Annotated in this window: 56 protein-coding genes (2 of these 56 running past the window's edge); 53 read left to right on the forward strand and 3 right to left on the reverse strand. The window is 44.1% G+C overall.

Going from position 1 to position 57671, the window contains the following annotated elements:
- From nhaA to AWW67_RS17650, 17 genes are all read left to right on the forward strand, one after another.
- On the forward strand, positions 1 to 1064 hold the 3' portion of the coding sequence (gene nhaA / locus AWW67_RS17570; protein WP_062303400.1) for a Na+/H+ antiporter NhaA. It extends 265 nt beyond the left edge of the window; the window shows 1064 of its 1329 coding nt (coding positions 266–1329); its start codon lies beyond the left edge, outside the window; the stop codon is at positions 1062 to 1064.
- Between the two features lie 11 nt (positions 1065 to 1075).
- Complete coding sequence (locus tag AWW67_RS17575) at positions 1076 to 1633, forward strand: ion channel (RefSeq protein WP_260311512.1); 558 nt, start codon at positions 1076 to 1078, stop codon at positions 1631 to 1633.
- Positions 1634 to 1637: 4 nt separating this feature from the next.
- Positions 1638 to 2654, forward strand: coding sequence for a type II glyceraldehyde-3-phosphate dehydrogenase (locus AWW67_RS17580; RefSeq protein WP_062303403.1), 1017 nt, complete (start codon positions 1638 to 1640; stop codon positions 2652 to 2654).
- 11 nt (positions 2655 to 2665) lie between these two features.
- Positions 2666 to 3727, forward strand: coding sequence for a class I fructose-bisphosphate aldolase (locus tag AWW67_RS17585; protein ID WP_062303405.1), 1062 nt, complete (start codon positions 2666 to 2668; stop codon positions 3725 to 3727).
- A gap of 10 nt (positions 3728 to 3737) precedes the next feature.
- Positions 3738 to 5093, forward strand: coding sequence for a dicarboxylate/amino acid:cation symporter (locus tag AWW67_RS17590; protein ID WP_062303406.1), 1356 nt, complete (start codon positions 3738 to 3740; stop codon positions 5091 to 5093).
- On the forward strand, positions 5090 to 5575 hold the full coding sequence (locus AWW67_RS17595; protein ID WP_062303408.1) for a hypothetical protein: 486 nt from the start codon (positions 5090 to 5092) through the stop codon (positions 5573 to 5575). Before AWW67_RS17590 ends, AWW67_RS17595 begins: the two co-directional genes overlap by 4 nt.
- A 24-nt stretch (positions 5576 to 5599) precedes the next feature.
- Positions 5600 to 6313 (forward strand): DUF3347 domain-containing protein, encoded by a 714-nt coding sequence (locus tag AWW67_RS17600; RefSeq protein ID WP_071387174.1) that lies wholly within the window; start codon positions 5600 to 5602, stop codon positions 6311 to 6313.
- Between the two features lie 3 nt (positions 6314 to 6316).
- Positions 6317 to 7297 carry an ATP-dependent 6-phosphofructokinase gene (locus tag AWW67_RS17605; RefSeq protein WP_062303410.1) on the forward strand — a complete coding sequence of 327 codons (981 nt, stop codon included), beginning with the start codon at positions 6317 to 6319 and terminating at the stop codon, positions 7295 to 7297.
- On the forward strand, positions 7297 to 8289 hold the full coding sequence (locus tag AWW67_RS17610; RefSeq protein WP_062303681.1) for a 2-hydroxyacid dehydrogenase: 993 nt from the start codon (positions 7297 to 7299) through the stop codon (positions 8287 to 8289). Before AWW67_RS17605 ends, AWW67_RS17610 begins: the two co-directional genes overlap by 1 nt.
- A 144-nt stretch (positions 8290 to 8433) precedes the next feature.
- Positions 8434 to 9294 (forward strand): restriction endonuclease, encoded by an 861-nt coding sequence (locus AWW67_RS17615; protein WP_062303411.1) that lies wholly within the window; start codon positions 8434 to 8436, stop codon positions 9292 to 9294.
- 14 nt (positions 9295 to 9308) lie between these two features.
- The gene (locus AWW67_RS17620) at positions 9309 to 10679 is read left to right on the forward strand and encodes an MBL fold metallo-hydrolase RNA specificity domain-containing protein (RefSeq protein ID WP_062303413.1); all 1371 of its coding nucleotides are present in this window, start codon (positions 9309 to 9311) and stop codon (positions 10677 to 10679) included.
- Positions 10679 to 12196: a thymidine phosphorylase family protein gene (locus AWW67_RS17625; protein WP_062303415.1), complete on the forward strand. Its 1518-nt coding sequence runs from the start codon at positions 10679 to 10681 to the stop codon at positions 12194 to 12196. Before AWW67_RS17620 ends, AWW67_RS17625 begins: the two co-directional genes overlap by 1 nt.
- A 3-nt stretch (positions 12197 to 12199) precedes the next feature.
- Positions 12200 to 13096 carry a ribose-phosphate pyrophosphokinase gene (locus AWW67_RS17630; RefSeq protein ID WP_062303416.1) on the forward strand — a complete coding sequence of 299 codons (897 nt, stop codon included), beginning with the start codon at positions 12200 to 12202 and terminating at the stop codon, positions 13094 to 13096.
- Positions 13089 to 13778, forward strand: coding sequence for a hypothetical protein (locus AWW67_RS17635; RefSeq protein WP_062303418.1), 690 nt, complete (start codon positions 13089 to 13091; stop codon positions 13776 to 13778). Before AWW67_RS17630 ends, AWW67_RS17635 begins: the two co-directional genes overlap by 8 nt.
- 6 nt (positions 13779 to 13784) lie before the next feature.
- On the forward strand, positions 13785 to 14516 hold the full coding sequence (locus AWW67_RS17640; protein ID WP_062303419.1) for a PPK2 family polyphosphate kinase: 732 nt from the start codon (positions 13785 to 13787) through the stop codon (positions 14514 to 14516).
- Positions 14517 to 14528: 12 nt separating this feature from the next.
- Positions 14529 to 16598 (forward strand): copper-translocating P-type ATPase, encoded by a 2070-nt coding sequence (locus AWW67_RS17645; RefSeq protein ID WP_062303421.1) that lies wholly within the window; start codon positions 14529 to 14531, stop codon positions 16596 to 16598.
- A complete protein-coding gene (locus AWW67_RS17650; protein WP_062303422.1) occupies positions 16598 to 17833 on the forward strand; it encodes an MFS transporter in 1236 nt (411 codons plus the stop codon). Before AWW67_RS17645 ends, AWW67_RS17650 begins: the two co-directional genes overlap by 1 nt.
- Positions 17834 to 18342: 509 nt before the next feature.
- Here AWW67_RS17650 and AWW67_RS19230 read toward each other — a convergent pair.
- Positions 18343 to 18477, reverse strand: a complete 135-nt coding sequence (locus tag AWW67_RS19230; RefSeq protein ID WP_260311514.1) for a hypothetical protein — start codon at positions 18475 to 18477, stop codon at positions 18343 to 18345.
- 868 nt (positions 18478 to 19345) lie between these two features.
- On the opposite strand from AWW67_RS19230, the gene AWW67_RS17655 reads away from it, so the two are divergent.
- From AWW67_RS17655 to mobC, 6 genes are all read left to right on the forward strand, one after another.
- A complete protein-coding gene (locus AWW67_RS17655) occupies positions 19346 to 19732 on the forward strand; it encodes a JAB domain-containing protein (protein WP_176700075.1) in 387 nt (128 codons plus the stop codon).
- Between the two features lie 208 nt (positions 19733 to 19940).
- Positions 19941 to 20363: a hypothetical protein gene (locus tag AWW67_RS17660; RefSeq protein WP_062303426.1), complete on the forward strand. Its 423-nt coding sequence runs from the start codon at positions 19941 to 19943 to the stop codon at positions 20361 to 20363.
- A 980-nt stretch (positions 20364 to 21343) separates the two neighbouring features.
- Positions 21344 to 21559, forward strand: coding sequence for a hypothetical protein (locus AWW67_RS17675; protein WP_062303430.1), 216 nt, complete (start codon positions 21344 to 21346; stop codon positions 21557 to 21559).
- Positions 21560 to 21743: 184 nt separating this feature from the next.
- Positions 21744 to 22142 (forward strand): plasmid mobilization protein, encoded by a 399-nt coding sequence (locus tag AWW67_RS17680; protein WP_062303432.1) that lies wholly within the window; start codon positions 21744 to 21746, stop codon positions 22140 to 22142.
- Complete coding sequence (locus AWW67_RS17685) at positions 22127 to 23377, forward strand: relaxase/mobilization nuclease domain-containing protein (RefSeq protein ID WP_062303434.1); 1251 nt, start codon at positions 22127 to 22129, stop codon at positions 23375 to 23377. The genes AWW67_RS17680 and AWW67_RS17685 overlap by 16 nt, the downstream gene beginning before the upstream one ends.
- Before the next feature lie 13 nt (positions 23378 to 23390).
- Positions 23391 to 25373, forward strand: coding sequence for a conjugal transfer protein MobC (mobC, locus tag AWW67_RS17690; RefSeq protein ID WP_062303435.1), 1983 nt, complete (start codon positions 23391 to 23393; stop codon positions 25371 to 25373).
- 24 nt (positions 25374 to 25397) lie between these two features.
- On the opposite strand, the gene AWW67_RS17695 is transcribed toward mobC, so the two are convergent.
- Positions 25398 to 26234: a LytR/AlgR family response regulator transcription factor gene (locus AWW67_RS17695; RefSeq protein WP_062303437.1), complete on the reverse strand. Its 837-nt coding sequence runs from the start codon at positions 26232 to 26234 to the stop codon at positions 25398 to 25400.
- Between the two features lie 227 nt (positions 26235 to 26461).
- On the opposite strand from AWW67_RS17695, the gene AWW67_RS17700 reads away from it, so the two are divergent.
- The 27 genes from AWW67_RS17700 (at position 26462) to AWW67_RS17825 (ending at position 53279) form a co-directional block, all read left to right on the forward strand.
- Positions 26462 to 26836, forward strand: a complete 375-nt coding sequence (locus AWW67_RS17700; RefSeq protein WP_062303439.1) for a hypothetical protein — start codon at positions 26462 to 26464, stop codon at positions 26834 to 26836.
- A 289-nt stretch (positions 26837 to 27125) separates the two neighbouring features.
- Positions 27126 to 27968, forward strand: a complete 843-nt coding sequence (locus AWW67_RS17705) for an RteC domain-containing protein (RefSeq protein WP_062303440.1) — start codon at positions 27126 to 27128, stop codon at positions 27966 to 27968.
- A 123-nt stretch (positions 27969 to 28091) separates the two neighbouring features.
- Positions 28092 to 28565, forward strand: coding sequence for a hypothetical protein (locus AWW67_RS17710; protein ID WP_062303442.1), 474 nt, complete (start codon positions 28092 to 28094; stop codon positions 28563 to 28565).
- Between the two features lie 65 nt (positions 28566 to 28630).
- Complete coding sequence (locus AWW67_RS17715) at positions 28631 to 28897, forward strand: DUF4134 domain-containing protein (RefSeq protein ID WP_221405282.1); 267 nt, start codon at positions 28631 to 28633, stop codon at positions 28895 to 28897.
- A 30-nt stretch (positions 28898 to 28927) separates the two neighbouring features.
- Complete coding sequence (locus AWW67_RS17720; RefSeq protein ID WP_062303443.1) at positions 28928 to 29380, forward strand: DUF1896 family protein; 453 nt, start codon at positions 28928 to 28930, stop codon at positions 29378 to 29380.
- Entirely contained in the window at positions 29370 to 34868 is a 5499-nt protein-coding gene (locus AWW67_RS17725; RefSeq protein ID WP_071387175.1) for a helicase-like domain-containing protein, read from the forward strand. The genes AWW67_RS17720 and AWW67_RS17725 overlap by 11 nt, the downstream gene beginning before the upstream one ends.
- Positions 34865 to 35188, forward strand: a complete 324-nt coding sequence (locus AWW67_RS17730; RefSeq protein ID WP_062303445.1) for a DUF4133 domain-containing protein — start codon at positions 34865 to 34867, stop codon at positions 35186 to 35188. Before AWW67_RS17725 ends, AWW67_RS17730 begins: the two co-directional genes overlap by 4 nt.
- On the forward strand, positions 35185 to 37659 hold the full coding sequence (locus AWW67_RS17735; protein ID WP_062303447.1) for a TraG family conjugative transposon ATPase: 2475 nt from the start codon (positions 35185 to 35187) through the stop codon (positions 37657 to 37659). Before AWW67_RS17730 ends, AWW67_RS17735 begins: the two co-directional genes overlap by 4 nt.
- 12 nt (positions 37660 to 37671) lie before the next feature.
- Positions 37672 to 38358 (forward strand): hypothetical protein, encoded by a 687-nt coding sequence (locus tag AWW67_RS17740; RefSeq protein WP_062303448.1) that lies wholly within the window; start codon positions 37672 to 37674, stop codon positions 38356 to 38358.
- Positions 38345 to 39004 carry a hypothetical protein gene (locus tag AWW67_RS17745; RefSeq protein WP_062303450.1) on the forward strand — a complete coding sequence of 220 codons (660 nt, stop codon included), beginning with the start codon at positions 38345 to 38347 and terminating at the stop codon, positions 39002 to 39004. The genes AWW67_RS17740 and AWW67_RS17745 overlap by 14 nt, the downstream gene beginning before the upstream one ends.
- A complete protein-coding gene (locus AWW67_RS17750; RefSeq protein ID WP_062303451.1) occupies positions 38994 to 39647 on the forward strand; it encodes a hypothetical protein in 654 nt (217 codons plus the stop codon). Before AWW67_RS17745 ends, AWW67_RS17750 begins: the two co-directional genes overlap by 11 nt.
- A 10-nt stretch (positions 39648 to 39657) precedes the next feature.
- Positions 39658 to 40632, forward strand: coding sequence for a conjugative transposon protein TraJ (gene traJ / locus AWW67_RS17755; RefSeq protein ID WP_082794105.1), 975 nt, complete (start codon positions 39658 to 39660; stop codon positions 40630 to 40632).
- Positions 40633 to 40653: 21 nt separating this feature from the next.
- A complete protein-coding gene (traK, locus tag AWW67_RS17760; protein ID WP_062303455.1) occupies positions 40654 to 41271 on the forward strand; it encodes a conjugative transposon protein TraK in 618 nt (205 codons plus the stop codon).
- A 2-nt stretch (positions 41272 to 41273) separates the two neighbouring features.
- Positions 41274 to 41630: a hypothetical protein gene (locus AWW67_RS17765; RefSeq protein WP_141655499.1), complete on the forward strand. Its 357-nt coding sequence runs from the start codon at positions 41274 to 41276 to the stop codon at positions 41628 to 41630.
- Positions 41584 to 42855, forward strand: coding sequence for a conjugative transposon protein TraM (traM, locus tag AWW67_RS17770; RefSeq protein WP_176700076.1), 1272 nt, complete (start codon positions 41584 to 41586; stop codon positions 42853 to 42855). Before AWW67_RS17765 ends, traM begins: the two co-directional genes overlap by 47 nt.
- Positions 42856 to 42883: 28 nt before the next feature.
- On the forward strand, positions 42884 to 43753 hold the full coding sequence (traN, locus tag AWW67_RS17775) for a conjugative transposon protein TraN (RefSeq protein WP_082794096.1): 870 nt from the start codon (positions 42884 to 42886) through the stop codon (positions 43751 to 43753).
- 5 nt (positions 43754 to 43758) lie between these two features.
- On the forward strand, positions 43759 to 44646 hold the full coding sequence (locus tag AWW67_RS17780) for a hypothetical protein (protein WP_062303463.1): 888 nt from the start codon (positions 43759 to 43761) through the stop codon (positions 44644 to 44646).
- 660 nt (positions 44647 to 45306) lie between these two features.
- A complete protein-coding gene (locus tag AWW67_RS17785) occupies positions 45307 to 46359 on the forward strand; it encodes a DUF932 domain-containing protein (RefSeq protein ID WP_062303465.1) in 1053 nt (350 codons plus the stop codon).
- 59 nt (positions 46360 to 46418) lie between these two features.
- Positions 46419 to 46820, forward strand: coding sequence for a hypothetical protein (locus tag AWW67_RS18925; protein WP_141655500.1), 402 nt, complete (start codon positions 46419 to 46421; stop codon positions 46818 to 46820).
- Positions 46821 to 46900: 80 nt separating this feature from the next.
- Positions 46901 to 47236 (forward strand): hypothetical protein, encoded by a 336-nt coding sequence (locus AWW67_RS17795; RefSeq protein WP_062303468.1) that lies wholly within the window; start codon positions 46901 to 46903, stop codon positions 47234 to 47236.
- A gap of 172 nt (positions 47237 to 47408) precedes the next feature.
- Positions 47409 to 47558 (forward strand): hypothetical protein, encoded by a 150-nt coding sequence (locus tag AWW67_RS19120; protein WP_176700077.1) that lies wholly within the window; start codon positions 47409 to 47411, stop codon positions 47556 to 47558.
- Positions 47555 to 49126, forward strand: coding sequence for a recombinase family protein (locus AWW67_RS17800; RefSeq protein ID WP_062303470.1), 1572 nt, complete (start codon positions 47555 to 47557; stop codon positions 49124 to 49126). Before AWW67_RS19120 ends, AWW67_RS17800 begins: the two co-directional genes overlap by 4 nt.
- 172 nt (positions 49127 to 49298) lie before the next feature.
- Positions 49299 to 50636 carry a phage integrase SAM-like domain-containing protein gene (locus tag AWW67_RS17805; RefSeq protein WP_062303472.1) on the forward strand — a complete coding sequence of 446 codons (1338 nt, stop codon included), beginning with the start codon at positions 49299 to 49301 and terminating at the stop codon, positions 50634 to 50636.
- 91 nt (positions 50637 to 50727) lie between these two features.
- A complete protein-coding gene (locus AWW67_RS17810) occupies positions 50728 to 50994 on the forward strand; it encodes a helix-turn-helix domain-containing protein (RefSeq protein ID WP_062303473.1) in 267 nt (88 codons plus the stop codon).
- Positions 50991 to 51257, forward strand: coding sequence for a hypothetical protein (locus AWW67_RS17815; protein ID WP_062303475.1), 267 nt, complete (start codon positions 50991 to 50993; stop codon positions 51255 to 51257). Before AWW67_RS17810 ends, AWW67_RS17815 begins: the two co-directional genes overlap by 4 nt.
- A gap of 14 nt (positions 51258 to 51271) precedes the next feature.
- Entirely contained in the window at positions 51272 to 52834 is a 1563-nt protein-coding gene (locus AWW67_RS17820) for a type IV secretory system conjugative DNA transfer family protein (RefSeq protein WP_062303476.1), read from the forward strand.
- Between the two features lie 133 nt (positions 52835 to 52967).
- Positions 52968 to 53279: a hypothetical protein gene (locus tag AWW67_RS17825; RefSeq protein WP_062303478.1), complete on the forward strand. Its 312-nt coding sequence runs from the start codon at positions 52968 to 52970 to the stop codon at positions 53277 to 53279.
- Here AWW67_RS17825 and AWW67_RS17830 read toward each other — a convergent pair.
- Positions 53276 to 53977, reverse strand: a complete 702-nt coding sequence (locus tag AWW67_RS17830) for a sigma-70 RNA polymerase sigma factor region 4 domain-containing protein (protein ID WP_062303480.1) — start codon at positions 53975 to 53977, stop codon at positions 53276 to 53278. The genes AWW67_RS17825 and AWW67_RS17830 overlap by 4 nt on opposite strands.
- Before the next feature lie 119 nt (positions 53978 to 54096).
- On the opposite strand from AWW67_RS17830, the gene AWW67_RS17835 reads away from it, so the two are divergent.
- From AWW67_RS17835 to AWW67_RS17845, 3 genes are all read left to right on the forward strand, one after another.
- Complete coding sequence (locus tag AWW67_RS17835; RefSeq protein WP_062303482.1) at positions 54097 to 55380, forward strand: hypothetical protein; 1284 nt, start codon at positions 54097 to 54099, stop codon at positions 55378 to 55380.
- A gap of 98 nt (positions 55381 to 55478) precedes the next feature.
- Entirely contained in the window at positions 55479 to 57410 is a 1932-nt protein-coding gene (locus AWW67_RS17840; RefSeq protein ID WP_062303484.1) for a DUF2231 domain-containing protein, read from the forward strand.
- 3 nt (positions 57411 to 57413) lie between these two features.
- Positions 57414 to 57671: the 5' portion of a hypothetical protein gene (locus AWW67_RS17845; protein ID WP_062303486.1), read on the forward strand. Its footprint extends 456 nt past the window's final position; the window shows 258 of its 714 coding nt (coding positions 1–258); the start codon lies at positions 57414 to 57416; its stop codon lies beyond the right edge, outside the window.

The raw sequence follows: 57671 nt of genomic DNA on the forward strand, positions 1-57671 counted from the left end.
GCGGAAAACTATCTTCTTTCAGAAAAGCCATTTTACCTATCGGAGCCGCTGTTGGTGGCATGGTCGTTCCGGCTCTGATCTACCTCGTTTTCAATTTAAATGCTCCCACAGAACAAGGCTGGGGTATCCCCATGGCCACAGATATTGCCTTTGCCATCGGAGTACTTTCTTTATTGGGAGATCGCGTACCGGCAGGACTTAAAGTGTTTTTAGTGGCACTCGCCATAGTGGATGATCTGGGTGCAGTACTCATCATTGCTGTTTTCTATACTTCCGGTATTTCGTATGTGGATCTACTTCACGGTTTACTGTTCGTTCTGGTATTGGCAGGTGCTAATTATATTGGAATTCGAAAAGCATGGTTTTATGCCCTTATCGGGGTCGGAGGGGTTTGGCTCGCATTTTTCTTCTCAGGAGTACACCCTACCATCGCAGGTATTCTCACCGCTTTTGCCATTCCGGGTCGTGTAAAAATCAAGGAAGAAGACTATCTGAAAAACCTTCAATATCTTCATTTGCAGTTCATAGAGACGAAAGCGATCAGCGGCAGCTTTATTTCAGAAGAACAACTCGGTATTCTGGAAGAGATCAAACAAAAATCCGATGATGCCGAAACACCCCTGCAAAAAATAGAACATCATCTGGCGCCCATTGTGGGCTTTTTTATTCTGCCGCTATTTGCCCTGGTCAATACCGGAATTCACATTCACGGCAATATGTTGGAAATTTTGAGTCATCCGGTAAGCATGGGGATCACTTTTGGCCTTTTGGTGGGGAAATTCACCGGTATTTTGGGAGTCAGCTGGCTTTTAGTCAAGCTTAAGCTGGCAGAGTTGCAGCAAGGCATTTCCTGGAGGCATCTTTCCGGAGTAGCCGTTATAGCCGGTATCGGTTTTACCATGTCGCTGTTCATCACGGAACTCGCCTTTCAAAAAGAGGAGTATAGGTTCATTGCCAAGCTGGCCATTTTGTTTGCTTCAGTACTTGCCGGGCTCATTGGGGTAATTATTCTCCGTCAATCCGGGCAGACAAATCCGGTTAATAGCAGCTTGGGCACTAATTAAAAGATAGGATAATGACCACTAAACTAAACTCAGGTAATTTCTTAAAGCAACTGCTGCTCAGGATGCGTCCAGCCCTTCTGTTGGTGGGCATCGTGGCCATTGCCTATGTCTATCTCATGCAGTTCGTAGATCATGCGCTAAGCTGGGTGCCTTATCTCGTTATCTTTCTGGCCTTTATCAAGACCGGTTACTTTACCTTTTTTACCTTCAGGCAGGTCAATAAATCCATCAAGCAATGTCATTCCTTTGGGCAACTTCTCTGGATCTTCGGGCTGCTCGTCATGCTCATTATTTTCTCCTATGCGGCAGATTTCACTTGTCTGGTTGCTGCCGACACCTCCTCTTTTCTCGGATTTAAGGCATTTGATGGTTTCAGCTACTTCGAGTATTTATTCGAAACATTTTATTTCAGTGTGGTCACCTTTGCGGCCATCGGTTATGGAGATATCGTGCCTGTGACTACCCCCGCCAAAATTTTAGTGATGATGGAGATCGGTCAAAGTTTCGTATTGGTCGTATTCGGCTTATCAAACATAAATAATATTCATACCTCAATTAAAACTCAATAACAACATGAAAAAGAAAATAGCACTTATTGGATATGGCGTAATCGGCAAAAGAGTGGCCGATGCCATTGCGCTGCAAAACGATATGGTACTCAGTGGAGTTTGTGATGTGATCAGCGACTGGCGCATCCAAGCTGCTGTAGATAAAGGATATTTGGTATATGCCGCTACCAAAGAAGCTGCACTCCAAATGGAGCAGGCGGGAATCCCGGTAGTCGGTAATATGCAAGACCTGCTGGATATGGCAGACCTGGTGGTAGATTGTACGCCCAAGAAGATAGCCGCACAAAATGTAGAAACCTATAAAGAGCGGGGAATAAAATTTATCCTGCAAGGGGGCGAAAAACACAAAACCACCGGTCACTCTTTTAGTGCAGAAAATAATTATGCTTCTGCCCTGAACCGGGACAGCACACGGGTGGTCTCCTGCAACACTACCTCCATTTTGCGTACGCTTACCGCGCTTAAAAAAGCAGATCTGTTGCAAAGTGCCCGGGGCACACTGTTGCGCAGGGCAACCGACCCATGGGAGAGCCATTTGGGCGGGATCATGAATACCCTGGTTCCTGAAAGAGATATTCCCAGCCACCAGGGGCCGGATGCACAGAGTGTAGATCCCGAACTGGACGTAGTAACCATGGCCGTAAAGGTGCCGGAAACGCTGAGCCACCTGCACTATTGGAATGTGCGGCTAAGCCGTAAAACCACTAAGGAAGAAGTGCTGGAAGCCTTTCGTTCATCCACGCGCATTACTTTCATTAATTATTCGGATGGCCTCGTTTCCAACAATACGGTAAAGGAAAAATACCTCGATATGGGCCGCCCTTGGGGCGATATGTACGAAGTGGCCCTTTGGCAGGATATGCTGAAAGTGCAGGACGATGAGTTGTTTTACGCCTACTTGGTGGACAATCAGGCCATCGTAATTCCGGAGACCATTGATGCCATTAGGGCACTTACGGGAATTGAGACCGATGCCCATAAATCCATTTCCAAAACCAATGAAAGTTTGGGGATTCATTAATTCGTATTAAAATGAAAACAGATATAAATATCACAGATCTATTAGAAGAAAAAGCATCCTTCTACCTGGATCACGTATGTGAAAAAATAACAAAGGATGAATTGCAAACTCCAGGCAAAAATAGTCTTGACAAGGTATTTGCAAATAGCAACAGGAATCCACAAGTGCTGCGGAGTCTCTCACAGTTGTACAACCACGGGAATCTTGGTGGCACAGGTTACTTGAGTATTCTGCCCGTGGACCAAGGGGTTGAGCATAGCGCGGCTTTTTCTTTCTATAAAAATCCAGTTTATTTTGATCCCGAAAACATCATAAAACTTGCCCTGGAAGCCGGCTGCAATGCAGTGGCTTCCACCTTTGGTGTGCTGGGATTAAATGCTGGGAAGTATGCTCACAAAATCCCCTTTATCGTTAAGATCAACCACAACGAACTGCTTACCTATCCCAACAAATATGACCAAACATTATTTGGAAAAGTAAAAAATGCCTGGGATATGGGAGCCGTTGCCGTGGGAGCCACCATCTATTTTGGTTCCGAAGAAAGCGACAGGCAGCTTAAAGAAATAGCTGAAGCCTTTGAAGAAGCCCACAATTTGGGAATGGCGACCATCCTGTGGTGTTATCTGCGCAATGAAGCTTTTAAGACAGAGAAAGGAGATTATCACGCAGCGGCAGATTTAACAGGGCAGGCCAATCATTTGGGTGTGACCATCCAGGCAGACATCATTAAGCAAAAATTGCCGACAAACAACTTTGGTTTTAAGGATATAGGTTTTGGCAAATATGACGATGCAATGTATGAAGCGTTAACCACAGACCATCCCATTGACTTGTGCAGGTTGCAAGTGGCCAATTGCTATATGGGTAAAATAGGGTTGATCAATTCCGGGGGTGGTTCAAAAGGTGAGTCCGACTTGGTTGACGCGATAACGACAGCAGTTATCAATAAGAGAGCCGGAGGTACAGGATTGATAATGGGAAGAAAAGCTTTTCAACGCCCGTTTAAGGAAGGGGTTGAATTAATTAATGCGGTGCAGTGTGTCTATCTCCAAAATAAAATAGGGCTTGCCTAATAATTAAAATATGTTTAGCACAGAAATTAAGTCTTTAAAATCACTGAATACCTACCTGCAAAAGCTGGTAGAAAACCGGCTGTGGCTAAAGGTGATCATTGCCCTGTTTTTGGGAGTAGGCCTTGGTCTTTTGCTCAGCCCCCAAAATGGCTGGTTGACCAAGAGTACAGCCGATATTTTGGGCAACTGGCTCGCCCTGCCGGGTATACTGTTCCTAAAGCTGGTGCAGATGATCATGATCCCCCTTATTGTGGCTTCCATTATCACCGGCATTGCCAGCAACGATAAGGAAAACCTGAAGAAGCTGGGAGGCGGTGTGCTTCTTTATTTTGTGGGTACCACCACCATTTCCGTAACCATAGGCGTGGTACTGGCCACACTTTTCAAATCGGGCAGCTACCTGCACCGGCAAGCGGTAGCCGAACATGCCAATGAACTGGCCGGAGCTGTTCAGGGAGGCGCGGAGCTTTCCTTTGGTATCAACAGCATACCCAGAGCTATCTCCAACCTGCTGCCTGAAAACCCGCTGGCGGCTATGGTCAGTGGCGAAATGCTCAGCATCGTTATATTTACCATTATCATAGGTGTGGCAGTACTGGCCTTGCCAGATAATTTACTGCGTCCGGTAAAACTGCTCCTCAGTGCCATTCAGGAAATTTGTATGACAGTCGTAAAGTGGGCTATGAAACTGGTACCTCTGGCCGTATTTGGCCTGATGGCACAACTTACCTCAAGTGTGGGGCTAAGTTCGTTGGCCGGATTGGGGTATTACGTGCTGGTGGTATTAGGCGGATTATTAGTACTGGTGGGCGTTTACCTTACATTGGTAGCCGTTTTAGGCAAAAGCAATCCCTTTCACTTTCTGCGTAAAATCAGGGATGTACAACTACTTGCCTTTTCTACTACCAGCTCGGCAGCCGTAATGCCACTTTCACTTAAAACAGCGGAAGAAGAGCTAAAAGTAGACAAATCCATCAGTAACTTTATTATCCCCATTGGAGCCACGGTCAATATGGATGGTACTGCCCTCTACCAAACGGTTACCACCCTCTTTATTGCTCAGGCTTACGGTTTGGAAATGAGCCTGCTCAACATTATTGCAGTGGTCATTACCATTGTGGCTGCCTCCATTGGTACCCCGGCCATTCCAGGCGGTGGAGTGGTCATTTTGGCCTCGGTGCTCAGCAGTGTAGGCATTCCTGCCGAAGGCATCATCATCATTATTGGTGTAGAGCGCTTGCTGGGCATGTTCCGCACAGCCGTAAACGTAACCGGAGACCTAACCGCCTGTATGGTATTTAACCGCTGGTACGGTAAAAAACCGGCCATTGCACCCCATTCTAATTTTAAAGCAGCAACACAATGAAAACAATGAATCTGATCCTGCTGATGGCAGGAACAATAGCTTTCGCAGCCTGCAACAACAACCCTCAAAACGAGCATAACAACCACGACCATTCCCAAATGGAAGAACGCCAGAACGGCATAGATAAGGCAGGTAATCCCAATCACCGGGAACACGAACACAAAATGAGTGCGCAGGGCGGAACCGGTAATTATGTGGTGGGCGACCAGGTGCCTGCTAAGCAGGTATGTATGGTGAACGATGCCTATATGGCCAAAGATCAGATTCCTGTGCCGGTAAATGGCAAAACCTACTACGGCTGCTGCCAGATGTGTGTAAAAACACTGAACGAACAGGAAACTGCACGCATGGCCACCGACCCACAAACAGGTGAAAAAGTGGACAAGACCGAAGCCTACATCGTGCTGCTGGACAAAGAGGGAACGATAGCATACTTTAAAAACGAGGCCAACGCCACAGCTTACGCCAAAAGCGGAAACTGATCAAAATCTAAAAAATAAACAGCAATGAACACGATGAAATCAATTTTGATGGCAACTACCATAGCAGCTCTGATGCTGCTAGGTGCCTGCAACGGCAATCAACAGAACGAACATGGTGACCACGAACACCATGATGAAATGGAAGCCACAGAAGCAGGGCATGACCATTCCATAATGGAAGAACATCACAATAAAATGGAGCAGGGAGAAAATATCCATCGCCAACACACCTCCATCCGGGATAATTTTGCCAATCAGGACATCATTATTCTGGACGATCCTTACCGCGCAGATGCTGCTGTCAATCAAGACTTAGAGGAAGTAGTGGACGCTTATCTCGAAATGAAAAATGCTTTGGTAAACAGCAATGTTGCAGCAGCAGATAAGGCCGCAGTGGAAATGGCTGAAAAAGTAGCGGCAGTGGACGGTTCTTCCCTTAAAACCAAAGGCACGGAAGCCTGGGAACAACACTCCTCGCTTTACACCGCTAAACTGGCAGAGTTGCAGCACGTAAAGAACCTAGAGGAGAAGCGCTCTTACTTCAGCCATATCTCCGAAATAGTGTACTGCACAGTAAAGAGTTTCGACCTGAAAAAAGATATGGAGCTCTACGCCACCTATTGCCCTATGGCTTTTGAAGGCAAGGGCGCTTATTGGATGGCAGAGGCCAGGGAAGTCCGTAACCCCTACTTTGGTGAAAAGATGATGCAATGTGGTGAGGTAAAAGAAGAATTATAAGGAATGGACAAAAATGTAAAACACATTGGCATTTTTACCTCAGGGGGCGATTCCCCGGGGATGAATGCCGCCCTCTATGGAGCGACCAAAGCAGCCATATCTGAAGGTATCAAAATTACCGGCATCCGCAGGGGCTATGAAGGAATGATTGATGGAGACTTTGTGGCACTTGATGGGAAAGTACTTCAAAAAGCGGTGCACCGGGGCGGCACCCTGCTCAAAACAGCCCGCAGTGAACGCTTCCGTAAGTTGGAAGGCCGAAAGGCAGCCCTGCAAAAGCTACAAGAAAAAGGAATAGACGCCCTTATTGCCATAGGCGGAGACGGTACTTTTAAAGGACTACTGGCATTTTCTGAAATATACAAATTCCCTTTTATCGGAATTCCGGGAACTATTGACAATGATCTTACAGGCTCTGACTACACCCTGGGTTTTGATACGGCTGTAAATACCGCCATTCAAAACATTGATAAGATCAGGGACACCGCTGAATCGCACAATCGGGTATTTTTGGTAGAGGTGATGGGGCGCGACTCGGGCTACATTGCCATCCACAGTGGTTTGGGTACAGGGGCCGATGGTATTCTTATACCCGAAAGTGCTGATGACTTTATCCGGCTGCTTGATAAGGTATGCCATTATCAGAGTGAAGAAACATTGATCGTAGTAGTCTCCGAAGGAGATGAACTGGGCGTAGATCTGGTGGCTTCCAAAATTAGGGAGGTGAACCCCACAGTGGATTTACGGATAACCACCCTAGGTCATGTGCAACGGGGTGGCAGCCCCTCGGCTGCTGACCGCGTGTTGGGGATACGTTTGGGAGCTGCGGCAGTAGAAGCCTTAGTGAAGGGAGAGAGCAATGCCATGGCGGGGCTTGTCAATAATCAACTGAGCCTGACCTCTTTTGGAGAGGTTGTAAAACACCATCAGATAGATGATGGACTACGTGGGCTTTTGCAAATATTCTCTCAAAATAATATATGATGAAAGTAACCAACTACAGCACCCATAAATTTGATAAACCCAGCCTGGAAAAAGCCAATGCAGGCAAACATGATATCCAATGGCTGGATGTACGACTTACAGAAGAAACCGCAATATTAGCTGAGGGTAGCCAGGCCATATGCCTATTTGCCGGAGACGATGCCTCAGCTTCCGTCCTTGAAAAGCTTCAAGGGTTCGGTATCAAATACATCGCTTTGCGGTCGGCAGGTTTTAACCACGTGGACCTACAGAAAGCCAAAGAACTGGGCATACAAGTGGCGCGTGTACCCGCCTATTCGCCCTATGCCATTGCCGAGCACGCAACTGCCCTTATTTTGGCTCTTAACCGCAAGCTGATCCGTGCCAACCGCAGGGTAATGGAACAAAACTTTTCGCTGGACGGCCTGACGGGTTTTGACCTCAACGGAAAAACCGTAGGCATTATAGGCGTAGGTAAAATAGGTGCCGTGCTGGTTCGTATTTTGGATGGTTTTGGCTGCCGCATCCTGGCACACGATCTTGAGCCAGGTTTGGAATTACAACAGAAATTCGGACTGGAATATGTAAGCTGTGAGCAGTTGTGTACCGAAAGCGACATCATCAGCCTGCACGTGCCCCTTACCGAAAAAACCAGGTACATCATCAACCAACGAAAAATTGAAAGGATGAAGAAGGGGGTGATGCTCATCAACACCAGCCGGGGCGGACTGGTAGATACCAAGGCTGTAATTGCAGCATTGAAAACCGGCCACATCGGTTATTTCGGGATGGACGTGTACGAGGAGGAAGAAGGTCTTTTTTTCGAAGACCATTCCGAAGATATTTTGCAGGACGATACCATTGCGCGGCTGATGACTTTTAAGAACGTGCTTATCACCAGCCACCAGGCCTTTCTTACCGAAACCGCCCTTCAGAATATTGCTGAAACCACTATTTATAATCTTGACTGTTTTGAAAAGAAAATCAACAATAATAATGAACTGATTCTTTAAGGTTTAAGGAGTCTCTTACACTGTCTAAAAGCGTTTTTATAATTTTAGTTGCTCATCGTAATTTCATACAAGGAAAGCGGGATATCATAAATACCCCCTGAACTGATATTCTAACTTTAACATTCCATTGTTAAAGTAGATTTAATGCCAGAAAAGACCGTTTTTATCACCAAGGCTTCCGGAGAAAAAGCACCCTTCTCTCCTGCAAAACTCAAGCTATCCCTTGAAAGAGCCGGAGCCGGTTCATCCATGATTGATCGGATTGTAAGTGAGATTGAAGCGCAGCTTTTTGAGGGCATGTCCACGAAGAAAATCTACAGCCAGGCGTTCTCCATGCTTCGGAAGCACTCAAAACCCGCTGCGGGCAGGTATAAGATCAAGCAGGCTATTTTAGAGCTGGGCCCTACCGGTTATCCCTTTGAAAAGTTTGTAGGTGAAATTTTGAAACACCAGGGATATCGTACCAAAGTGGGGGTAATCATTCAAGGGCATTGTGTTTCTCACGAAATAGATGTGGAGGCTCAGAAAGACAACCGGCACTTTATGGTGGAATGTAAATTCCATAACCGTCAGGGGTATAAGTGTGATGTGAAAATTCCACTCTATATCAAATCCCGCTTTGAGGACGTGAAAAAACAGTGGGAAAAGCGTAAAGACCATACCAATAAATTTCATGAAGGCTGGGTGGTGACCAATACCCGGTTTACCGAAGATGCCATTCAATATGGTAAATGTTCAGGCCTGAAGCTAATAGGCTGGGATTATCCGCAGCAAGGAAGCATTCGCGACCGGATAAATTTATCTGGACTGCATCCTGTTACCTGCCTTACCAGCCTTACTAAGGCTGAGAAGCAAAAACTGATTGATAAGATGATTGTGCTCTGCAAGGAACTATGCGAGAAACCCAAAGTACTTGAGGAAATAGGGATTTCACGTACACGGATCAAAAAGATCATAAAAGAAGGAGAGGAAATTTGCTCAAGTGGTATTTCCCATAACAACTGATTTGTATTGAATATATGAAAGATAAAATGACATTGAAATTTCTGGGAGCAGCGGGTACCGTTACCGGCTCCAAATATTTACTGGAAACAGCCGGCAAAAAACTAATGGTGGATTGTGGTGTATTTCAGGGATTAAAAGAACTGCGTTTGCGCAATTGGGTACAACCGGAGTACGACCCGGCATCTATTGATGCGGTGGTGCTTACCCATGGGCATCTGGATCATACCGGCTACCTGGCCCGTTTGGTAAAGCTTGGTTTTAAAGGAAAAATATATGGGAGTACACCTACACTTAAGATCGCTGAAATCATACTGAAGGACAGTGCTAAAATTCAGGAAGAGGAGGCAAAACGGGCAAATAAAGAAGGTTACAGCAAACACAGTCCGGCAGAAGCTTTCTATGATTTAAAAGACGTTAAAAATACCCTTCCGCTTTTCCATCCGGTTGCAGAAGGCAAATGGCACGTCATTGAAAACGACTTTAAGGTAAGGTGGCAATACAATGGCCATATCATCGGATCAACTTTTATTGAAGTAGAGACCAACGATAGCCGCCTGGTGTTTTCAGGTGATATTGGCAGAAAAAAAGATTTGCTTTTGTATACGCCAAAAAAGCCTGAAAAAGCGGATGTCCTGCTTATTGAATCCACCTATGGAGGAAGGGTTCATCCTGAAGAAGAAAGTATTATCCCAGAACTGGAACGTATAGTCAACGAAACGGTAGAGCGTGGAGGAAGCCTGTTCATTCCCAGTTTTGCCGTAGAGCGTACTCAGCTCATGATGCTGATGCTTTGGAGGCTTTTGAAAGAAAAAAGAATCCCCAATATACCCATGATTATGGATAGTCCCATGGGAGCTAATGTGCTAAACCTCTTTCATGCCTCACGGGATTGGCACAAGCTCAAACCCGAAGAATGTGATGAGATGTGTTCCTATTTTGAGATTGTACGCAGTTACCGCGAGACCCTGTTCCTGCGGGATGATAGCACACCCAAAATTGTAATAGCCGGTAGTGGTATGATGACGGGCGGACGAATACTCAACTACATGGAAACAAGATCAGGCAATAGTAACGACACCCTACTTTTTGTAGGCTATCAGGCAGAAGGAACAAGAGGAAGAAAGCTACTTGAAGGTGCAAAAAAAATTAAAGTGTATGGCAAATGGCTGCCATTCAACATGCAGATGGAACACATTGAAGGACTAAGTGCCCACGGAGATCAAAACGATTTGATTGACTGGCTCTCTGAAATCAAAGAGCAACCCGAAAAAGTCTTCATTATTCACGGAGAAACCGAGCAGGCAGGAGCATTATCAAAAGCCCTCGAAGAAAAGAAGGGATGGCAAGCGCAAATCCCTCAACTAAATCAAACGGTAGAATGGTGATGGAAGAAGATACCCGGCATGACGTATTAAAATTAGTGATATTGGGCATTGATGCCCGCAATGAATATATGGTATTTATGCGCAAAGACTGTCCCGTGTGTATATCGGAAGGGTTTGAGGCTTTAAATCGTATAAAAGTTTCAAAAGGAGAAAAAACCATTGTAGCGTCTCTTATCGTTTGGGATGATGAGTCACAATTAAGTCATGACCAATTGGGCCTTTCTGATGCCGCTATTGAAGCCCTGGAAACTAAAGAAGGTGACTTACTTAGGCTGAGCCATTTAGATGCGCTTGATTCCATGAGTGATGTCCGTAAGAAAATTTATGGACACCGACTGAACCAGGCCGAGTTTGACAGGATCATTGGCGATATCGTCAATCGTAACTTATCTAATATTCAATTGTCGGCTTTTCTGGCTTCCAGCACAGGGAACTCATTAAATCAGGACGAAGTGATTGCCCTGACCCGTTCTATGATCAATGTGGGTTTCAAATTGGACTGGGGCAAGGATAAAGTTTATGATAAACACTGCATAGGTGGCTTGCCTGGTAACAGAACTACTCCATTGGTAGTGTCTATTGTTGCCGCAGCTGGGTTGACCATCCCTAAAACTTCTTCCCGTGCCATTACTTCTCCTGCCGGTACTGCTGACACCATGGAGGTAGTCACCAACGTAAATCTCACCACCGGGCAAATGAAAAATGTCGTGGAACAGGAAGGCGGTTGCCTTGCCTGGGGCGGATCAGTACAGCTAAGTCCGGCAGATGATATACTCATCCGTATAGAAAAAGCTTTGGATATTGATAGCGAAGGGCAGATGATCGCTTCCGTGCTTTCTAAAAAGGCGGCAGCAGGTTCTACCGATGTGGTGATTGATATTCCTGTTGGAGCTACGGCTAAGGTACGGTCGCAGGAGGCTGCTGAGCATCTGTCAGAAAAGATGGTTGCGGTAGGCAAAGCCATCGGGCTGAATATTGATATCGTGCTCACCGATGGGTCACAACCTGTGGGGAGGGGTATAGGGCCTGCCTTGGAAGCTAAGGATGTTTTATCCGTCTTGAGAAATGAAAACAATGCACCTGATGACCTGCGAGAAAGAGCAGTAATATTGGCAGGCAGATTATTGGAAGTGGGAGGAAAAGCAGCCGAAGGGTCAGGCACTCTTGAAGCTTTGAGAGTTTTGAAAAGTGGAGCCGCCTACAAAAAATTCACTGCTATCTGCGAGGCACAAGGTTTTTTCAGGGAACCTGAGGTAGCGCCCCATAAGCATAGGATTAGATCCGCAGCGAGTGGAGTAGTTTCAGAAATTGATAATCGCAGACTGGCCAAAGTGGCTAAGCTGGCCGGTGCTCCTGGTGCTATGACAGCAGGCATTTTGCTGCTTACACCATTGGGTACTCATGTGGAAGAGAACGATACTCTGTTTGAAATCCATGCTGAGTCACAAGGAGAGCTTGAATACGCCCTTTCTTACATGGATGCACAAAAACAAATTATTAAAATCAAAGCGACTTAAAATATGGAAATGATAGTTTTTGCCTTACCGGGCAACGAAGAACTTACAAAAAAAATAGCAGGACACCTTAAGGCTGAAAAGGGAGAGGCAACCATCCGGCAGTTTCCCGATGGGGAAAGCTATGTGCAGATTCACTCTGAGGTTAAAGATAAATGCGTGGTAATGGTATGCACATTACACGAGCCGGATGCCAAATTGCTGCCCCTGTACTTTTTAAGTAAGACGGCCAAAGAACTTGGTGCTGCCTGTACGTGCCTGGTAGCGCCTTATCTGGCCTACATGCGTCAGGATAAGCAGTTTAATCCGGGAGAAGGTATTACCTCTACGTATTTTGCTGAATTAATATCAGGCTTTGCAGAAACGTTGACCACCGTTGACCCACACCTTCACCGTAGAAGTTCGTTAAGTGAGATTTACACCGTACCTAATAAACTGATCCATGCGGCATCACACATTTCAAAATGGGTGAGCGATAATATTGAAAAGCCGGTATTCATCGGCCCGGATAGTGAAAGTGAGCAATGGGTTTCTCAGGTAGCAGAAGAAGCCGGAGCACCTTTTACGGTGTTAGAGAAGGTGAGGCACGGTGACAGGGATGTGGAAGTGTCCGTCCCCGATGTAGCAAAATACAAAGACCACACCCCGGTACTGGTGGATGATATAATTTCCACCGCCAGAACGATGATAGAGACAGTCGGCCATTTAAAAAAAGCCGGAATGCACCCACCGGTTTGTGTTGGGGTACATGCCGTATTTGCTGGCTCAGCCTATGCGGATCTAAAAAATGCAGGGGTACAACAGGTCGTCACGTGCAACACCATCCCTCATGAAAGTAATCAGATTGACCTTTCAGATATTCTGGCAAAAGAGATTAACCAACTGATGAAGCATCATGCGTAGTGCGCTACTCACCTTAATAGCGTGTCTGCAACTTGCCCCTGCAATTTTGTATGGTCAGGAGAAAGAAATGTTCATTCAGCAAATAGCGCAAAAAAGAATAGTACGTGAAAACTATGATCAAAATGGAGACCTGCAGGGCAAGCAGATATTTTTAACGGGTGAGTTAGAGCAGCAGGGTAAAACTTATCGGATAAAGGTAATAACCGAGCTCTATGACGAAAGCGGCCGGCTTACGGAAAAGTACTGGACCACATATAAGTGCAATCCCAATGAGTTTGATGTGCTATTGAATGTATTCCCTTTTACTGATCCGGATGACGAGAAGATAAAAGTGGATGTCACTTCAGAAGACTTTCAGCAACTGTATGAACTGGGTAAAGGAGAAGAATTAAAAGATATTCATTTGAAGATGAGTGTTGAATCGGGGGTATTAAGTTTTTTCGGATCCAAAAGCCTGGTCACCATAAAAAACAGGAAAAAGGAGGTAGTGAACCAATCAGTAAAAATCAGTAGTGAGGCTGTTATTGAAGCATACATGATGGGAATCCGTATTAAAACGATAAACTATGTCGTGGAAGAATACCTGACTAACGATTTCGTATTGCAACGTCAGCAGTTTACAGAGGATGATGGGGCCTGGTTTACCATGAAATATGAACAGAACGCAAAAGAAATTGAATAAAAGCAGATGGTTGAGTTAGAACACATATCAACACTGCCACCGAAAGATGCCGATAAGGCGGAAACAAAGAAAGCCTTGAAAAAACTCCGAAAGGAGCTTTTTCAGTTGCAGAATAAGTTCTATGCCGATGGAAGATACAGCATGCTCATTGTCTTGCAGGGGCTTGATACCTCCGGAAAGGATGGTACGATCCGTCACGCTTTTAGCGGCATGAACCCGCAGGGCGTGCAGGTAACATCGTTTAAGAAGCCCACAATTGATGAGCTCAAACATGACTTTTTATGGCGTGTTTATCCACATTTTCCCGAGAAAGGGATGATCAGGGTATTTAACCGGTCATACTATGAAGACATTCTGGTTCCGGCTACAAACAAGAGCCTTTCAGAAGATGTCTTGCTGCACCGCATCAACCTCATCAATGAACTGGAACATCATCTGTTGGCCAATGATACATTGATTTTAAAGTTTTATCTGCACCTATCGGCTAATGAGCAGGTAAAGCGTATTGAGGAGCGTAAAACAAAACCGCACAAACGATGGAAATATGCCAAAGAAGATGAACTTATCCCAAAAAAATGGGATGACTACAGGAAAACGTATCATACCATATTGAATGCCTGTGATCACTTGCCCTGGCACATTATTCCTGCAGATAAGCGATGGTTTCGTAATTATACAGCAGCTAAAATTTTAGCCGAACAGCTTGAAAAACTAAATCTGAAATACCCGAACAAATAAAAAATAGTCATTATGGAAAATCACAAAGAGCATAATCACACACACCATAAGCACGAAGAAAGTAAAAAGCATGAAGATCACGGCCATGGTAGTCATTCGGGTCACAACCCCGGGCATGGTGAAATGGGACATGATCATCATAAAATGATGATCGAAGATTTTAAAAAACGCTTTTGGCTTACCCTTATCCTAACCATTCCCATTCTGGCCTTTTCTCCCATGATCCAGAATTTTTTGGGTTACGAATGGTTGTTACCCGGTAACTCCTACATCCTGTTTGGGCTTTCTACCATCGTGTATTTTTATGGAGGTTGGCCTTTCCTTAAAGGACTGAAAAATGAGTTGAGTCAGGGAGCCCCCGGTATGATGACCTTGATTTCCATGGCCATTAGTGTCGCCTATTTTTATAGTTCCGCCACCGTTTTTGGCCTTGAAGGGGAAGATTTTTTCTGGGAGTTAGCTACCCTGATAGCTATTATGCTCCTGGGCCATTGGATTGAAATGAAGTCTGTACTGGGAGCCTCCAAAGCCTTAGAGTTACTGGTAAGTATGATGCCTTCTGAGGCTCACAGGATGAGGGGCGATATAGTGGAAGATGTAAAACTGGAAGACCTGCAAAAAGATGATATTATCCTGATCAAACCCGGTGAAAAAGTTCCGGCTGATGGTGTTATCGTAGAAGGAGAAAGTTATCTGAACGAATCCATGCTGACCGGGGAATCCAAACCGGTCAAAAAAGGCCTGGAGAATAAAGTAATCGGAGGTTCACTCAATGGCAACGGCTCATTAAAAGTAAAAGTAGAACATACCGGCAAAGACAGCTATCTCAATAAAGTGATCACTTTGGTGCAGGAAGCGCAAAAGTCCAAATCAAAAATGCAGAATTTGTCAGACCGTGCCGCCAAGTGGCTTACCTATATTGCATTGGCCATTGGTTTTGGTACGCTGGCTACCTGGTTGTTTTTAGGCTTTCCTTTCGTATATGCCCTGGAAAGAATGGTTACCGTCATGGTCATTGCTTGTCCGCATGCGCTTGGCTTAGCCATACCATTAGTGGTAGCCATATCCACAGCAGTTTCGGCACAGAATGGCTTGCTGATCAGAAACAGAACAGCCTTTGAAGAATCCCGAAAGATTTCAGCCCTGGTTTTTGATAAGACCGGAACCCTGACCAAAGGCGATTTTGGCGTTACCCGTGTAGAAGCGGTAGATCAGCAATTTGAGGCAGACGAACTACTGAGGCTTTCCAGTGCTTTGGAGCAAAGTTCAGAACATCCCATCGCTGTTGGCATCATTAAAAAAGTAAAAGAGAAAGACATTTCAATACCTAAGCCGGAAAACTTCAATGCCATCACAGGTAAAGGAGTTGAGGCTGATGTGGAAGGAAAAAAAGTCAAAGTGGTGAGCCCCGGCTATCTGAAGGACGAGAACATTTCAATACCTGATGGTGCCTATAGCAGTGCTGCCGAAACAGTCGTTTTTGTTCTCATAGATGATAAACTGGCCGGGTACATCGCCCTGGCAGATGAGATCAGACCGGAAAGTGCGGAGGCGATTAAAGTATTCAAAAAGAACAACATCAAAGTGATGATGGCCACCGGTGATAATGAAACAGTCGCCAAAGCAGTAAGTGAAGAACTAGGCCTGGACGGATACTACTCAGAGGTATTGCCACACCAGAAGGTTGAAATCGTAAAAGACCTACAAGCTAAGAATGAATTTGTCGCTATGACCGGTGATGGGGTGAACGATGCGCCTGCACTGGCACAGGCCAACGTAGGTATTGCCGTGGGCTCAGGAACCGATGTGGCAGCCGAAACAGCCGACATTATTTTGGTCAATAGCAACCCGCAAGACATTGCCAATCTGATCCTGTTTGGAAAAGCTACTTACAATAAGATGATCCAAAACCTGATATGGGCTACGGGATACAACGCGGTTGCCATTCCGTTAGCAGCAGGTGTTCTTTACACTTCCGGTTTTGTATTGGGGCCTGCGGTAGGTGCGGTATTTATGAGTTTGAGTACCATTATAGTCGCCATCAATGCCCAGTTGTTGAAAAAGAAAATCGGTAAGAAATAATGGATAATCAAAAAATGCTTGGCAGGATAATAATTGTCCTGTTGAGTATTTTTGTGGTCATGAGCGGGTATGGCGTACTGCTGCCCGTTTTACCCTACTTTACAGAAAGACTTGCGTTGAAGTCCGGTGTAGTAGCGGATGAGGATATCAACTATCACATCGGCATACTTACCAGTATTTACCCGTTTTTTCAACTGTTATTTGCGGTTGTCTGGGGCAGGCTTTCCGACCGTTTTGGTCGGAAAGTACTTATTATTATGGGGCTGGCAGGCTTTGTCGTCATGCAGCTCCTGACAGGGCTGGCTACTTCCTTAAGCATGTTGTATATAGCCCGCATCCTTGGAGGTATATTCTCCTCTTCCATTATTCCGGTGGGCAATGCGTATCTCAGCGATGTAACCAATAGCAGTCAGCGCAAGAAGGTATTGGCATGGTCGGGAGTAGCTGTAAGTACGGGTGTAATAGCCGGGCCTATGATTGGCGGATATCTCGCTCAAACCAACCTTCACTTCAATACCACATTTGGGCACCTGCTTTTAGATAAGTTCAGTGTCCCGTTCCTGGCCATTGCACTGTTGGGCATCATTACTTTAGTAGTCGTTGTCCTGCGGCTCAAAAACCCAAAGAAGCAACACGCAAATAACCAACAAGTAAAACTTAAAATGACCGGAATGCTGGCCAACCCTGTCTTTTTAAAACTGCTGCTTTTATCCCTGGTGCTGCAATTGGCCATCACTTTATTTGAGACCGTTTTCTCCGTGTATGCCAAAGATATTCTTGTCTTTGATACCAAACAGGTAGGTTTGGGTTTTATGCTTTGTGGTTTGGTTATGGCTGTTTTGCAACCCTTCTTCGCCAGTTTTAATGAAAATACGCTACCCCTGAGACTACAGCTTATTACGGGGTTTTTACTAGCTGCTGTCGCATTAGGTGTTTTTCCGCTGATGACCACCGATTTCTATGTATTTACCATGATCGTAATTTTTGCAACGGGTGCAGCAATCATTACCCCAAACCTCATTGCCTCTATCTCATTTATAGATGAGCATAATACTGGAGCCTACTTATCGGCTCAAACCTCTGTGAACAGCATTGGTCAGGTACTGGGGCCCTTGTTGGGAATGTGGATTTATTCCTTTGGGAGTTCATGGCCGTTCCTGAGTATCGGGGTGATCCTGTTGTTCACTACCCTCATTCTATTTCCGAAACTGAAACTAAGAACTTCCGAAGCTTAATTGATCAAGCAAAGACATGGCTACAGCCTGATCAATTCATTTTTGAGGAGCTTCGGTTATATTTGTCAATCTTTCAATCATACGGCTCAAAAAAGGCTTCCCCATCTAAGCAGACTATGAGCTTTTGAATATAGATAGCCAGAACCCAGGCCATAATTAAGGCCTTAAACATTTACAAGGACAGGGACAAAAATGATCATGGCAAAGGGTTCTATAATATTACTACAGAATTGGGTATGGGATCAGCAAAAAAAAACTTAGGGAAGATTTATATGGATTTATAAAGGCTGGCTGAGGTATTATATATTTCAAAGATGTGTTAACTAGTTGCACTAAAGTGCTTTATAGATTACTTACACAAACGAAAATATATCATTTTTTCGATTGCACCTCAAATATAAACTTGCGGTGCATCTGTACTTTTTTCAAACTCTGATTGTCCAACAGTCAAAGTAAATAATCCGGTTTTATTGAGAGTCCCAACAAGATAAAACATTTCAATTTACTATCTAGTAATATTCATCATCCGAAAATTCGTCTAACATATCTTCCATCAGTTCTTCTTCAGAAACATCATCATCTAACTCTTCGATGTCAAGGTTTTGGTACACTTCTGTTTGGTCTATAAAACCTGTCTCATCCACTGACCGATCAGATTTTGACGCTGCCTGAACCAGTTTACGCTTGTGCTTCTTTAAGGACTGTAATATATCGTCAAAAAAGATTTGATCAAGGCTTTCTTTGCGGATCTCTTTTTCAAATATCTCAACCGATGGGAGTTGAATATTAAGGCCTTCTCTAGTTAAAAAAGCTTTAAGCTCCTTATAAGCAGTAATGTATCAAAGTATCTGATTTTCACTTTTTAAGAGTTAACTGCCTGCTGGTCAACAAGCGTGTGTGGGGTTCGGTACACTTTTTACGTGTGCCGGACTTTATTTTTTGACAAAACAGTCTCCCTATCAGTCTTAAATCCCGTTTTAACAAACCTCATGTATAAAAGTATCTGATGGATTGTAAACTTGTCTAAAGTATCAGAACCGAGCTTATGATATTGAAATGGTCAAAGAGAAGCCATTAGACTAAAAGAGCCTTGTTCCAGTAAACCTTAATATCACCAGCGCATATCAAACCTTGAGGGTGGAAAGAAACAGGCCTAAACCAAACCTTTGGAAAAGGCAGGGAATCTGGTCAACTTATTAGCAGATAGCCTCTCTCCTTATATTTCTCAAAAGAATACTGCCCAATTAAGAAACCCTTTGCTTTTTGTCTCTTCTGCACCGGTTAACCCCACAAAGCTTCATGGCCACGCGCTTCACCATGGATTTTCCCCTGACAAGCAGGGTTCCTCCATGGCTTGAGCGCCAATGCCCATGGTTTACGCTGTGAGTTTAACCCAAATGCAGAATTATGGACAAAAAAGCAATAAGCAACCCCTTTCAAAGCACAGCAGCCCCCTTCAGCTCAAAAGTCAATGAAGTAGAGCTGCACTATTGCAGGCCAAGGATCAACACCTTGCCTGGAGTTTCCAAATCGTCTGATGTGGCCGCTATTTTCAGAAGTATCTACCCACCGGGCAAAATGGACCTAAAGGAATATTTTTATGTGGCCTACCTGACCCGGAGCAACCACGTATTGGGAGTGGCCAGGCTCAGTGAAGGAAGCCTGACAGGAACAGTGGTAGATATCCGTGAGGTTTTTGTGCTGGCCCTAAAGCTCAATGCCATCGGAATGGTGCTTTGCCACAATCACCCTTCCGGAACCATGCGTCCTTCACCATCCGACATATCCTTGACCAATAAGGTCAAACAGGTGGCCCAACTGATGGACATGGCCCTGTTGGACCACATTATACTGAACTCAGAAGGGTACTATTCTTTTACCGATGAAGGGGATCTGTGAGCCCTTATAATCCTGTCCGAAAGGTAGGCTTTTGGCGTGGGCACAGGAAAGCCCATTGCTTTTCATTTGTTTCAAGGTAGACCAAAAAAACAAGGTTTCCCCCGTTGGGTGAGCCTCCTGATTTTTTCGCCTCCACCTTGCCTTTAACCCCCACCAAAGCCTTTGACGGCTTCCATAATTAAATGTTCAACAATTAAAATTAAAGACTATGGAAACGTACGCAAAGTTGGTTATCAAAAACCAAAAAGAATGGAACATCGAAAGGGTCAACCAAGAACTACAGGCGTTGGGATATCCTTCGAAAACTTTTAACAAGGGGTTGTATGGAGCTTTCATAACAAGAAAAAAGCTCAAGGAAGACGCCCGTTTAATGAATCTAGACCCAGAGAGTTCAAGGCAACTTGTACATATGAACCGCCTGATAACCCCGGAGCTATTGGAACAGTTTTTCTGGAATAAGCTGGGTACGTTTGTCGTAAAAATATCCTGTTTTGATAAAGCCGGGAAAGAACGGTGGGAGATCGTTTTTAACTATGCCCTTAACCATACAGAGGACTTCGACTGGGCAGCTTCCGAAAATTGCAGTAGAGAAAACCTAAGAAGCTGTGGTTTCAAAATTAAAGGGGGATAAGCTCCTTTTTTTGGTCGGTTCAAATTCCTGATCAAACAACGGGACACTACCAAAATTCACCTGCTCAATTCGAGCTTAATACACCGAGGGACAGGTATGGCCCAAAACGCTAAAATATCCTTTCTGCCCGGGCTTCAGCCGGTTCGTTTCACGGCTTATGTAAGCCTGGGAATTATTTGTTTCAGTGAGTCTTACAACGTCCGTTCCGCTCACCCGCTTCTGGCCTAGCGCAGCATAAGTTGGCGGTCCCGGTCTGCCTAGGCCAAACCCCGAGTCACCAACCCATGCTTTTTCCCTACACGCCATTTAAATAGACGCCATGTTACTTTTTGTCAATACATGGTTGACCCCAAAAAACAGGCATTTTAAAGGATGCCCCAACTGCTGTTGGAAAGTTGCCGTTTTCTCCTTCTGTCCATTGACCGTGTATAAGTTGTGGTGTAATCTGTCCCGGACAAAAGAAATGAAATTCTGGATAGACAAAAACTTACTTTCTGGTAATAACTCAAGCATTTAAGAGCAAAAGCAATTAACCAAAAAAGGCCACTTGTAAAAGCGGCCTTTTTGATTGGTGCCCACAGCCAGCTAAAAACAATTTTTCTCACAAGCTAACAACCGGCTACGGGACTTAAATCTTAAATTCGGTGGTATAAATTCGGGAGACGAATATAGGGAAATTCATACAAAATGTAAACACCCAAACCCGGGCTTTAGCCGGTTCGTTTCACGGCTTATATAAGCCTGGGAATTATTTTTTTTGGCCGGCCTTATAACGTTCTTTTTACTCACCCGCTTCTGGCCCAAGCGCAGCATGAATGGAGGTGTCCCGGCCAACCAAACCAACCCCGGTTTACCTCACTCATGCTTTTCCCTAACGCACAAAAAAAATGGAAATTTATTTCACCCAAGTGGGGGCAATAGGGTGAAAAATAACTGGGGAAGTCCAGCACTTTTGATCCGTACAAAACAAAAAAAGGATCATGGACACAGATGCGAACAACCCCGAATTCAGGAAGGGTATGCCCCCTAAACTCGATCATGTGAAAATCTATTTCTCACAAAAAAACATACCACAAGAAGAGGCCGAAGTGTTCTTTTATTACCATCAGGATTTGGACTGGAGAACAGAGTCAGGTTTGCCCATTATAGACTGGAGGGCTGCTGCCAATGAATGGATGTGGAACCTTGAAAACTAACAAGAGATCAACCTTTCCCCTTTAGAAAATTACTTCATACCCTTTAGCAACAAGAAAGAAAGATTGCCGCGTTTGCGCAATCAGCAAGATGTAGGATTGTCTGACGCCAATCCGATCTTGCCCCTGCTGCCGGAGTTGCAGGGGTGCGAAAATTCTTCGGAACTCGAATTTTACGTACTTGATCATGACAAAAGAAAACACCCTCAAACCTGACCATAGGCTGACGGTCAGGTTCAATAAAAACGAACTGGCCAAGCTTGAAAACTGGCTTAAAAAAAGTACTTATCACCGCAACATGAGCGAGCTGATAAGGCACTTGCTTTTTAAGAAAGAGATTACCATAAATACCTATGACGCCTCTTTGGATCGGCTCTATGAGGAATTGGTTTTGGTCAAAAAAGAACTCAATGCCATTGGGGTAAATATCAATCAGGTGACCCACTATTTTAATGCCGACCCTGACCCCTCACAGAAGTTGATCTATGCCAAGAAAATTGCTCCACTTTACGAGGGGACGACACAGAAAATCGAAAAACTTTTTGACCTGCTTTCTGAATTAGCCCAGCGATGGTCGCTCGAATAAGCACCGGAAAAAGCATTGGCGGAATTATGAACTACAACGAGAATAAAGTGGGACAGGGAGAGGCGAAATTCTTATTGGCCAAGGGCTTTTTAACGGACCAAAAACCGTTGACTTTTTCCAGTAAAATCAACCGCTTTTTAAAGCTGACGTCAAAGAACCAGCGTGCCAAAACCAACGCCTTGCACATCTCCTTAAACTTCTCCAATAAGGATGTACTTACAGAAGAAAAATTGACCGCTATAGCCGGACATTATATGGAGCGGATCGGGTTTGGCAACCAACCCTTTTTAGTCTATCAGCACTTCGATGCTGCCCATCCGCACATACACATTGTCACCACCAATATTGATCAAAGAGGCAAACGTTTGGAAACCCATAACCTCGGTAAAATACAATCCGAAATTGCCCGAAAAGAAATAGAAAAACAGTTCGGTTTGGTAAAGGCGGAAGACCAGAAAAGGACCAAGGAATTTTTGCTTGCCCCTTTGCAAAAAGCAGAGTATGGCAAGTCTGAAACCAAGGCGGCCATTTCCAATATCGTTAGAAACGTAGTACGTGCTTATCAGTTCACTTCAATGGCAGAACTCAATGCGGTGCTCAGGCAGTTTAACGTTACGGCAGACCGGGGCGAGGAAGGCAGTCGGATGCATCAAAGACGAGGATTGGTTTACAGTATCTCAGATGAAAAAGGCAATAAACAAGGAGTGCCCATTAAAGCCAGCTCTATTTATTCTAAGCCCACTTTGGCCAAGCTGGAAGAAAAATATGCCCTGAACAAAGAAAAACGAAAAACCAATAAACCCCGCTTACAGCGAGTAATAGACAAAGCCCTGATTGATGCCAACACCAAAGAAGCCTTTACAGAAACCCTTCGAAAGAAAGGGGTACGGGCATTATTCCGGGAGAACGAAGCAGGACGGATTTACGGGGTAACCTTTATTGATAATGTAAACCGCTGTGTTTTCAATGGTAGTGCATTGGGCAAGGCCTATAGCGCTAACGCATTGGCCACAAAACTTTGGCCGGAACAAACCGCACCAAAGGATGAAGAAAAATTTCCGACTGCCCCTATCCGGGAAGTGAGTAAAGGCGAAAGCACCTTTCCCCCAAAGGGCCGAACGCTATCCACACAGGATATTAAGGTCGATCTGTTGGGGGAAAATCCAGACGACCCGCTACCTTATCCCTTACGGCCCAAAAAGAGGAAAAGGAAAAAACGCAAACCCAACAATTAATTGACTCAAGTATATGAATACCGGAGAGAACATAGAAGGGCTCAGGAAGATCATCGACCTGACCCGTAAGATCAGCATGGGGCTTTTAGGCCTGCACCTTTATGTCTATTGTTATCCGTCTTTCAAAGGTTGGGGACTTGCCCACGAGGTTTCAGACCGCCTGCTTCTAAGGTTGATGAGTACAGGGCTCTTCAAAGAATACTGGATAAGTAAAGGATTGGCACTTGTGTTATTGGTTATTTCATTATTAGGGAACAAGGGCAAGAAAGATGATAAGATAAAGCTCTCTCATGCGCTGACCTATATGGGTGCGGGACTATGCCTTTATTGGACAGCTTACTTTTTGCTCAATACAGCTCTTTCTTTGGAACTGGGCACATGGTTGTACATGGCAACGACTTCCCTTGGATACATACTGGTTTTGATCGGAGGCGGCCTATTGTCCAGAAGGCTGAAACTCAGTTTTGACAAGGATGTATTCAATGCCCTTAATGAAACTTTTCCACAAGAGGAAAGGCTCCTGGAAAACGAATATTCGATCAACCTGCCTGCCCAGTATAACCTAAAGGGCAAAGCCCGTCAAAGCTGGATCAACATCATTAACCCTTTTCGTGCCTTGCTGGTCATCGGGACTCCGGGAGCCGGAAAAAGCTACTTTGTGATCCGTCATGTAATTACCCAGCATATCAAGAAGGGTTTTGCCATGTTCATCTATGATTTTAAATATGATGATCTTTCCCGTATTGCTTTCAACACGCTTGAAAAGAACAAGGCCGCCTATAAAGTGACTCCAAAGTTCTATGCGATCAATTTTGACAACCTTTCCCAGACCCATCGCTGTAACCCTCTAGAACCCGCAAATATGCTGGATATTACCGATGCCAGTGAATCTGCCCGAACTATTATGATGGGGCTCAATCGGGATTGGATAAAGAAGCAGGGAGACTTTTTTGTAGAATCCCCAATTAATTTTCTCACCGCGGTGATCTGGTTTTTGAAAAAACATTGTTCGGGAAAGTATTGCACCCTGCCCCATGTGATAGAGCTCATGCAAATCGAATACGACAAGCTCTTTACCGTGTTGCGTACCGAGCCAGAGATAGAGGTGCTCATCAACCCCTTTGTGTCTGCTTACTTAAAAGGGGCTGTGGATCAATTGGAAGGTCAAATTGCCAGTGCTAAAATTACAATGGCCCGTCTGTCCTCCCCGCAACTTTACTACGTGCTTTCTGAGAGTGAATTTACATTGGACGTCAACAATCCAGATGAACCCAAGATTGTCTGTATGGGCAATAACCCCCAAAAGCAGCAGGTCTATGGAGCAGTATTGTCCCTCTATATTTCCAGGATAACCAAGCTGGTCAACCGTAAGAACCAACTTAAGTCGAGCCTGATCTTTGATGAGTTTCCCACCATTTACTTTAACGGGATCGACAGTCTTATTGCCACGGCAAGGAGCAACAAGGTGGCCACTACACTGGGCGTGCAGGACTATAGCCAGCTTAAAAAAGACTACGGCAGGGACCAGGCCGAAGTGATCATGAACACCGTGGGCAATTTCGTGAGCGGGCAAGTACTGGGCGATACTGCCAAACAGCTTTCCGAGCGTTTTGGTAAAATCCTGCAAGATCGTGAAAGCGTTTCCATCAACAGCTCAGAAACCTCAATCAGCAAATCCAACCAACTGGAATTGGCCGTTCCGCCTTCAACGATTTCATCGCTTTCTTCGGGGCAGTTCGTAGGCATGGTAGCCGATGACCCCACCGAGAAAATAGAACTCAAAACCTTTCATAATGAAATCATAAATGACCATGATGCGCTCAAAAAAGAAGAGGAAGCTTATCGGCCAATTCCCGATGTACGGGAATTATCACCCGGTGAAGTAGAAGATAATTACCGCCAGATAAAACAGGAGGTGAGGGAGATTATTGAACGGGAGATGGAACGCATTTACAACAGCCCTGAACTAGGGCATTTGATTATTGAAGATGATTAGTCGTTTAATTTACTTCTACCAAGGTCATCTAGGCATTTCCATCCAAGCGCGAAAACCACGTGCCCTGCGTTGACTCACAAATATCTGCTTATTTACAGGCGGGGATAAAAACAGTTCCAATTTCCCATAGGAGGCAGGCTCAAAATGCTTCAATGCCTTGTAATGCACTATAGTTTGACGGTTCACCCTAAAGAACATTCGGGAGGGCAACATCTTTTGAAGATCATCCAAGGCATGCGGAGTCAGGTAACTATCTCCTTTATAGGAATGCAAGTAGTTGTAGCTGTTTTCCCTTTGAACATAACATATATCCTCAGTCTTTAGAGCCATGTGTTTGGAGCCCTGATGCACCATAATCGTCTGTATTTCTTCAGAAGCTTTATTAAAACCTTGCTTTTGCATTTCAGAAATTTGTCGTGACCTCAAGAAGAAATAGTAGCTCAAATAATACAGGTTGAATAACACGAGCATTATCATAATGTAGGGAAAAGCGTACACCATGTAATTGGTGTCTTTTAGTATACTCAACCCAAAGACTTTAAAGTATATAGCGGCCATAAAAAAATCAATGAGGCCAGGTAGTGCCACTCCTAAAATGATCTGTAAAACTGTCCGCATAACGGGACGCTTCTCCCAGTCATATTTTGAATCTAAATATCGTGTTGCCCTGGCGATGCACTCAATAAGGGTGAGTGCAATAAGTAAGCTGGAGAAAAACTCCTGATAAAAATACTTGCTGAGCAAACGGTCAAAAATACTTGCATTTCCCCCAAATTCTGTCACCAACAGTGCACCGATCACAGCGACCATTAGCCTGAAATATAAATCGTTGTATGAAACCTTCGGTCTGTATGTTGCCATATTGAGATATTTTAAAGACCACTTTAGTCAGTCTGGATTATAATTTTTCAATGGTTCAAAAGCTGTTAGTATTCAATGTTAAATCTTGTAATACGTATGGAATATCGTGTTTTTTGTTGTTTAAAGCTGTATGATGATACTGCTATTGATTCACAATTTTTTAAACAGTTAATCGTAATTATGTTATCTATAAACATTATCAATATTCTTATTTTAACAAAAAAATTATGGAACAGTTATCACAACAAGGGATCCAACAGAAGATAAATGCACTGTATAACCTCTCGGACACAGATCTGATGGAAGAAGCAAAAAAGATGTGTGCCGACTTTATGGCCTGGCTCAACGATAACTTTGAACTGACCCCAGAACAAGAGCTATATTTTGAGGGTGTACCAGAAACCTTGCTTTTTGGCTGGGGAGCGCAGTTCGCAGGGCTCATTATTACACGGGGAGCAATTAACCTTGATGTGAGCGATCCGCCTGAAACCAGGCGTACTAAGCAAATTCGGACTCAAACCACTATAGAATTTGACTTTGACCCCGATAACACCCTTGTTCTTAGTGGAAATGGTGCGTTGACCGCTGTATATAAGGATTAACTTTTTATATCCAGATTTTATCCTCAACCAATCCATTTTTAGCAGTTTGAACAAGTAGATTTCTCTTATAAGAAATATGTTTGTTTAAACTGCATTTAAACTTACCGAAATACTTCGGCCATTTCATAAGTGCTTTCAGCACCTTTCTTTGCTCTTTCGGCTGGTAACAGAAGTCCGGAATATTCAATTCCCATATTTGACTATATACCTTTGCTATACACAAAGGTGCTTATGCCCCTTTAAGAATAGCTGTGCACAGGTACGGCTTCAGGTTTAAAGCAATAGTCCTATGAAAGTATTCAGTAACAGGTTATACGAACAGATGAACAGTGCTTTGGGCACGATAAACATTGAGGCCGACAGCATGCTCAAACAAACCGAAAGCTCCTATAGAACCGTACAGGAAGCTATGCAGGAGTTAAAGGGGTTTATCATAGAGTATTCCTTTAAAGACCAACAAGAAGAAATCCACTTCTTTAAAAACATAAAACCTCGTTTTTTAAAAGAATTGATATTTTTCGAAGAACTTTATTATATCGAATCAGGCCGGCCTGTTGCATCAACAAAAGAAGTTCAGCGGTATTTGAATATCCATCTGGCGCACATTAACCGGTTTTTCAGGCGCAACCACAACCTGCACACCTATTACCTGATGGGAGAAGATCACAAAGACCATCAGTACTTTACACGCCAACCGCCCGGTTTGCGCCTGAAACCCGATAAGTACTATCTGGACATGGACATCCGTTTCTCAACGCTCCACAGCTTCAAGTTTGGGCGCATACAAGCCTATCAAAAGCTCAGTGAACATCTACAAAGGGCATTTGCCAATCTGAACCAAAAACTGCCAATCCCCGAAACGGCTTTAAAGCCCAAACTCAAATGGACTGCTCCCAAAGTCTCTTTGGTAGAACTGGTTTACGCGTTTAAGGCTGCAGGGGTGTTCAACAACGGTACGGCCAATATCAATGAGATAGCCGCTCTTTTGGAAGAAGTCTTTCAGCGGGACCTTTCCGATTTCTACCGCACCTTTCAGGAAATCCGCATCCGCAAAAAAAGCCGTACCGCTTTTATGGAACTTTTGCAGTCGCGCCTGTACCAGTGGATGGAGGATGCGGACCAAGCAGGCTAGCAGGCTTTTTTTGGTTTTGTGCTTTGGAGAAAATTTTCCCCCACTTGGGGTCATAGGGTGAACAACCCGTAGCAGAAGCCTTCACTTTTGCCTCTATCATGTTTCATCAAAAGACATCCCAAAATGCTTAAAGCCATACCCTGGACACAGCTGGCCATTGCTTTTACACTGCTTGCCGCTGCCTATTACCTATACATAGCTTGGAAGTACTACCCCAAGGAGATCAAGACATATCTAGGTATGGACACAATAAAAAGACTCCTTGGTATAAAGGGGCAGAAAGTCAAAACCACTTCGGTTATCCTTACCGAAGAGCAATTTGTAGAAGCCTACCGAAAGATAGAGCAACTCCTCTATGAGGTGAGACAAAAGCTATTGCCCAAGGCCGAAGGTTCCAAAAAAAAACTACTGCAGCTATTGGCCTTGCACCTTGGAAACTTTCAAGGGATGGTCGTCCCCGCTTTCAGGCTTACCATAAGCCGTGAGCTGATCAAAATTGCTTCTCAACGAAATATTGCGCTACAGGAAATTGAACTGGAGGAATTCTGGAAAAACCTGATTACCGCATACCAAGCTTCAAAAGATCCTTCAAAATGAGACCTATGAAAAACATCCCATTTACAATCGTCCGCTCTGTCGGCTTACTTCTACTTATAACCGTAATGATATGCCTTAGTTATGAAGCCTTTGCCCAAGATGGTACTGCGGGCATCAATGAGGCGACCAACAAAGTAAAGAGCTACTTCCAGGCCGGAGCCAATCTAATGTATGCCATTGGAGCTGTGGTCGGGCTGATCGGAGCGGTCAAAGTCTTTAACAAATGGAACTCCGGTGAACCCGACACGGGTAAAGTGGCCGCTGCATGGTTTGGCTCTTGTGTATTTCTGGTGGTCGTGGCCACGGTACTCAAAAGCTTCTTTGGCATCTAAAACCCCCATTCACCTAAACAGCTCAAAAACATGCAACAACGCTTAGTAAGCAAACTCCATAACCATCTACAGCAATTCTACCCCGAACTGCTGATCGGTCTGGAAGACCGAGGCGAAACAAATACCTACCTGAATCAAAAAACAAATAGAGTAGAATCCCTGATCCAACGACTCAAGGCTACTGGTACTCCTAACTATATCATTGAAGAAGAATGCCTGCACACTTTAACCGCAGACCTTGGCGTATCACGCTACAATTATCTGCAAGCACTTTTGGAACAAGAGTTTGAGACGGTTTACTACCGAATGTGGGGAACTGGGACGCTCCATTATGAACTGATCAACCTGATCAACTTCTGCGCCTCCATTTTTGAATCCTTTGACTTTTGTGAAGCCAACGAAGACGACCGGATGTTGCGCTACGCCATAATCGGCACCGTGCAGGAATATTTGGACACCTTAAACCAGCCGCATGGCCTATAACCCCCGTCAAAAGTTATCGGATAACATCCGGGCCATTGACGTGGCACTGCGCTTTAAAGAAGGTGCCAAGGTCAATGCCGATGACCTTGGCCTTTTGGAGCGCTACGCTGGCTTTGGAGGGCTAAAGGCTATTCTGTATCCCTATGGCCCTAAAGAAGAGTGGGAAAAACTCGGAGCCTCCAAAGCTGATATGGGGCTGCATGAAGATTTTCAGAAATTACATGAACTCCTTAAAACCCATCTGGATGAGCAAACCTACAACCAAGCAGTAGCCTCGCTTAAAAACAGTGTGCTGACTGCCTTTTATACCCCCGAAGTAGTTCCCCAAGCACTTTTTGACGTGCTGAAAAAACAAGGTATTCATCCTGAAAGCGTGTATGAACCTTCTGCCGGTGCCGGAGTGTTCGTAAAAGAAGCTACAAAAGCATTTCCCAAAATTCAGCACATAACTGCTGTAGAAAAAGACCTCGTAAGCGGCTATGTTTTACAAGCCAGAGCTTCACGCCTGAAGGTGGACAAAACCATCCATGTATCAGGGTTGGAACAGACCAGTGAAAACGAGTCAGGGCGCTTTGATCTTGTTACCAGCAACATTCCCTTTGGTAATTTTCAGGTACATGACCCGGCTTTCCCGTCTCAGATAAACGGTAAAATACACAATTACTTTTTCGCCAAGGGGCTGGAAAAACTTAAAAACGGAGGCCTCTTGGCCTACATTACCACGGATGCCTTTTTAAACAGCCCCTCCAACAAGGGCGCGCGGGAATATCTTTTTGGCCAAGCTGATTTTGTTTCCCTAACGGTGATGCCAGACTCTTTGATGTGGGACACCGGTGGAACACAAGCCCCCAGCCATTTACTTGTAGTACAAAAACAGGATATAAAAAATGAGCTATCCCCTGATGAGCAGCTCCTTCTAAGTACGGTAAAAAAGCAAAATGAATTTGGATCATTTTCTCTCAATAGCTACATTGAACATCATCCGGAAACCTTTTTGGGCAATAGCCTAGAAGCCGGAACAAACCAATACGGCCAGCCACACCAAAAGGTCACTTTTAAAGGTGACCTACAAGGCCTATACGTTCCATTGACCCTTCAATTAGAGCAAGACGTTAAAAACCATCTTGACCAGAAAGCTTTTTATGGAAAAGCTATAGTCGCCATACAGGATGAAAAGGCCAAAAAACTCACTTTCCTAGATCCGCCCGAAAGCCCTCAGCAAATCCCCGAAATGCAATTGGGTCTCTTTGACCTGCAACCTGAGCGCAATATCAACCGGGCAATGGCCTACCTGAGCGATGCGGACAAACGTATGGTGGAAGAGCGTTCCGTAAGACTGATAAGCAGCCTGCACCCAACAGAAAACCCCAAACATGAAAGTTTGGTACTGCTGATTGCCAAAGGAAAAAAAACCAACAACTACCTCTATCGGCTCTATTCCAACCTGAAAGAAATTTCCGGTACGCAGAATTGGATGAACAGTACTGTTCTGAGCCGCGAAATGCAGCGGGTATCAGATGCATTACAGCCCTATGCGCATGATTACATAATAGAAGGTGAAAAACATTTGCAACCGCTCTTAGCGGCCAATGACACCTACATCGCCCGTGACCTGCCCGTTCATTACAAAGAAGGTACGCTGATCTCATTTAAAGGAGCGTTGGGGATTCTGGGAAAAATAGACCCAAATCAGCATCAAGCACCTGTGTATTTGATAAAGTCCAAACCGGGTGATAGTAAATTCTTTGAGGATTATTTGAATTTAAGAGACATCTATTTTAAGCTGATGGAACAGGGCGATAACATGCCCGAGACGACCATGCTCCGTCAAATGCTTTCTGACCAATATGGGCACTTTGTGTCCAGCTATGGCCCCTTAAACCATAAACCCAACAAAGACCGGATTTTACAGGATGCCGCCTTTGGCTTTCAAATGTTAGCTTCCTTGGAACTGAGACAGGGGACAAGTTTTGTCCCTTCTGATCTTTTAAGGGAAGACCTGAGTGTCAAGGCCGAACCCCTGAGTACCGATGATCCGCTGGAAGGTTTGGCCATGAGTCTGAATGAAAAAGGTAAAGTCGACCTTGATTTCATAGCGGCCACCACGGCTATGGATTCCAAGGAAGTGGTAGAGGCGCTGGGCGATCATATCTACCTTAACCCTGCTAACGGAAACTGGGAACCCAAAGACCTGTTTTTAAGCGACCACGTGCGCGAAAAATTAGTAGCTGTTAAAAAGAAGGCCAACCAAGAACCAGCTAACCCAGAGTTTCAGCGTAGCCTGAAAGCACTGGAAAACGTGCAGCCCACTGCAATCCCCTATAAACTATTGGATTTTAACCTTGGAGAGCGTTGGATTCCACTGGAATATTACAACCGCTTTGCCCGAGAGTTATTTGATCTGGATGTTAACGTGCATTACCTATCCTCACTGGATAGTTTTAAGGTTACCGTAAGGGGAAGCAATGCCAAGGTCAATCAGGAGTTTGCTGTAACACCCAAGAGCGGGCGCACTACTTACGGCTATACACTTTTGGAACATGCACTGGAAAACACGACCCCATTTTACACCTATACCATCGAAGATACCTTCGGGCGGGAGATGCGCAAGCCCGATAATGAAGCCACCCAACTGGCGCACCAGAAAATCGAGGACATCAGGGAACGCTTTGTAGAGTGGATGGCCGAGCAACCTGCGCAAGAGCAAACGACTATTGAGCTGCTCTACAACAAAATCTATAATGGCTATGCCCCGAGGGAGTATGATGGAAGCCACCTGACCTTTCCCGGCTTGGACAAGGCCGCTCTGGGAATCGAAGACCTGTACTCTTCCCAAAAGAATGCCGCTTGGCGCATCATACAGAACAGGGGCGCCTTAATTGACCATGAGGTGGGCTTAGGTAAAACCCTGACCATGGTGGTAGCTGCCCACGAATTAAAAAGGCTTGGAATCGTTGAAAAACCTACGATTCTGGCTTTAAAGGCCAATGTAGGACAGGTTACAGAAACCTTTAAAAAGGCCTATCCCAAAGCGAAAGTACTAGCTCCCAGTGGAGTGGACTTCACTCCGCAGAACAGGCAAAGGCTCTTCCATGAGATTAAAAACAACCGTTGGGACTGCATCATCATGACCCACGACCAGTTTGGGAAAATCCCACAGGCACCTGAAATACAACAGCAGGTTTTACTATCAGAACTGGGCAATCTGGAAAAGGATTTAGAGGCCATCAAAAATTCGGGCGGGGATATTTCCAGAAGAATGCTCAAAGGACTGGAAATCCGCAAAGTCAATCTACTTGGTAAGCTTAAAAAACTGACGGGAAAGATCGAAAGCAAAAAGGATGATCAGGTTCATTTTATGGATACGGGCATAGATCACTTGTTCATCGATGAATCCCACAAATTCAAGAACCTCACTTTTACCACCCGACACAGCCGTGTAGCGGGACTGGGCAATCCGCAAGGTAGCCAAAAAGCCCTCAACATGCTTTTTGCGATCAGAACCTTGCAGGAGAAATTTGACCAAGACCTTTGTGTGACTTTTTGTTCAGGTACGCCTATCTCCAATAGCCTTACCGAAATGTACCTGTTGTTTAAATACCTGCGCCCGCGTGAACTGGTACGTCAACGCATTGATAATTTTGATGCTTGGGCGGCTGTGTTTGCAAAAAAAACGGTGGATTTTGAGTTCTCCGTTACTAACGAAATACGTGCTAAGGAACGCTTTCGTCATTTTATCAAAGTGCCCGAACTGGCCTTGCTCTATAACGCCATTACCGATTATAAAACCGCCAAACACATAGGGCTGGATAAACCCGAGTTGGAAGAAAAGCTGGTGCCGATTGCTCCCGATGCTATGCAAGAGGATTTCATACAACGGCTGATGGCCTTTGCCCGCAATGGGGACGCCAAACTGATTGGAAGACCACCCTTAAGCGCAACAGAAGATAAAGCCCGTATGCTGATTGCCACCAACTATGGCAAAATGATGGCGACCGATATGCGCCTGATCGACCCTGAAAAATACAAGGATAACCCGGGTGGAAAACTTATGGAAGCTGCCCAGAACATCGAAGCATGGTATACCAAGAGTGCTGCGCAAAAGGGAACACAAATTATTTTTAGTGACATCGGTACACCCAAGGAGGGGTTTAATGTTTACGATGCGCTAAAACAATTATTGGTAGAGACCTATCAGATTCCTGCCCACCAGATCAGCTTCATTCACGATTGGGCAGATCATAAAAAGCCCCAGTTGTATAAGAAAATGAACAGCGGAGAAATCCGCGTACTGCTCGGCAGTACTGAAAAAGCAGGTACTGGACTCAACGTACAGGCCAGAGTAGTGGCGATACATAATTTAGATATACCCTGGAAGCCTTCTGAATTGGATCAGCGCCATGGAAGGGGTGCCCGTCAGGGCAATTTTGTTGCCAAAGAACACTTCGGTAACAAAGTGGTCAGCTATATCTATGCCACCGAAAGGTCGCTTGACAACTACAAGTTCAACCTGCTTAAAAACAAACAAACCTTTATCAGCCAGATGAAGGAATCTTCCCTGAGCGTACGCACCATTGACGAGGGTGCCATTGATGCGCAGAGCGGCATGAATTTCTCGGAGTACATCGCCATTCTTTCAGGAGATAACACGCTTTTGGAAAAGTCCAAGGTGGACAAGAAACTGGCGGTTTTGGAAAGTCTCAAAAAAATCCACTACAAAGAATCCGCCAGAGCTGAGGCAAGCCTCAAACAACTTGGTCTTGATAAGCAGAAAACCACAGAAATCCTTAAAAATTTAAAGCAGGACGAAGCCCATTATACCGCAAAGCGCACCTTCACTAAAGACGGGACTAAAAACAACCCCGTCCACTTAAAAGATCTGAACAAAGCCAACGCAACTTCCATAGGGCAGTTCCTGAACGAGCTTCACAAGCACTGGAAACCCAAAGGACAACAGAGTGAAGAAAAGATAGGAAGCCTATACGGATTTGACCTTTACATCCGTCAGGAAAAAACCGCTTGGCTGGAAAAACACGGTATTGATTACCACACTTCAAATGGCTTCTACGCAATCCACCCCAAGGGCAGTATCAAGTACACCTACAACAGTGGGCAACCCGACAGCGAGAACCCAAAACGGGCTGCCCGACATTTTCTAAATGCCATTGACAGGGTAAAGCTCTTAAGGGAAAAAAGCGAGCAAAAACTAAAGGACATCGGCCAAGAAATCTTACAGACCAAAGCACTGATCGGGAAGCCTTTTAAGCGAGAAGAAGAACTACTGGCTTTAAAAAAGGAAAGTACCCGCTTGGAGCATAAAATTACCACGAACATAAAAGCCGCTGAATTAAACCCTGAATCAACCGAATTGAAGGCTCCAGATAATCTTCCCGCCCTTAATGGGCACACCCAAACCAAAAAAATGAACGGCCATTCCAAGACCGTGCATAGAACTAAAAAGAAAACTACTTCAACCCTGCGCAGATGAACGAGCTACCCATTAACAAAGGCATTAACAAACCCATAGAATTTAAGGGACTGAAAGCCCAGTATATCGGCTATCTGGCTGTGGGGCTGATCGTGCTGCTTATCCTCTTTGCCATTCTCTATGTACTGGGTGTGCAGGTGCTTGTCTGTGTGGGCATCGCCTTTGGACTGGGTACGGCACTCTTTGTTCAGGTATTCCGCCTTAGCCACCGCTACGGGGAACATGGGCTTATGAAAGCAACAGCCCACAGACAAGTGCCCGAAACCTTGGTGTTCAGAAGTCGCCAAGTATTTCTCAACCTAAAGTCCAATAACACATGATCAACACAAGAAAAACCCGATCCATCGAAAAACTGATGCCCTTGTACAAGGTTGAAAATGATTGTATACTCTCCCGTCAGGGAGATGTGACCTTGGGCTTTAAAGTGGAGCTCCCAGAGATTTTCACCCTCAGCCCTGAAGAATACAAAAGCCTGCACCATAGCTGGGTGAAAGCTATACGTGGCTTGCCTGTCAATACCATGCTGCATAAGCAGGATTGGTTTACAGAAAAAAAATGTCAGGCAGATTTTGAGCAAGCGGATCAATCGTTTCTCTCCCGTGCAAGCGAACGCTTTTTTAATGAAAGACCATTTCTTGATCACCACTGTTATCTGTTTATCACCCAACGTACCACGCGTTTTAAGCTGTCCAAATCCTCGCTTTCCAATCTTTTGCGCAGTTCACTTGCTCCAAAAGAAGCCATAGATTCCAAAAAAGTGGATGCGTTTTATGACACTATTGGGCAATTCATCCAAATCCTGCTCGATGGAAGGGTTGAACTCACCAGGCTTACAGCCGACCAATTGGTCGGAACACCTTCTACCACGGGCATACTGGAGCGCTACCTCTTTTTACAGGATGAACAAACGCCTCCTTCACTTTGTGACATTAGTTTTAAGCCTGAGTGGAAGATCGGGGAAAAATATTGCCAGCTCTACAGTTTGGCGGATGTAGAAGATCTGCCCGGCAAGTGCAGCCCCTACATACATTATGAAAAATATTCTACCGATAGAACCAACTACACCGTAGGATTTGCTTCGCCCTTAGGTCAGCTTTTGCCCTGTAACCACATCTACAATCAGTACATTTTCAGGGAAGACGTGGCCAAGACCATGAAACGTCTGGAGGCCAAACGGCTGCGTTTGCAATCGCTTTCAGCCTATTCACGCGAAAATGCCATTGCGCGGGATGCCACGGCCAGCTTTCTAAACGGAGCCATCAGTAAAGGCCGTCAGCCTGTAAAGGCACATTTCAATGTGCTGGTTTGGACAGAAGATGCTGCCAAACGAAAAGAACTGCGCAATCTGGCTTCTTCATCACTGGCCAAAATGGATGCCCACCCCAAACAGGAAACCAAGGGAGCACCGCAAATCTATTGGGCAGGTTTGCCTGGTAACGCAGGGGCTTTTCCTGGCAATGATACCTTCGATACTTTTGTTGAGCAGGCCACCTGTTTTTTCAATATGGAAACCCATTACCGCTCTTCGGTAAGTCCGGTGGGTATCCGTTTGGGTGACCGCTCCACGGGCAGGCCCCTGAACGTGGATATTTCAGATGAGCCTATGAAAAAAGGGCTAATCACCAACCGCAATAAATTCATCTTAGGGCCTTCGGGCAGTGGTAAAAGTTTTTTCACCAACCATATGGTACGTGCTTATTATGAACAGGGCACCCACGTAGTACTGGTAGATGTTGGCCATAGCTATAAAGGATTGTGCGAACTGGTAGGCGGCTATTACTTCACCTACGAAGAAAAGAATCCCATCTGTTTCAATCCCTTCTATATCTCAGGTATACTGGACACCGAAAAGAAGGAAAGCATCAAAACCCTGCTTTTGGCACTTTGGAAAAAAGACGATGAAGTATTTACTCGCAGTGAATATGTCGCCCTCTCCAATGCCCTGACCCAATACTACCAGTACTTGGGTAAAAACACCGATACATTCCCGGGCTTTAATAGCTTTTATGAATTCTTGAAGGGTGAGTTTGTAAATGCTTTAAAACGGGATGGAGTTAAGGAAAAAGACTTTGATGTAGAGAATTTTCTTTACGTGCTAAAGCCTTACTATCAGGGTGGGGAGTTTGACTACTTGCTCAACGCCACAGAAAACCTCGACTTGCTAGAGCAGCGCTTTATTGTTTTTGAACTGGACAACATCAAAGACCACCCGATCCTGTTCCCCGTGGTCACCATCATCATCATGGAGATTTTTATTTCCAAAATGCGCACCCTCAAGGGCATCCGTAAAATGATCCTGATCGAAGAGGCTTGGAAAGCCATCGCCAAAGAAGGCATGGCGGAATACATCAAATACCTCTTTAAAACAGTGCGTAAGTTTTACGGAGAAGCGATAGTAGTGACCCAAGAAGTGGAGGATATTATCAGCAGCCCCGTGGTCAAACAGGCCATTATCAACAACAGCGATTGTAAAATCCTCCTGGACCAGAGCAAATACCAGAATAAGTTCGATCAGATACAGGAACTATTGGGATTGACCCAGAACGAGAAAACCTTGATCCTCTCTATCAATAAGGCCAACGACCTGACCAAAAAATACAAGGAAGTCTTTATCGGGCTGGGCGGACAGGCCAGTAAGGTATACCGCACGGAAGTTTCTTTGGAAGAATACCTGGCCTATACCACCGAAGAAAGTGAAAAAATCAAAGTCCACCGCTATGCCGAGAAGTATGGCGGAGACATAAAAAAAGGCATTGCCGCATTGGCCGCAGAAATGCGTGAAACCCTTTAACCCACATCCATTATGAAACGAATATTCAGACCCCTGACCCTGTTTTTGATTTTTACCCTGTCCACCGTTACGGTGCAACCCGCTAAAGCCGTTCCTGCGGTGATCATTGAGATCATCCGTCAGGGGGTAAAAAAGGTAATCAAAGCCATAGACCTTAAAATACAGCGCAACCAGAATAAGATCATCTGGCTACAGAATGCCCAAAAGACGTTGGAGAATGCCCTGTCCAAACTCAAACTGGAAGAAATAGGCGAGTGGACAGAGAAACAGCGGGAGCTTTATGACCAATACTTCCAAGAGCTTTGGAAGGTCAAGAGCTACATCGCCCAATACCAGAGGGTAAAAGACATTGCCAAAAAACAAGGTCAGCTAATGGCAGAGTATCAACGGGCGTGGCGACTGATACAAGCAGACCCGCATTTTACAGCCGTGGAGCTTCGCTACATGGAAGATGTGTATGAGGGTATCCTGCTTTCCAGTGTTCAAAATTTAGAGCATGTACTGTCCGTAGTGGATGCCTTCACCACTCAAATGAGCGATGGACAGCGCTTGGAAATTATCCATAAGACGGAGAAAAATGTGGAGAAAAATCTGTCCGATCTAAGAGGGTTCAACCAGCGCAACATGCAGTTGAGCCTGAACCGAACAAGCTCACAAAAGAACCTTGAACTTTTAAAACAATACTATGGCATCCAGTAAACATTCTTCAAAACTTCTGGTGCTTTTGATGCTGATGGTCTTTGCAGCACCTGTATTCGCCCAAAACACAAACGAATGGATCAGGCAAAAAAAGACCCAGAAACGCTACTTGATCGAACAGATCATAGGACTGTATATTCAGGCAAGCCGTGTCAAAAAGGGCTACGACATCATGCGTAAAGGCTGGAATACGGTAGAGCAGATCACCGATGAAGATTATGGTCAGCACAGCGATTTTTTTGCTGCCCTGAACACGGTGAGTCCTGCGATCAAAAAGGACTATAGGGTGCTGAAAACTATACAGCTGCAAAGCTGGATACTCAAAAACTCTGGGAAGGTGTACCGGCAATTGCAAGATCAAGGCCAGTTGCAAGCCTCCACTTTACTCTATACCGACAAACTGCTCAGGGGAATCTTGAGCCAATCAAATGGTCTGATAGATGAGTTGCTCCAGGTTTTGTCCAACGACCGCCTCGAACTGGACGATGCTGAGCGGATGGAACGTTTGGAAAACATCTATCAATCCACTATGCGCCTCTTTGTACTGCAAAACGACTTTACCCGGCAGGTACTCGGCTACAGCCAAAGCCTCATTAAAACCAAAGAAAACCTCCAACGCCTTAAATATCTAAACGATGACAACTAAAACCCTCCAACAAAAAAGTAGAGGATTTGCCCTTTGCCTTTTATTGCTACTGGCCACTCAACCGATGGCAAACGCTCAAAGCCATGAAGCTGCCCAATTGCTTTTGAACTATGAGAAACTCGTCCAGTTCAAAAAAATCCTTCAGAATATGTACCAAGGCTACAAAATTCTGGACAAAGGCTACAACACCGTAAAGGACATTGCAGCGGGTGAGTTTTCCCTACACGAAGCCTTTCTGGACGAGCTTTTAAAGGTCAACCCACAGGTGCGCAATTATTACCGGGTTGCGGAAATCATCCGCTATCAGCAATACATCACGCGTGAATATAAAAACGCCCTGCAAAGTGCCCGCCAAAACGGTGGGTTCAGCCCACAAGAAGTGCTCTATCTGGGTGAAGTCTACCACAGCCTCTCCACTCAATCCCTGCGGAATTTAGATGAGCTGCTTCTTGTGATATCCGCTGGAAAATTGCGCATGAGCGATCACGAACGCATACAGGCCATCGACCGCATTTTCAGCGACATGGAAGGTATGCTCGTTTTCTTGCGCCAGTTCAACACTGAGGTGTCCATTCTTCAGCAGCACCGCTTGGCACAACAGCAACAACTCAACCGCCAAAAAGAACTCTACGGAATCCAATAAAAAAATGATTATGAAAACAAAACACTTCCTTATCCCATTGATTTTTCTGACTCTCCTTGTCTGCCCCAACATGCTTCAGGCACAAAGCGATATGCAAGCCCTAAACAGTTTGCACGGCATCCTTGACCGTCTTTATGATGAAATGATTCCCTTGAGCAGCCGCCTTATCAACGTTGCCCGTGCGTTGGCTGGCTTTGCTGCCCTTTGGTACATCGCATACCGCGTTTGGGGACACATTGCCCGTGCCGAGCCGATTGACATGTACCCTTTGCTTAGACCGTTTGCCCTGGGGCTGTCCATCCTGCTTTTCCCAACTTTATTGGCGCTCCTCAACGGGGTAATGCAACCCATTGTAAATGCTACGGCCAACATGGTGGAGGGTTCTAACCAGGCCATTGCCCGTCATTTTGATGAACAGTTCAAGGCACTATATGAAGGTTCTGGATCGGCAAGCCCGGGTAACAATGAAGATTGGCAGGTGTATGCCCAACAGGAAGATAACAACTCGATGGTCGGAAAATTTTTCTCTTGGTGGATTATGGACCAGATAAATACGGTGGTCAGCGCAATACTGCAACTGCTCTATGCTGCGGCAACCTTGTGTATCAATACCATACGCACCTTTAACCTTATTGTATTGGCCATATTGGGGCCTCTGGTGCTTGGTATTTCCATTTTTGACGGCTTCCAGCATACCCTGACTGCTTGGTTTTCCCGCTATATAAATGTATCGCTCTGGTTGCCGGTAGCCAATATTTTCGGGGCTATTCTGGCCAAAATACAGGCCAATATGATGATCGGTGATCAAAATATCCTTTCGGGAACCGCCTACATCGTCTTTATGATCATTGCCATAGTAGGCTATTTCACCGTGCCCAGCGTGGCCAATTACATCATCCAGCCAGGAGGTCGCGATAACCTTTTAAACAAGACCAATAATTTGGTACAGACTACCGCGAAGGCGGCAGCAACGGCCATTATTTAAAACCCTTTTTCCAATACAACTATGTTTAAACAACTTCTCAATATTGATACTGCCTTTAAGCACCTGCGCCTTTTCACCTTGGTGGTTGTACTGGCGGCAGCCCTTATAAGTTGCTTTTCTATTTATAAGAGCTTTCAAATGGTGCACCGTATGCAAGAACGCATCTACATACTGGCAAGCGGAAAAGCATTGGAAGCATTTTCTGCTGAACGAAAGGACAACATCCCGGTGGAGGCCAGAGATCATATAAAGATGTTTCATCACTATTTTATGACCTTGAGCCCCGATGAGGAGCTGATCAAAACAAGGGTAACCAAAGCCCTTTATCTGGCCGATGGATCGGCCAAAAATGCTTACGACAACTTGCGGGAAAGCGGGTATTACACCCGTCTGGTTTCAGGGAACATGAGCCAGGAAATTCTGATGGACAGCATCCACATTCAGACCGATAACTACCCCTTTTACTTCCGCTACTACGGCAGTCAGAAAATTGTGCGCTCCACAAGTATCGTCACTCGCAGGCTGGTCACCCAAGGGTATCTGCGCGAGGTAATGCGCTCGGACAACAACCCGCACGGCTTCTTGATCGAGAAGTGGAAGACCTTGGAAAACGAAGACATAACGGTAAAAATAAGATGACCATGAAAAAAATGGTAAGCCACTGGAATGACAAGGCCGCAGCCCTTCTGGCAGGACGCATCCTTAGCTGGCAACGAAAACTGGCAAACGTGCTTCAGGGCTGGGAAAAAAGGCTCAGCATCAAACAGAAAAAGCGAGGGCTGTTCCTGTTTTGCCTTTTAGGTGCCAGTGCCTGTTTTATTCCCCTTTACAATGGACTCTATAATACCCCTGCAAAGGCTTTGGATAGAGACCCTCAAATCATAACCAGTCCACCTATACTCCCCGATATAGATGGGCTGCAACCCGACACCCTTTCACTTAAAAAAACAAATGAAAAACCCCAAAACAAGCAATATGATGAAGACACAAAAAAATGACAAAAAACGAAGATTGCGCAGGTTGCTAATAGCCCTGCCTTTCCTGACCCTGCCCTTTATTTTACTGATATACTGGGCACTGAGCGGAGGCATTGCGGACAGCAATGCCCTGAAATTACAGGATGGCCTGAACACCAATTTACCTGAACCTGCTTTGGAGGAAGAAGCCTTGGATAAAATGGACCTGTATAAAAAAGCCGATAGGGACTCCATCAGCAAACAAGAAGCCCTGCGCAGTGATCCCTATGTGGATATGGATGAAATTTTTGACAAGAGTAATGCCAACACCTTACTTACAAAACCTACAGGCCTGCAAGAGTCAGATGAAAAAACATCCGTAGAAGTTGAAAAAGAGGTAGAGGAGAAGCTTTCCAAACTTAACGCCATCATTGGCCGCCCGGACAGCATACAAACACCTTCTAAATCAGAGCCGTCCAGCCAAGCCCAAATTACGGATACGGAGCTTGGTCAAGACATCAAGCAACTGGAAGCCATGATGCAGCAAATGAACGAGCCCATGGCAGAAGATCCGGAGATGCAGCAGATTGAAGCTATGCTGGAAAAATTACTGGACGTACAACACCCGGGAAGGGTGCGTCAGCGGCTTGCCGAACAATACGAAAAACAGCGGGGAACGATATTTTCAGTCGAACCTTACCCAACTGACGATATGCCCATTGTAGAGGGATACTTGCCAACAGAAACCAATGGTTTTTACACACTGGAAGATGGCGCCAATACTACCTACGGCATAGGGGTAAAAACTAAGCCCGCGATCAAAGCCGTAGTGCATGAAACCCAGACGCTGGTATCGGGAGCAACCATAAAAATGAGGCTCCAGCAAGAAGTCTTTATCAACGGTAGCCTAATACCCGAAGGTAGTCTGGTTTTTGGACAGTGCATTGTAGAGGGGGAACGCCTTCGGGTTACAATAGAAAGCATACGGCATGAAGACCGCATCCTCCCTGTAAGATTGGAAGTCCATAGTCTGGATGCTCTGCCAGGCATCCGCATCCCAGGAGCAATCGCACGCAAAGTTGCCAAAGATGGGACAGGCGCAGCGGTGCAGGGCATGCAAATGATGTCCCTTGATCCTTCTCTTGAAATGCAGGCCGCTTCTGCGGGTATAGAAACCGCTAAAAGCTTTTTCAATAAAAAAGTCAAACTCATCCGCGTCACCGTAAAGGCCGGACACCCAGTCCTGTTGGTGGACAAAAACAATTAAAATCAATAATCATATAAACCTTTCTATTATGAAACGAAATATCTTTTTGCTAACGCTAATCCTGTGCACCATGTTCTTTCAAAAGGGCAATGCACAAACCACTGAAAAAGCACTCTTTGAAGAAGCTTTTGTCCACGGCTACCCGATCGAGATCAGCTGGGACAAAACAACGCTGCTCGTATTTCCTACAGCAGTGGAAAGTGCAGACCGGGGCACCAAACACATCCTTGCCCAAAAGGATAAGAAAGCTTCCAACATACTTAAACTCAAAGCGGGCATGCGCGAGTTTACGGCCAGTAATTTAAACGTGATTACCGCAGACGGGCAACTGTATCATTTTAAGGTGAGCTACTGCGAAGACCCCTCGGAACTTACCATTGATATGGGCAAACAATTGGCAAGAGAAAAAGAAATGGCGCTCTTTAAAGATCTTAGCCTTAACCCGGATCAGGTCAATGCCTATGCCCAAAAGATAGCCCCCTTGAAACCTTTTTTACGAAAAAAAGAAAGGGACTACCACATGAAGCTGCACTTGCAGGGTGTCTACATTGTCGAGGATATTTTGTTTTTCCAGTTTGGTCTTTCCAATACCTCTCGTATTGACTACCGTATTGATCAGCTTCGCTACACGGTAAAAGACCGAAAGCTGGCCAAGCGTACAGCGGAACGCCAAGAGGAAAAAATGCCTTTGCTCAACTGGTTTGAATCGGGTGAGGGTGTGAGCGGGCAGCACTCCAATACATTGGTAGTTGCCTTTGAGCAATTCACCATTGCCGATAAAAAGGAATTTGTCGTGCAAATTCTCGAAAAGAGCGGAGACCGTCACCTGACCCTGCGCATAAAGGGAAAAGACATTTTAAAGGCACGTCCGTGGCTGAATACTAATATTAAAAGATAAACATTATGAATACTGAAAATTTAGAAAACTTAGAAAAACAACTGATGTATGCCGGTTTTGGACAGGATTTAAACACTGCCCTCGAACGTCAGATCAGTCAGGGGGTAGAGGAGTTTCAGCTTACCAAGGATATGGAAATCACAACTCATTCGCTGGATTTTAAGCTGTATTTCCGAAAGTCCGATGACAACGATACCTATTATTTCAATAAGTACGATGTGAAGATGGAAGATGCCAACGGAAAACAAAAGGAGCATACCTTTTACAAAAACCAGAACATCTCCGCCAAAGAAGCATTCAACCTCTTGCAGGGACGGGCTGTAAACAAAAACCTGTTTGACAAAGAGGGCAAGATGTACAACGCATGGCTGGAACTAGATTTTAAAAATACCGATGACAACGGACGGTATACCTTAAACTCCTACCACGAAAAATATGGCTACGACATGGAAAAGGCACTCGCGAAACTCCCATTGGCGGAGCTTAAAAATACCGAGCAGCGCGATAAATTGATCTACTCTCTTAAAAAAGGAAATTTGCATACCGTAAGGGTAGTGGATGGCGATGAAAACCAGAAGTTGTTTTTACAGGCCAACCCTAAATACAAAGGCTTTGGGTTGTATAATGATACGATGCAGCGTTTGGGCAAAGAAGACATTGCCCGGCTCAAAGGTTTGAAAGAAAAAGAAGTCCCTGATGTGACACAAGACCAGAAACAAGCCAAGCAAGAGGCACAGGACAAAAAGGAAAGCAGCGGCCAGCGTAAAGGGCAAAAAGCAACTGAAAAGAAAGAGCCGTCAGGAAAAAGGCAAACGGCAGCCCAAAAGAATGCCGCGAAGCCCCGTGGACAAACCCCTCAAAAAAGAACAAGGGGAAAAGGAGCTAAAGTGTAAATGATTTTAGCTCTTTCTAAAAGTAAGCCACTTCTGTTTTACAATGGAAGTGGCTTTTTGCTTTATAGATTTCCGCTTTGGTTGTTATGAAAAATGATTAAAACGCAATAAGGTCGGGGTAATTTTTAGATTCTGCTCCTTTTAAAGCAAGTCTATCAAATTCACTTCTTCCCAAATCAGGTTTTCCTTTCGGTCGTTTCCCCGTCCAAGGCCGGAGCCGGGCTATACGCTTTTACTCCTCACCACCGATGGCGGCTGCGGGGTAACCGCTGCTATCCCTAACGCAAGGCCAAGCCTGTCCTATTTAAAATCTCCATTGAACCTTTGTTGTTAAAATGCCGACCTGTTTGACCCCATAAAATGCCAATCCTTGAAGAGGTTTAGTTTTTTAAAAGAACGGCATAAAAGCGCAGCTAAGATAGTGGCTGCTTTCCTCAACCTTTGTAAAGGGAGTCCAAAAGGGACGTCATAAACACATGCCCTGCGCGCCTCCCATCCTTTAAGCCGTTTCCTTTTGTCCCAATCCCAGCCCCTCCTTTATCGCTTTCTTTTTTGCCGTTTTTTCTTTTAAAAAAACAGTGTTTTTGATGAGTGAGGCTTTGTAGCTAAAGGAAACTAGGGCAATCGGTAAGAAGTGTAAACATTTAAAACTTAAAAATTATGGGACACAACATCCATTTTAATGAAAACACTGGAAAGCACAGTTTTTTTAGTGTACAACAAAAAGCATGGCACGGGTTGGGGCAAATCGTCAGCGATTACCCAACCAGTGAACAGGCCATGCGCTTTGCAGGCTTGGACTATGAAGTCATTAAACAACCGCTCTTTACTGTGGGCAGCGAAGCACCCGAAGACGATATAAGTATTCCTGAACTTGTAGTACCAGACCACTATGCCACCGTGCGTACCGATAATCACGAAGTATTGGGCGTAGTGGGCGAAAGCTACCAAGTAGTGCAGAACCGTGAGGCGTTCAGCTTCTTTGACACCATAGTTGACGGGGAAGGAATCCTGTACGAAACAGCAGGGGCGTTGGGCAAGGGCGAACGTATCTTTATTACCGCCAAACTGCCCGGCTATATCCGTGTGGGCGATGATGATTTGGTAGAGAAATACATCTTTCTGACCACCTCCCACGATGGAATGGGCAGCATAACCGCAGCCTTTACCCCCGTGCGCATCGTCTGCAACAATACCCTTAATGCAGCACTGAAAAACCATACCAATTGCGTTAAGATCAGGCACACCGCCAGTGCATCCGAACGGCTCAAGCAAGCCCATAAACTTATGGGCATCTCCAATGCTTTGGCCGATGAACTCGAAGGCCTGTTCAACAACTGGACTTCTGTGCGCATTACCGACAAGGAGGTAAAACGCTTGATACAAATGGCTTTGGCACCCAATCGGGAAACCCTCGCACACCTGCAAAAAGGTGAGGAAGAAGAACTCTCTACCTGTTTTAACAACATGGTAAACGCAGCTTTTACCTATGCCATGTCCAATGAAACCCAACAACTGGCCACTACCAAAGGCACTTTGTTTGGGGCGTACAATACCGTTACAGGCTATTTTCAGAACGTGCGCAGCTTCAAAGATCAGGAAGCCAAGTACACCTCAATTATGAGTGGTACGGGCAAACTACGGGCGCAGTCCGCTTTTTCTATCTGCAACGAGTTTGCCCATAGCGGTAAGCAAGCCCTTTTTCTCAATTAATCAAAAAGGGGGCGGGATTTAACCGCCCCCTATATAAACCACTATTAAAAAAACACATTATGAAACCCCTTCAAGAACTGGATAACGTAACACGCGCTCACCTTTTACACCAATTGTTCCCTAGTCAAATGCCACGCTTTTTGGAGTTTGCCGAAGACTTGGGGATTACCACCTTAGAGCGAAAAGAGCAATTGGCAAAAACATGGGACAACTCCTTTATATCCCTTGAGCTGTGGATAGGGTTTGCCCGTCATACCGCCCACACCATACAGCGGTATGGCAAGAAACTGCACAAATCCCCACGGTTGTTTGCAGACCAGCTTTTTGATGGGCTGAACGCTTGCTTTATGAGCCATTGCCTGTACCAGTTTACCCATGTCAGGGAAAGCACAGACCCCAAGTTTAAACAGGCCGTGCAACTGCTTTTTGTCTATCAGTCCAGTGAAGAAAAAGGGAAATAAATAAAACAATGGGCAGGACAGTCCCAAGCTGGCTGCCCTGTTTTCAAAAACGGTACGGATTACCATAAAAATATACGATTATGAGAACAGCAACATACTTTCAGAACCATTGGGATAGCCTGAACAGGGAACTCGAAGCATGTATAAACCATACCGCACAAGCCCTTTTGGGCGGTGCGAACAGTATAGAAAGGGACGTAGCCCATTACGGGGTATGTTTGGGCGCTCACGAGCCAATCCTCAACGGCCATCCACTATTGGAATCTCTACAGGTTACCACAGATGGTCTTTTTATACAACTCGAACTGATCGAGGAGTATGCAGCCTTCGGAGAAATTACAACCCTTTCCATGCCCGACAAGATTGTACTGCTCAGCGTACTCCAAAGCGAACTGCCCGAACCTCGATATACCTAAAATTAAGGCCTTTGAAAACGGATTCTTTTTGGCCTAAAAGGCGTGAATAAAATAGGGTGTACAGCCGATCGCCAAGAGCTCAACTATATAATTATTTCACCCACCTTGGGTATGCAGGGTGAATAATTTCTAGGAACAACCTTGACTTTTACCCCTTGGTAAAGGTCAAGGAATGAAGAAAGCAGGAAGGGTTAAACCGAAGGATGTCGTAGAAATTATGAGCAAAAACAACTGCGATATTTCACTTAATGAAGCCGCAAACATACTGGATTTCATGCGGAAATTCGCTATTTTAGCTATAGATCAAGCTTTGAAAAAATGAAGATAGCAGACCTTTACATACGTGTAAGTACAGACGAACAAGCAGAAAAAGGGTACTCCCAAAGAAATCAGGAAGAAATGCTGTTGAAGTATTGCGGCATTCACAATATTCAGGTGCGCAACCTGATCTTTGAAGACCATTCGGCCAAAACCTTTGAACGCCCTGAGTGGAAAAAACTGCTGATTAACTTGCGCACGGCAAAGGCCAAACACAGCAAGGCAAACCTTATACTGTTTACCAAGTGGGACCGTTTCAGCCGTAATGCGGGAGATGCCTATCAAATGATTGGAGTTTTGCGCAAGCTTGGTGTAGAACCACAGGCCATCGAGCAGCCCCTTGACCTTGCCATACCCGAAAATAAAATGATGTTGGCCTTCTATTTGGCAGCCCCAGAAGTGGAGAACGACAGGCGTGCCCTCAACACATACTTTGGCATGCGCAGGGCAAGAAAGGAAGGCCGCTATATGGGCGTAGCACCAGTAGGGTATAAAAATACCCGTGACAAAGTAGGCAACAAAATCATTGCCTTTGACCAGCCACAGGCGTCCGTGCTGATATGGGCTTTTGAAGAGCTGGCAAAAGACAGGTTTGCAGCAGATGAAATACGAAAGATGGCCAATCAAAAAGGGCTCAGATGCAGCAAGTCCAACTTTTGGACAGTAATCCGCAACCCTGTTTATTGTGGTAAAATTAAAGTAGAGCAGTACAAAGACGAAGAAGCCCACCTTGTGGAAGGACAGCACGAAGCCTTGATTTCCGAACAATTGTTTTATACGGTACAGCAAGTATTGAATGATAGAAAAAAGAAATTGCGCACAGGAGCAAAAATCACCTCCGATGAAATGCTGCCTTTAAGGGGGTTTTTAAAATGCCCCAAGTGTGACCGCATGTTAACGGGCAGTGCTTCCCGCAGCAGGTTAAAGCGCTATTACTATTACTATCATTGTATATCCTCCTGTGGCATCCGCTACAAGGCGGCAGAGGCCAACGCCCTGTTTGAAAAAGAACTGGGGAAATTCAGGCTGAAGGATGGAATGGAAGAGGTGTATCGAAAGCTGGTCAAAGAAGTATATCTGGACGCTACCTCAAACCATCGGGAATCAAAGAAAAAGGCCATTGGGGAAATAGAAAGGCTAAATCAAAAGCTCACCAAGACACGTAACCTGCTTATTGCAGATGTCATTGACAGTGATGATTTTCAGGCGGTCAAAACAGACTGTCAGGAAAAAATAAGAAGGCTTGAAGCCACAGTAATAGCCTCAAATGAGCAAAGGCCAAACATTAATGCCACATTGGACAAAGCTTTGAGCAGCCTTTCCAACTTGGATATGCTCTACACCAATGCCCCTGTCAAAGAGAAACGTATCATAATAGGTTCAATATGGCCTGAAAACTTGACCTATGATGGAAAGTGCTATCGAACCCACAGGGTGAACACCGTTGCTTCTTATATATATACTGTAAATCAAGAGGTTATAAAAAAGAAAAGCCGTGCAAAATCAAGTTTTGCACGGCAGTTCGGTGTAGTAGCGGGAACAGGACTCGAACCTGTGACCTTTGGGTTATGAGCTTTAACATTATCGGTTTCATCTGGTTCAAAAAGGCTAATATGAGTAAATAATGGCCATTTAAGTCTCAGATTGAACCGAATAATTCGAGTAAAAACAGCAAATGTTTTTACTATGTTTTTACAAAAATCGAATCGCATTTCGTATCTTAGGGTATTGAAAATCACTTCAAATGGCATCAACTAAGCTTGTTCTCTGGAAATATAGACAAAAGAAAGATGGCACTTGTTCTCTGGCAATTCGTATAACCAAAGACAGAAAGACTCAGTACATCCATACTGGATACTTCATTCATGAGAAAGACTGGAACCCAGAACTTTCCAATGTCCGAAAGTCATACCCTAACTCGGCTCGTCTGAACAACCTGCTCTTAAAGAGATTAAGTGAAGTGAATGACAGCATGCTTGAATCCGAGACACTAAACAAGGATGTTTCAAGCCGGGAGGTTAAGAAAAAAATTAAGAAGAAAAGTCGAACGAATTCATTCTTCAAATTTGCTGCAGATCGGATCGAAGGTAAGTTTCTAAGTGGTGTTTTCTCGGTTGCCAAATCTGAAAGATCATTGCTTTGTAATATTGAAGAGTTTACAAATCTCAAAAAATCTCAATCTCTAGAGACAGCAAAAGCGGAAATCCTTCAGCGCAAACGAGAAAGAATATCTAAAGGCCGACAGCCAGGCTATTCATTCCTGGAAGAAGTCAAACTCATAGGCAAGAAACAGAACTTGTTTTTTGAAGACATTAATGAGGCATTTCTCAACCAATTTAAAATTTTCTGTGCTTCTCATTTGGGAATGAAAACCCGCTCCATCACCAATCACCTTATGTTCATCAGAACTTTGTTCAATGATGCCATATCGGAAGGCATTGTTGAGGCCAAATATTATCCATTTGCTGGAGACAAGGAAAAAATACGTTTAGGAACAAGTCAGAAGATTGGGCTTACCAAAGAAGAGGTAAGAAGAATTGAGGCTTTGAACTTAGAACCAGAAACGCAGATATGGCATACTAGAAACGTATGGTTGTTTGCATATTATTTTGCAGGTATTCGAGTCTCAGACGTTGTAAAACTCAAGTGGTCTGATATTAAAAGTGGGCGCTTATACTATGTAATGGATAAGAATGAAAAGCCGGTTTCCTTAAAAGTACCAGACAAAGCGAAGGCCATTCTCGAATGCTACAAGGATAGAAAGAATAAGAAGACAATATTTGTATTCCCTCACATGGATAAGGCAAATTTGAAAGACGAATTTGACGTTTTTGTTAAAGTCAGAAACGCAACTTCCCTACTCAACGATTACCTAAAACAAATTGCTTCAATGTGCGACATAGATAAAAATCTATCCAACCATATTGCTCGACACACTTTCGGGAATATAGCAGGTGACAATGTACATCCTCTTATGCTGCAAAAACTCTACCGCCATACGGAGTTGAAGACTACCATAGGTTACCAGGCAAACTTCATCACCAAACCTGCAGACGATGCTCTAGAGAGTGTTATTGGATAAATTGGAGCATGGTTGAAGTGATAATTTCATGTATAGCTTGTAAAATATATCTCTATTCTTGAGCTTTAATATCATCATTACACAATAGAACATGCAGGTTATTTGCCTAGAAGAGCAAGCATTTTACGAATTGATTGAGCAAGTTGTGGAGCGACTAAGTGAAAAACTTAATGTTCCAACTGATCGATGGATAGATGGTGAAGAAGCGATGAGCTTACTCAAAATCAAGTCTACTACCCTCCAGACATATAGAGATGAGGGGAAAATCAGATACTCCCAGCCATCCAAGAAAGTCATTCTCTATGATCGACTATCTATTGAAGAATTTATCGAGAATAACGCCAAAGAAACGTTTTGAAAAAGGAAGCCCCAAATAAAGTATCAGAACTCTACAAGAAGGCTTATAACCATGCCGACATGATCTGCAACTATATGCCTCATTTACTCGATGGAATGCACACTCCAAAAGAAGGCTCTTCTGAATATACACGCGGTTGGAACGACAGAGTCAGGGAGTACGAAAAGGAAAGAAGCCTGCTGAGAGATATGCCAATCCCTCCCAAAAAGGAGATTACCAAAAGCCCAAATAAAAACCTGGATATTGACCCGGATCTCCACTAAACACCCCCAACCTAATGAGTCTATTCCGCAGAGAGAGCAAGATCAATTCCGCACCTGGTGAAAACCGTATAGAGGCCCTACTCGACCAAGAACTTATAAAAATGCCCGGTACAAACACCAAAATATCCTGGGGTGATTGTGTAGAGGGGATTTTGATAATGGGATCGACTGGTTCCGGGAAGTCGAGTGGCCCTGGAAAACATATTGCCATGGCCATGCTAAGGCAAGGGTTTGGATTTTGTATTCTATGCGCGAAAAATGATGAACGAAAGCGCTGGGAGGAATACGCCCAAAAAGCTGGCCGAACTGATGATTTGGTCATCATGAACAAAAGCACAGGTCTAAAGTTCAATTTGCTCGAATATGAGATGAATAGAGAAGGCGAAGGAGCTGGTGATGTCCTAAACATCGTCAATGCCCTGATGAACCTGAATGAGCAAAATAAGGTGCATTTATCGGCTGCTAGTGGAAGTGAGGATCGTTTTTGGGACAACGCACTCAGGCGATTGATAGCCAGAATTGCTTCATTTCTTAAGCTTGGCGGTGAAACTCTGAGCATTCTTAAAATGCGTATCATTCTATCAGAGTCTTTTAATTCTGAAGATGTAAAACTTTATAATCATTTAGTAAACATTTCCCTCACCAAAGAAAAGATTGAAGCCACAGAAAGAAAGGAAGCCATTGACCAACTCGAAGCATGGAGAAAAAGGAGTTTGTTTTTGAGGCTCTTTGAAAAAATCAAAACAACCAACTTCGATACAGAAGAACAGCAATCCGAAGCACATATGGTTATTGATTTCTGGATTAAGGAGTTTGCCAACTTATCTGAACGCCCACGCAGTATAGTACTGGAATCCCTAATGGGTGTAATAGAGCCATTTCTAAATCCAGGCATTTTAAAGAGTCAATTCTCGGAAGGCGTCAGCGAAGAACTTGTTCCTTCAAATATTATCAAGAACAAAAAAATCGTGATCATCGATTTCCCGATCAAGGAATTTGGCATATCGGCCATATATGCATCAACGCTTTATAAGACAGCCTTTCAAGCTGCTCTTGAGCGAAGGGATATCACAACAGAAGATGACTTAAAGCCCATATCACTCTGGATAGACGAGTATCAGAATTTCTGCAATCCTACCAACGACACCCTATTCCAACTTACAGCAAGAAGTTCATGGGTATCTTCGATATTCATAACTCAGAATTTGAACAACATTTATTTTGTAATGGGTGACAAACAACCCGAGGCACGCACAAAAAGCCTTTTGGGAAATCTCAACTTAAAAATATTTGCTTCAAACTCTGATTCAGATACTAATCAATGGGCTTCTGATATGATTGGACAACATCTCTCAGTGCTCGAAAATTTAACAGTGAGTCCGGAAGGCAAAAAGACCAAAGCCTTTAATCAACAGCTCATGCCAAGGATACTTCCTGATCACTTTACAACTCTAAGAACTGGAGGGCTAGCAAATAAGCTGAAAGTAGATGCTGTGGTTTTCAAACCCGGGAAAAGTTGGATTTACGATGATAAGGTGCAGAACTATGGCATTGTTGAGTTTGATCAAAGTGACTGATTTGGGACAAATTACAGGTCAAAACACTAAATCAAGACGAAGTCACAGGTTTTTCCTATCTTTGCAGTCGCTTTCTGCGATGGCACTTGACTTGTTCTGGAAACTGTGATTTTTTAAACTTTAGTGAGGTAGCATGGAAAAAATAGAGAATAAATTCAATTCGGAAACACATTCATATCAAGACGACCTCTTCTATCAAGAAGGGATTATGGAGTATATTGAAGACCTGTGCTGGAAGAATGAGCCAAAAACATGTCCATCTGAGTTCAGTAAAAAAATAGAAGATATTCTAACCAAATTCCCTTATCAACAAACCCATCTGGATAAAGCCTTGGAGTATGAAATTAATCATGGTAAAGGCTCCTATAGAAGCTATGTGGAAAAAGGCTTAGAATCATTGGATTTCCATTCCCTAGCCGATGAACTATTCGGCCCCGAACGTTAATGTGGGTATTTTGACCAAATCGTAAAGAACTCAATCAACTTTTCTTTTTCAATTTTCAACTCTATAGAAACGGCTGAAAAATCGATTTTCTCATTCATATATTCAGCCCAATCGAACAATTGAACGGCAGCCAAAAATGGCCTAGCAGCATTTTTGGCTTTGTTGATGCATTCCCCGACATTGCGTATAGTCGTATTCAAAACATCTGCAATTTCCTTATAGCTCTGGCCTTTCAATCTCAGCATCAAAACAGTATATCTCTTTTCAGTTAGCACATCCTTCAGGCCAGGATGCAGATATAGAGGGGAATTGATCCCCTCCTCATTTGAAGAAGCTAAATAATATTGCTTCCTCAGTGGGGTAAATCTCAAATCCCTTCTTTTCAGTTTCCTTGCACCATACCTAACCCCATTAAACAAATACCCCTTCACTCTATCTTCATTACTTTTTGATGCATCATCATGAGGTGCCGAAAGAGGGATAGCTTCAACCAATAATATCTCTGAAAGCTTTAAAACAGCATCCATGTATAAATCATTACCATCTTGAGTATCATACCCATACCTAAAAGCAATATTCATCAGTAGCGCTCTGAATTTCTTATCCGAGGGCTTTTTCATACGCATAATATCTTTGAGGATCTCAATCTGGCGATCGAGATCTCCTTGGCTTCCGTATGGCTTTGAATCGATGGACATAATGAAATATCTAAAAGTAACTATTTTGTTCTTAATAACAAACAAAATGTTTTTTATGTGAATATTTCTTTCACTTAAAACAAATTATGACCACATTCTGAAATTTAGTAACTTCCATTATGGAACCAGACATGAATTTGACAGAGTACATAAATTGCTTAGAATTGGAATTGAGCAAAGCATACCCTAGAAAAAAGCAAGCGGATATCGCAACTTCTCTAGGTTTTGGGCTTACTACATACCACAAGATTTTTGGCAAAAAGCAGGTTTCCTCAAGTACACTTGATGACATTGCCAAAAAAATATCCTTTGTTACTTATGAACAATTTATAGCTCGAAGACCCCTCCTTTTAGCCTTTGAAGAACATCTTCTTGATGAAAGTAATTCTTGGAAATCTTACTGTTTCAATAAGCGCAGAAGAATGTATGAATCAAACTGGACCTTTAAAAAAAGGAAAAGGAGGTGTGATGAAAAGAATGAAAACTGCGAGGAATATATTGAAGTAACTAGAGAGACAATTGATTACCATTATAAGGGAGAGATGGTTATTAATCCTGATCTTACTATCTCCATTTCCATTCGAACCAACCCTGATTTCCGCGTAAACTATTTCACCAAACTGCCTGAAGTCAAGCACTCCGATTTTTTCGACAATTTGAATTTCCTAATTCTTGAAGCGTCCGCGGTTAGAAGGAAAGAAACCTTTACCACAATGGAACTGCTTGTGCGATCCGATAAAGCGATAAAACCTAGGGTTATAGAATATGAGAATATCCATCCAATAAGCAATGAAAAAGGCATTCCACAAAACCAATCCTATTTGGCCTTTAACTATTTGACGAGGAATGTATCAAAATCCAGAAGGAACATAGATAACTACGACATCAATATTCAAAACGAATTGGGTGGTTTTTTAAATTACACTCATCAAATTTTTATATCCTGTCCAATTGGTTTCATCACCAAACGTGAACAGTTTGATCAACTAAAATTCACAATTGATCAAATCATCGAAGTGCTTATTTCCAACTTTAGATTTACTCGTGATAACATCTTTTGCGAAATCGCCAAGTATAAAACCTTTGATGACATTCGCGTAGATGATCGATTTGTTTTCTTCGAAACAAGGAAATTCATAAAAGCAACACATTTCATATCTGTTCTTCCAGAAGCCTTACTCAATCATAATTCTGGGGCTTACATGGAAATCTATTTTAGAATACTGAAGAAAATGCCTGCCATTGTATTCGTTGAGAATAGAAAAATCCTACCGTCATTGTTGCAAGGGTTACTTGACAACCCAGATAGGCCAATAAATTTTGCCGTTAAAGATATCGAACTGAAAGAAATCCCATCATATATGAAATCGGCAACACAATACTTGTTCTCATTTTCTCTTTAGTAAAAAGTTTAGTTGACCAACTAATAAAATAGTCACATCTGGATATAGTAGTGAATGCCGACCAGGAGGTCGGTGCTTCAATTCTAAATACTATATCTATGAAAACGCTGAAATCATTCCTCAAGAACATTCTCGGCTTTCTGGGCCAGTTCTTCTCTGCAAGAGAAAGAGCCATCAAGAAAGAGTACAGATTAATGCTCCTGAAATTCAAGGAGACTTCCGAAAAGGCCTTTGAATCAGGCCTTAGGGGTATTCACGACACCATTGAATTTCAAGAGATTGTCAAGAGTGTCGCCAACGCAACAAAGAAGAAACTGGAAAGCTTCTTCCCTAAGATCACCATTTTCAATGCAAGACTTGATGAAATCGTTAAAGAGCAGCAGGTCAGTTTGGATGAAATGAGAGAGCAGGAGAAAAGAAGAATTATGCCGACTGTTTATGCAAGCATTTTTAAGGTTCTCGCTAGCATAATTCCAGCCCAAGATCGACTGAACGTAGTCAGGACTAAAATCACTCTCCTGAGAGCGAAAGCACGAGTTTCTAATGGAGCTCTTAGAAGAATGATTGTAGATACGCCAAAAGCAATTTTTGTTTCACTAGTCATTATAAACATTCTGGAGGTAATTTTTTCGACTGCAACATTCGAATCAATGGGCTACTGGCAGATTACCGGAGCATTGATTGCCTTTGGCCTATCTTTAATGTTGGGATATTCAGCCTTGATGACTGCAAAGTCCTATCATGAGTTTGAGACAAGAAAGGCTATCGCATGGTTGAGCATTGGCAGCTTCATAGTTTCAATTCTCAACATTGCCCGTATTCGTGAAGGGTTAGATATTTTCCCAGGACTAATCCTTATTGCACTGTTTGCTACGAGTATCATGCTCATGTTAGCCTACCTCAAGAACAAAGAGCATTTTGACATTGTAGATGAACTCCTTAAAACCGAACGAGAAGAAGCACAACTTGAAACATTCATATTTGGGCAAAAAAACTTGGTTATACAGCTTCACTTAGAAGGAGTGGCTCAAATTGAAGAAGCCGTCCAAGGCCGTGTAACTCAAAACAAACAAGACTATTCGACTTATTACCTGGCCTTAGAAGCAGAGCAGGCTAGATTGGATACGGCTTTAGATTTTGTTGATACCTTAAAAGACAGTGCCTTAGCCTATGTTGCCCAACTCCATTCAGAAGGACTGTCCTCCACCACATTTCGTGATGATATGTTCAATGACTCTGAGCCAGCGAGCGAGGCCAAGAATTTTTGGCGAAATGCCGCAATGACATTGATCACGATTATCGCTTTTTCGTCACTATCAAGTTGTAGCATAATCTCAGATGATAATAATAATAATAATAATAATAATGATGATGATCACATCTCAATTTTTATCAACACCGATGAGACCGAATCAATTCCTGAGGGGCAGACAACCGCAAAAAGCGTTTACGATTTTATCGTTAACGAGAAACTTAACCTTGATGAGGAACCAATAATCAGCTCTCGTGTGGATGTTCACCTAAGCCACATCAGTGATAGCTCATTGCCTACAATAGTAACCGTATCCTTGAGCAAAGGCAGTCATCGTTTATTAACCAACGGACCGAGCCGAAAAAAGGAAATAGAATCGTTCAAGTTGAAATTGATGGAAGCCATTGAACAAAACTTCGAGGCTAAACCCACCAAAAGCAGAACCATCATCTACAGGAACATTTTGAACCAGTTTGAAATGCTCAGGCAAGTTAAAGGTCATAAATCCATGATCCTTATCACGGATTTCATGGAGGAAGGTAGTATCACCTTTACGGCTTATGAGGAAGCTCCTCAACGACTGAGAAATGAAGCTGAGAAAATCAGGGAATTGTTTGAAAAGCAAAGCAGTCCATTAGGAGACTTAACAGGTATAGATATTTACATGGTCTATACAACTCATGGGAACGGTGAGGATCTGTTATACTATTCTCGCATGTTCTTTTATGACTGGTTCAAGGATGCAGGAGCTAGTACCTCATTAAGGCCAAACTTTTGAGAGATGAGAACCGAACAAACTCATTTCGAAGATAAATCTCGTGGCAGGTGTTATGGAGACAAGGCACTTTACATGGGATTTAAGCAGTCTAGCCTGATCAGGGATTTGTGTATTGGGAAGAGAGAAGCACCTTATCAGGTTGCTTCTCTCTGGATCAACTTTAACAGAGCCATATTCACTTATAGTGGTTACATTGTCACCAGGTTCAACTTTGGTTCACAGAAATTTGGCCTCATTTTCTTTTGCTTCATTCTACTCATG

Origin of the sequence: Roseivirga seohaensis (genome assembly GCF_001592945.1) — a bacterium.
Lineage (GTDB): Bacteria > Bacteroidota > Bacteroidia > Cytophagales > Cyclobacteriaceae > Roseivirga > Roseivirga seohaensis.

Coding starts and splice junctions, on each gene's coding strand:
- AWW67_RS17765 (WP_141655499.1), top strand. CDS start 41,274: ATGAAAAAAATGGTAAGCCACTGGAATGACAAGGCCGCAGCCCTTCTG.
- traN (WP_082794096.1), top strand. CDS start 42,884: ATGAAACGAAATATCTTTTTGCTAACGCTAATCCTGTGCACCATGTTC.
- AWW67_RS17810 (WP_062303473.1), top strand. CDS start 50,728: ATGCAGGTTATTTGCCTAGAAGAGCAAGCATTTTACGAATTGATTGAG.
- AWW67_RS17630 (WP_062303416.1), top strand. CDS start 12,200: ATGGAAATGATAGTTTTTGCCTTACCGGGCAACGAAGAACTTACAAAA.
- AWW67_RS17830 (WP_062303480.1), bottom strand. CDS start 53,977: ATGTCCATCGATTCAAAGCCATACGGAAGCCAAGGAGATCTCGATCGC.
- AWW67_RS17715 (WP_221405282.1), top strand. CDS start 28,631: ATGATATGCCTTAGTTATGAAGCCTTTGCCCAAGATGGTACTGCGGGC.
- AWW67_RS17820 (WP_062303476.1), top strand. CDS start 51,272: ATGAGTCTATTCCGCAGAGAGAGCAAGATCAATTCCGCACCTGGTGAA.
- traM (WP_176700076.1), top strand. CDS start 41,584: ATGAAAAACCCCAAAACAAGCAATATGATGAAGACACAAAAAAATGAC.
- AWW67_RS17610 (WP_062303681.1), top strand. CDS start 7,297: ATGAAAGTAACCAACTACAGCACCCATAAATTTGATAAACCCAGCCTG.
- AWW67_RS17640 (WP_062303419.1), top strand. CDS start 13,785: ATGGTTGAGTTAGAACACATATCAACACTGCCACCGAAAGATGCCGAT.
- traJ (WP_082794105.1), top strand. CDS start 39,658: ATGAAAACAAAACACTTCCTTATCCCATTGATTTTTCTGACTCTCCTT.
- AWW67_RS17700 (WP_062303439.1), top strand. CDS start 26,462: ATGGAACAGTTATCACAACAAGGGATCCAACAGAAGATAAATGCACTG.
- AWW67_RS17780 (WP_062303463.1), top strand. CDS start 43,759: ATGAATACTGAAAATTTAGAAAACTTAGAAAAACAACTGATGTATGCC.
- AWW67_RS17615 (WP_062303411.1), top strand. CDS start 8,434: ATGCCAGAAAAGACCGTTTTTATCACCAAGGCTTCCGGAGAAAAAGCA.
- AWW67_RS19120 (WP_176700077.1), top strand. CDS start 47,409: ATGAAGAAAGCAGGAAGGGTTAAACCGAAGGATGTCGTAGAAATTATG.
- AWW67_RS17595 (WP_062303408.1), top strand. CDS start 5,090: ATGAAAACAATGAATCTGATCCTGCTGATGGCAGGAACAATAGCTTTC.
- AWW67_RS17620 (WP_062303413.1), top strand. CDS start 9,309: ATGAAAGATAAAATGACATTGAAATTTCTGGGAGCAGCGGGTACCGTT.
- AWW67_RS17680 (WP_062303432.1), top strand. CDS start 21,744: ATGACAAAAGAAAACACCCTCAAACCTGACCATAGGCTGACGGTCAGG.
- AWW67_RS17745 (WP_062303450.1), top strand. CDS start 38,345: ATGGCATCCAGTAAACATTCTTCAAAACTTCTGGTGCTTTTGATGCTG.
- AWW67_RS17685 (WP_062303434.1), top strand. CDS start 22,127: ATGGTCGCTCGAATAAGCACCGGAAAAAGCATTGGCGGAATTATGAAC.
- AWW67_RS17695 (WP_062303437.1), bottom strand. CDS start 26,234: ATGGCAACATACAGACCGAAGGTTTCATACAACGATTTATATTTCAGG.
- AWW67_RS17575 (WP_260311512.1), top strand. CDS start 1,076: ATGACCACTAAACTAAACTCAGGTAATTTCTTAAAGCAACTGCTGCTC.
- AWW67_RS17735 (WP_062303447.1), top strand. CDS start 35,185: ATGATCAACACAAGAAAAACCCGATCCATCGAAAAACTGATGCCCTTG.
- AWW67_RS17580 (WP_062303403.1), top strand. CDS start 1,638: ATGAAAAAGAAAATAGCACTTATTGGATATGGCGTAATCGGCAAAAGA.
- AWW67_RS17740 (WP_062303448.1), top strand. CDS start 37,672: ATGAAACGAATATTCAGACCCCTGACCCTGTTTTTGATTTTTACCCTG.
- AWW67_RS17785 (WP_062303465.1), top strand. CDS start 45,307: ATGGGACACAACATCCATTTTAATGAAAACACTGGAAAGCACAGTTTT.
- AWW67_RS17585 (WP_062303405.1), top strand. CDS start 2,666: ATGAAAACAGATATAAATATCACAGATCTATTAGAAGAAAAAGCATCC.
- AWW67_RS17705 (WP_062303440.1), top strand. CDS start 27,126: ATGAAAGTATTCAGTAACAGGTTATACGAACAGATGAACAGTGCTTTG.
- AWW67_RS17805 (WP_062303472.1), top strand. CDS start 49,299: ATGGCATCAACTAAGCTTGTTCTCTGGAAATATAGACAAAAGAAAGAT.
- AWW67_RS17590 (WP_062303406.1), top strand. CDS start 3,738: ATGTTTAGCACAGAAATTAAGTCTTTAAAATCACTGAATACCTACCTG.
- AWW67_RS17720 (WP_062303443.1), top strand. CDS start 28,928: ATGCAACAACGCTTAGTAAGCAAACTCCATAACCATCTACAGCAATTC.
- AWW67_RS17625 (WP_062303415.1), top strand. CDS start 10,679: ATGGAAGAAGATACCCGGCATGACGTATTAAAATTAGTGATATTGGGC.
- mobC (WP_062303435.1), top strand. CDS start 23,391: ATGAATACCGGAGAGAACATAGAAGGGCTCAGGAAGATCATCGACCTG.
- AWW67_RS17725 (WP_071387175.1), top strand. CDS start 29,370: ATGGCCTATAACCCCCGTCAAAAGTTATCGGATAACATCCGGGCCATT.
- AWW67_RS18925 (WP_141655500.1), top strand. CDS start 46,419: ATGAAACCCCTTCAAGAACTGGATAACGTAACACGCGCTCACCTTTTA.
- AWW67_RS17750 (WP_062303451.1), top strand. CDS start 38,994: ATGACAACTAAAACCCTCCAACAAAAAAGTAGAGGATTTGCCCTTTGC.
- AWW67_RS17645 (WP_062303421.1), top strand. CDS start 14,529: ATGGAAAATCACAAAGAGCATAATCACACACACCATAAGCACGAAGAA.
- AWW67_RS17650 (WP_062303422.1), top strand. CDS start 16,598: ATGGATAATCAAAAAATGCTTGGCAGGATAATAATTGTCCTGTTGAGT.
- AWW67_RS17710 (WP_062303442.1), top strand. CDS start 28,092: ATGCTTAAAGCCATACCCTGGACACAGCTGGCCATTGCTTTTACACTG.
- traK (WP_062303455.1), top strand. CDS start 40,654: ATGTTTAAACAACTTCTCAATATTGATACTGCCTTTAAGCACCTGCGC.
- AWW67_RS17795 (WP_062303468.1), top strand. CDS start 46,901: ATGAGAACAGCAACATACTTTCAGAACCATTGGGATAGCCTGAACAGG.
- AWW67_RS17600 (WP_071387174.1), top strand. CDS start 5,600: ATGAACACGATGAAATCAATTTTGATGGCAACTACCATAGCAGCTCTG.
- AWW67_RS17730 (WP_062303445.1), top strand. CDS start 34,865: ATGAACGAGCTACCCATTAACAAAGGCATTAACAAACCCATAGAATTT.
- AWW67_RS17825 (WP_062303478.1), top strand. CDS start 52,968: ATGGAAAAAATAGAGAATAAATTCAATTCGGAAACACATTCATATCAA.
- AWW67_RS17835 (WP_062303482.1), top strand. CDS start 54,097: ATGGAACCAGACATGAATTTGACAGAGTACATAAATTGCTTAGAATTG.
- AWW67_RS17840 (WP_062303484.1), top strand. CDS start 55,479: ATGAAAACGCTGAAATCATTCCTCAAGAACATTCTCGGCTTTCTGGGC.
- AWW67_RS17635 (WP_062303418.1), top strand. CDS start 13,089: ATGCGTAGTGCGCTACTCACCTTAATAGCGTGTCTGCAACTTGCCCCT.
- AWW67_RS17675 (WP_062303430.1), top strand. CDS start 21,344: ATGGACACAGATGCGAACAACCCCGAATTCAGGAAGGGTATGCCCCCT.
- AWW67_RS17800 (WP_062303470.1), top strand. CDS start 47,555: ATGAAGATAGCAGACCTTTACATACGTGTAAGTACAGACGAACAAGCA.
- AWW67_RS17660 (WP_062303426.1), top strand. CDS start 19,941: ATGGAAACGTACGCAAAGTTGGTTATCAAAAACCAAAAAGAATGGAAC.
- AWW67_RS17605 (WP_062303410.1), top strand. CDS start 6,317: ATGGACAAAAATGTAAAACACATTGGCATTTTTACCTCAGGGGGCGAT.